Annotated in this window: 44 protein-coding genes, 1 tRNA gene, 1 pseudogene and 2 riboswitches; of the genes and pseudogenes, 17 read left to right on the forward strand and 29 right to left on the reverse strand. The window is 73.3% G+C overall.

Going from position 1 to position 57,671, the window contains the following annotated elements; genetic code table 11:
* Positions 1-107 precede the first annotated feature (107 nt).
* The 15 genes from ACFV1W_RS08370 to ACFV1W_RS08440 form a co-directional block, all read right to left on the reverse strand.
* Positions 108-1,508, reverse strand: coding sequence for an aspartate aminotransferase family protein (locus tag ACFV1W_RS08370; protein ID WP_380414283.1), 1,401 nt, complete (start codon positions 1,506-1,508; stop codon positions 108-110).
* Positions 1,498-3,408, reverse strand: coding sequence for a 1-deoxy-D-xylulose-5-phosphate synthase (dxs, locus tag ACFV1W_RS08375; RefSeq protein WP_380414285.1), 1,911 nt, complete (start codon positions 3,406-3,408; stop codon positions 1,498-1,500). The genes ACFV1W_RS08370 and dxs overlap by 11 nt, the downstream gene beginning before the upstream one ends.
* Positions 3,409-3,545: 137 nt before the next feature.
* Entirely contained in the window at positions 3,546-4,574 is a 1,029-nt protein-coding gene (gene hpnH, locus ACFV1W_RS08380) for an adenosyl-hopene transferase HpnH (protein WP_033348392.1), read from the reverse strand.
* 2 nt (positions 4,575-4,576) lie between these two features.
* Positions 4,577-5,257: a 1-hydroxy-2-methyl-2-butenyl 4-diphosphate reductase gene (locus ACFV1W_RS08385; RefSeq protein WP_380414288.1), complete on the reverse strand. Its 681-nt coding sequence runs from the start codon at positions 5,255-5,257 to the stop codon at positions 4,577-4,579.
* Positions 5,254-7,335 (reverse strand): squalene--hopene cyclase, encoded by a 2,082-nt coding sequence (gene shc, locus ACFV1W_RS08390; RefSeq protein WP_380414290.1) that lies wholly within the window; start codon positions 7,333-7,335, stop codon positions 5,254-5,256. The genes ACFV1W_RS08385 and shc overlap by 4 nt, the downstream gene beginning before the upstream one ends.
* Before the next feature lie 7 nt (positions 7,336-7,342).
* Positions 7,343-8,431 (reverse strand): polyprenyl synthetase family protein, encoded by a 1,089-nt coding sequence (locus tag ACFV1W_RS08395; RefSeq protein ID WP_380414292.1) that lies wholly within the window; start codon positions 8,429-8,431, stop codon positions 7,343-7,345.
* Between the two features lie 197 nt (positions 8,432-8,628).
* Positions 8,629-10,062, reverse strand: coding sequence for a hydroxysqualene dehydroxylase HpnE (gene hpnE, locus ACFV1W_RS08400; RefSeq protein ID WP_380414294.1), 1,434 nt, complete (start codon positions 10,060-10,062; stop codon positions 8,629-8,631).
* A 148-nt stretch (positions 10,063-10,210) separates the two neighbouring features.
* A complete protein-coding gene (gene hpnD, locus ACFV1W_RS08405) occupies positions 10,211-11,068 on the reverse strand; it encodes a presqualene diphosphate synthase HpnD (protein WP_051824615.1) in 858 nt (285 codons plus the stop codon).
* 41 nt (positions 11,069-11,109) lie between these two features.
* Entirely contained in the window at positions 11,110-12,057 is a 948-nt protein-coding gene (gene hpnC, locus ACFV1W_RS08410; protein WP_380414296.1) for a squalene synthase HpnC, read from the reverse strand.
* 304 nt (positions 12,058-12,361) lie between these two features.
* Positions 12,362-13,171 carry an ABC transporter ATP-binding protein gene (locus ACFV1W_RS08415; RefSeq protein ID WP_380414298.1) on the reverse strand — a complete coding sequence of 270 codons (810 nt, stop codon included), beginning with the start codon at positions 13,169-13,171 and terminating at the stop codon, positions 12,362-12,364.
* Entirely contained in the window at positions 13,164-14,105 is a 942-nt protein-coding gene (locus tag ACFV1W_RS08420; RefSeq protein ID WP_380414300.1) for an ABC transporter permease, read from the reverse strand. Before ACFV1W_RS08420 ends, ACFV1W_RS08415 begins: the two co-directional genes overlap by 8 nt.
* A 140-nt stretch (positions 14,106-14,245) precedes the next feature.
* Positions 14,246-15,145, reverse strand: a complete 900-nt coding sequence (locus ACFV1W_RS08425) for a glycosyltransferase family 2 protein (protein ID WP_380414302.1) — start codon at positions 15,143-15,145, stop codon at positions 14,246-14,248.
* 11 nt (positions 15,146-15,156) lie between these two features.
* The gene (locus ACFV1W_RS08430; protein ID WP_380414436.1) at positions 15,157-15,894 is read right to left on the reverse strand and encodes a CDP-alcohol phosphatidyltransferase family protein; all 738 of its coding nucleotides are present in this window, start codon (positions 15,892-15,894) and stop codon (positions 15,157-15,159) included.
* Positions 15,895-15,985: 91 nt separating this feature from the next.
* Positions 15,986-17,047 (reverse strand): iron-containing alcohol dehydrogenase family protein, encoded by a 1,062-nt coding sequence (locus ACFV1W_RS08435; protein ID WP_380414304.1) that lies wholly within the window; start codon positions 17,045-17,047, stop codon positions 15,986-15,988.
* Positions 17,035-17,790, reverse strand: coding sequence for a sugar phosphate nucleotidyltransferase (locus ACFV1W_RS08440; RefSeq protein ID WP_380414305.1), 756 nt, complete (start codon positions 17,788-17,790; stop codon positions 17,035-17,037). The genes ACFV1W_RS08435 and ACFV1W_RS08440 overlap by 13 nt, the downstream gene beginning before the upstream one ends.
* A 481-nt stretch (positions 17,791-18,271) precedes the next feature.
* On the opposite strand from ACFV1W_RS08440, the gene idi reads away from it, so the two are divergent.
* A complete protein-coding gene (gene idi, locus ACFV1W_RS08445; RefSeq protein ID WP_380414306.1) occupies positions 18,272-18,922 on the forward strand; it encodes an isopentenyl-diphosphate Delta-isomerase in 651 nt (216 codons plus the stop codon).
* A gap of 170 nt (positions 18,923-19,092) precedes the next feature.
* On the opposite strand, the gene ACFV1W_RS08450 is transcribed toward idi, so the two are convergent.
* The gene (locus tag ACFV1W_RS08450; protein ID WP_380414307.1) at positions 19,093-19,650 is read right to left on the reverse strand and encodes an ATP-binding protein; all 558 of its coding nucleotides are present in this window, start codon (positions 19,648-19,650) and stop codon (positions 19,093-19,095) included.
* 334 nt (positions 19,651-19,984) lie between these two features.
* Between ACFV1W_RS08450 and ACFV1W_RS08455 the strand changes: the two genes are divergently transcribed.
* Positions 19,985-20,069 (forward strand) — tRNA-Leu (locus ACFV1W_RS08455).
* Positions 20,070-20,365: 296 nt separating this feature from the next.
* Complete coding sequence (locus ACFV1W_RS08460) at positions 20,366-22,033, forward strand: APC family permease (protein WP_380414309.1); 1,668 nt, start codon at positions 20,366-20,368, stop codon at positions 22,031-22,033.
* A 182-nt stretch (positions 22,034-22,215) separates the two neighbouring features.
* Here ACFV1W_RS08460 and ACFV1W_RS08465 read toward each other — a convergent pair whose 3' ends face one another.
* Positions 22,216-23,190, reverse strand: a complete 975-nt coding sequence (locus tag ACFV1W_RS08465) for a class I SAM-dependent methyltransferase (RefSeq protein ID WP_380414311.1) — start codon at positions 23,188-23,190, stop codon at positions 22,216-22,218.
* Between the two features lie 390 nt (positions 23,191-23,580).
* Between ACFV1W_RS08465 and ACFV1W_RS08470 the strand changes: the two genes are divergently transcribed.
* Both ACFV1W_RS08470 and ACFV1W_RS08475 read left to right on the forward strand, forming a co-directional pair.
* Positions 23,581-24,111 (forward strand): DUF6624 domain-containing protein, encoded by a 531-nt coding sequence (locus ACFV1W_RS08470; protein WP_380414312.1) that lies wholly within the window; start codon positions 23,581-23,583, stop codon positions 24,109-24,111.
* Between the two features lie 113 nt (positions 24,112-24,224).
* Positions 24,225-25,652 (forward strand): aldehyde dehydrogenase family protein, encoded by a 1,428-nt coding sequence (locus ACFV1W_RS08475; protein ID WP_380414314.1) that lies wholly within the window; start codon positions 24,225-24,227, stop codon positions 25,650-25,652.
* A gap of 82 nt (positions 25,653-25,734) precedes the next feature.
* Here ACFV1W_RS08475 and ACFV1W_RS08480 read toward each other — a convergent pair whose 3' ends face one another.
* Positions 25,735-27,219, reverse strand: coding sequence for a glycine hydroxymethyltransferase (locus tag ACFV1W_RS08480; RefSeq protein ID WP_380414315.1), 1,485 nt, complete (start codon positions 27,217-27,219; stop codon positions 25,735-25,737).
* 20 nt (positions 27,220-27,239) lie between these two features.
* Positions 27,240-27,335: riboswitch (ZMP/ZTP riboswitch) on the reverse strand.
* A gap of 345 nt (positions 27,336-27,680) precedes the next feature.
* Here ACFV1W_RS08480 and ACFV1W_RS08485 point away from each other — a divergent pair.
* Entirely contained in the window at positions 27,681-28,082 is a 402-nt protein-coding gene (locus ACFV1W_RS08485; RefSeq protein ID WP_380414438.1) for a cytidine deaminase family protein, read from the forward strand.
* 138 nt (positions 28,083-28,220) lie between these two features.
* Positions 28,221-28,784 (forward strand): EF-hand domain-containing protein, encoded by a 564-nt coding sequence (locus ACFV1W_RS08490; RefSeq protein ID WP_380414316.1) that lies wholly within the window; start codon positions 28,221-28,223, stop codon positions 28,782-28,784.
* Between the two features lie 49 nt (positions 28,785-28,833).
* Here ACFV1W_RS08490 and ACFV1W_RS08495 read toward each other — a convergent pair whose 3' ends face one another.
* A complete protein-coding gene (locus ACFV1W_RS08495; RefSeq protein WP_380414318.1) occupies positions 28,834-29,841 on the reverse strand; it encodes an EamA family transporter in 1,008 nt (335 codons plus the stop codon).
* A 133-nt stretch (positions 29,842-29,974) separates the two neighbouring features.
* Between ACFV1W_RS08495 and ACFV1W_RS08500 the strand changes: the two genes are divergently transcribed.
* The 6 genes and pseudogenes from ACFV1W_RS08500 to ACFV1W_RS08525 all read left to right on the forward strand — a co-directional run bounded on the left by ACFV1W_RS08500 (position 29,975) and on the right by ACFV1W_RS08525 (position 34,367).
* Positions 29,975-30,418, forward strand: coding sequence for a gamma-glutamylcyclotransferase family protein (locus ACFV1W_RS08500; protein WP_380414319.1), 444 nt, complete (start codon positions 29,975-29,977; stop codon positions 30,416-30,418).
* 76 nt (positions 30,419-30,494) lie between these two features.
* The gene (gene cbiE / locus ACFV1W_RS08505) at positions 30,495-31,733 is read left to right on the forward strand and encodes a precorrin-6y C5,15-methyltransferase (decarboxylating) subunit CbiE (RefSeq protein ID WP_380414321.1); all 1,239 of its coding nucleotides are present in this window, start codon (positions 30,495-30,497) and stop codon (positions 31,731-31,733) included.
* Entirely contained in the window at positions 31,730-32,491 is a 762-nt protein-coding gene (gene cobM / locus ACFV1W_RS08510; RefSeq protein ID WP_380414323.1) for a precorrin-4 C(11)-methyltransferase, read from the forward strand. Before cbiE ends, cobM begins: the two co-directional genes overlap by 4 nt.
* Positions 32,488-33,243 (forward strand): cobalt-precorrin-6A reductase, encoded by a 756-nt coding sequence (locus tag ACFV1W_RS08515; RefSeq protein WP_380414325.1) that lies wholly within the window; start codon positions 32,488-32,490, stop codon positions 33,241-33,243. The genes cobM and ACFV1W_RS08515 overlap by 4 nt, the downstream gene beginning before the upstream one ends.
* Before the next feature lie 69 nt (positions 33,244-33,312).
* A pseudogene (locus tag ACFV1W_RS08520) lies at positions 33,313-33,818 on the forward strand (DinB family protein).
* A 42-nt stretch (positions 33,819-33,860) separates the two neighbouring features.
* Positions 33,861-34,367 (forward strand): protein phosphatase, encoded by a 507-nt coding sequence (locus ACFV1W_RS08525; RefSeq protein ID WP_380414326.1) that lies wholly within the window; start codon positions 33,861-33,863, stop codon positions 34,365-34,367.
* A 42-nt stretch (positions 34,368-34,409) separates the two neighbouring features.
* Here the strand turns inward: ACFV1W_RS08525 and ACFV1W_RS08530 are convergent, their stop codons facing one another.
* Positions 34,410-35,939 (reverse strand): UDP-N-acetylglucosamine 1-carboxyvinyltransferase, encoded by a 1,530-nt coding sequence (locus tag ACFV1W_RS08530; RefSeq protein ID WP_380414328.1) that lies wholly within the window; start codon positions 35,937-35,939, stop codon positions 34,410-34,412.
* Between the two features lie 177 nt (positions 35,940-36,116).
* Positions 36,117-37,262 (reverse strand): cobalt-precorrin-5B (C(1))-methyltransferase, encoded by a 1,146-nt coding sequence (locus tag ACFV1W_RS08535; RefSeq protein WP_380414329.1) that lies wholly within the window; start codon positions 37,260-37,262, stop codon positions 36,117-36,119.
* Between the two features lie 326 nt (positions 37,263-37,588).
* Here ACFV1W_RS08535 and ACFV1W_RS08540 point away from each other — a divergent pair, with 326 nt between their 5' ends.
* The gene (locus ACFV1W_RS08540; RefSeq protein ID WP_380414330.1) at positions 37,589-39,328 is read left to right on the forward strand and encodes a TIGR03767 family metallophosphoesterase; all 1,740 of its coding nucleotides are present in this window, start codon (positions 37,589-37,591) and stop codon (positions 39,326-39,328) included.
* A gap of 184 nt (positions 39,329-39,512) precedes the next feature.
* Here the strand turns inward: ACFV1W_RS08540 and ACFV1W_RS08545 are convergent, their stop codons facing one another.
* Genes ACFV1W_RS08545 through ACFV1W_RS08555 form a run of 3 tightly spaced genes read right to left on the reverse strand, consistent with a single transcriptional unit; the run spans position 39,513 to position 42,909 of the window.
* Positions 39,513-41,030: a precorrin-2 C(20)-methyltransferase gene (locus ACFV1W_RS08545; RefSeq protein WP_380414332.1), complete on the reverse strand. Its 1,518-nt coding sequence runs from the start codon at positions 41,028-41,030 to the stop codon at positions 39,513-39,515.
* The gene (locus ACFV1W_RS08550) at positions 41,027-41,653 is read right to left on the reverse strand and encodes a precorrin-8X methylmutase (RefSeq protein WP_030281194.1); all 627 of its coding nucleotides are present in this window, start codon (positions 41,651-41,653) and stop codon (positions 41,027-41,029) included. Before ACFV1W_RS08550 ends, ACFV1W_RS08545 begins: the two co-directional genes overlap by 4 nt.
* On the reverse strand, positions 41,650-42,909 hold the full coding sequence (locus ACFV1W_RS08555) for a cobalamin biosynthesis protein CobG (RefSeq protein WP_380414334.1): 1,260 nt from the start codon (positions 42,907-42,909) through the stop codon (positions 41,650-41,652). The genes ACFV1W_RS08550 and ACFV1W_RS08555 overlap by 4 nt, the downstream gene beginning before the upstream one ends.
* Before the next feature lie 224 nt (positions 42,910-43,133).
* Positions 43,134-43,219: riboswitch (cobalamin riboswitch) on the forward strand.
* A 157-nt stretch (positions 43,220-43,376) separates the two neighbouring features.
* Here ACFV1W_RS08555 and cobN point away from each other — a divergent pair.
* Both cobN and lnt read left to right on the forward strand, forming a co-directional pair.
* Positions 43,377-46,991, forward strand: a complete 3,615-nt coding sequence (cobN, locus tag ACFV1W_RS08560; RefSeq protein ID WP_380414336.1) for a cobaltochelatase subunit CobN — start codon at positions 43,377-43,379, stop codon at positions 46,989-46,991.
* A gap of 75 nt (positions 46,992-47,066) precedes the next feature.
* A complete protein-coding gene (lnt, locus tag ACFV1W_RS08565) occupies positions 47,067-48,659 on the forward strand; it encodes an apolipoprotein N-acyltransferase (protein ID WP_380414338.1) in 1,593 nt (530 codons plus the stop codon).
* A 26-nt stretch (positions 48,660-48,685) separates the two neighbouring features.
* On the opposite strand, the gene ACFV1W_RS08570 is transcribed toward lnt, so the two are convergent.
* The 4 genes from ACFV1W_RS08570 to gdhA form a co-directional block, all read right to left on the reverse strand.
* Complete coding sequence (locus tag ACFV1W_RS08570; RefSeq protein WP_380414340.1) at positions 48,686-49,450, reverse strand: VOC family protein; 765 nt, start codon at positions 49,448-49,450, stop codon at positions 48,686-48,688.
* A 69-nt stretch (positions 49,451-49,519) separates the two neighbouring features.
* Positions 49,520-50,428, reverse strand: a complete 909-nt coding sequence (locus ACFV1W_RS08575; protein ID WP_380414341.1) for an NADP-dependent oxidoreductase — start codon at positions 50,426-50,428, stop codon at positions 49,520-49,522.
* Between the two features lie 219 nt (positions 50,429-50,647).
* Positions 50,648-51,523, reverse strand: coding sequence for a GyrI-like domain-containing protein (locus ACFV1W_RS08580; RefSeq protein WP_380414343.1), 876 nt, complete (start codon positions 51,521-51,523; stop codon positions 50,648-50,650).
* A gap of 118 nt (positions 51,524-51,641) precedes the next feature.
* The gene (gdhA, locus tag ACFV1W_RS08585; protein WP_380414345.1) at positions 51,642-53,051 is read right to left on the reverse strand and encodes an NADP-specific glutamate dehydrogenase; all 1,410 of its coding nucleotides are present in this window, start codon (positions 53,049-53,051) and stop codon (positions 51,642-51,644) included.
* Positions 53,052-53,361: 310 nt separating this feature from the next.
* On the opposite strand from gdhA, the gene ribA reads away from it, so the two are divergent.
* Positions 53,362-54,045 carry a GTP cyclohydrolase II gene (ribA, locus tag ACFV1W_RS08590; RefSeq protein WP_380414347.1) on the forward strand — a complete coding sequence of 228 codons (684 nt, stop codon included), beginning with the start codon at positions 53,362-53,364 and terminating at the stop codon, positions 54,043-54,045.
* 128 nt (positions 54,046-54,173) lie between these two features.
* Here ribA and ACFV1W_RS08595 read toward each other — a convergent pair whose 3' ends face one another.
* Entirely contained in the window at positions 54,174-57,425 is a 3,252-nt protein-coding gene (locus ACFV1W_RS08595) for a hypothetical protein (protein ID WP_380414349.1), read from the reverse strand.
* Positions 57,426-57,671 lie beyond the last annotated feature (246 nt).

Below are 57,671 nucleotides of genomic sequence, written 5' to 3' on the forward strand. Positions count from 1 at the left end.
CGTCTCTTATCTCGTGTGGGTAAAGGCGACCCCGGTCACCTTGCTTTTCGGGTTTTACCCCCCGGGTGTGGCTTTGGGCCCCCCACCTTTACCCACTCCCCGCCGGACTACCGGTTGCCCACCGCCTGTTTCACCAGGGTCCGGCCGAAGTCCCACACCAGGCCGTTACCCCGGTGGGCCTCGTCCATGATCTCGGTGAAGGCGTCGAGGAACCGGTCCACGTCCCGGTCGGTGATGATCAGCGGTGGAATCAGTTTGATCACTTCCAGGTGGTCACCGGACACCTGGGTCAGGATCCGGTGCCGCTGGAGCAGCGGGACGACCACCATCTGCGCGAACAGCCCCTTGCGCGCCGCCTGGAGGGCCGTCCAGCCGGTGCGCAGCTTCAGCGACCTGGGCCGGCCGAACTCGATGCCGATCATCAGCCCGCGGCCGCGCACCTCGGCGAGCAGCTCGTACCGGTCGATCAGCGCGGTGAGCCGCTCGCGGAACCGGTCGCCGACCTGCCGGGCGTTCTCCACCACCTTCTCCTCGCGCATCACCTCCAGGGTCGCCAGCCCGGCGGCCATCGCCTGGGCGTTGGACCCGAAGCTGGCCGAGTGCACCAGCACCCGGTCCATCGAGGAGTACACCTTCTCGAAGACCCAGCCCTTGCCGAGCGTCGCCCCGATCGGCACGTACCCGCCGGAGAGCGCCTTGGCCGCGCACACCAGGTCGGGCAGCACGCCCTCCTCATGCTGGTACGCGAAGAACTCGCCGGTGCGGCCGATCCCGGTCTGCACCTCGTCGCAGATCAGCAGCGCCTTGTGCTCGTGCAGCAGCGCCTGGGCGGCCCGCAGCCAGCCGGGCGGCGGCGCCTGGACGCCCTTGCCCTGGATCGGCTCCACGATCAGCGCCGCGACGTCCCCGCGCTTCAGCTCCTTGGCCAGCGCCCCGAGGTCGCCGAGCGGGATGGCGGTGTCCGGCAGCAACGGGTCGAAGCCCTTGCGGAAGCCGCCCTCGCCGTTGACCGACAGCGAGCCGGTGGTCAGCCCGTGGAAGGCGTGGTCGGCGTAGAGCACGCGCTTGCGGCCGGTGGCGTACCGGGCGAACTTCAGGGCGGTCTCCACCGCTTCGGTGCCGCTGTTGCCGAAGAACACCCGGTCCAGCCCGGGCGCGAGGGAGAGCAGCCGCTCGGCCAGCAGTCCGGGCAGCGGCGAGCAGTCGAAGCGGACCAGGTCCGGCAGGTCCAGGTCCATCACCTGCTGGACCGCCGAGCGCACCGCCGGGTGGTGCCGGCCGAGCGCGAAGATGCCGAAGCCGGCCAGCATGTCGAGGTACTCGTTGCCCTCGGCGTCGTAGAAGTACTGCCCCTGCGCGCGCTCGTAGTACTTGTCGAAGCCGATGGTGCGCAGCATCCGCGGCAGCTGGGGGTTGAGGTAGCGGCTGTGCAACTCGTAGCGTTCGCGGCCGCGTTCGGCGAGGAGGGCGGCGAGGTCGAAGGCGGGGCGGTCTGGTTCAGCCGGCATGGCGCGGGTTCGCTCCTCGGGTCGGTAGCAGGTTCTTGGCGAAGACGGCGGTCTGGGCCGCGACCCCGGTGCCGGTCAGGCCGGTCTCCTCCATGATCTCGCCGCGCGCGGCGTGGCCGAGGAACTCCTGCGGCAGGCCGAGCACCCGCACCGGGACGTCCACGTCGGCATCGCGCAGCGCCTGGGAGACGGCCGAACCCACGCCGCCGGTACGCCCGTTGTCCTCGACGGTGACCACCAGCCGGTGGGTGGCGGCGAGTTCGGGCAGCGCCGGGTCGACCGGCTTGACCCAGCGCGGGTCCACCACGGTCGCGGTGAAGCCCTCGGCGAGCAGCAGCCGGGCGGCGTCCAGGCAGGCGGAGGCGGTGCTGCCGACGGCCACCAGCAGGATCTCCGGCGCCGGTCCGGTGCGCAGCAGCACGTCCGTCCCGCCGATCCGCTCGGCCGCCGGGACGGTCGCGCCGACGTTCCCCTTGGGGAAGCGGACCACGGTCGGCGCGTCCTCGACCTCGACGGCCTCGCGCAGCTGGGCCCGCAGCTGCTCGGCGTCGCGCGGCGCGGCGAGCCGCAGTCCGGGGACGACCTGGAGGATCGACATGTCCCACATGCCGTTGTGCGAGGCCCCGTCCGAGCCGGTCACCCCGGAGCGGTCCAGCACGAAGGTGACGCCCAGCCTGTGCAGGGCGACGTCCATCAGGACCTGGTCGAAGGCCCGGTTCAGGAAGGTCGAGTACACCGCCACCACCGGGTGCAGCCCGCCGATGGCCAGGCCGGCCGCGCTGGTGACGGCGTGCTGTTCGGCGATCCCGACGTCGAAGGTCCGGTCCGGGTAGGCCCTGGCGAACGGCTCCAGCCCGACGGGCTGGAGCATCGCGGCGGTGATCGCCACCAGGTCGGGCCGCTCGGCGCCGAGCGCGACCAGCTCCTCCCCGAACACCGAGGTCCAGGGGATCCCGGCGCTGGGCGAGATCGGCAGGCAGGTGTACGGGTCGATCGGGTTGACGGCGTGGAAGCGGTCCGCCTCGTCCTGCTCGGCGGGCGGGTAACCGCGCCCCTTGACGGTCAGGCAGTGCACGATGACCGGTCCGCCGAAGTTGCGGGCCCGCCTCAGCGCCTGTTCCACCGCGCCCACGTCGTGGCCGTCGATCGGCCCGAGGTACTTCAGCCCGAGGTCCTCGAACATGCCCTGCGGGGCGAAGGCGTCCTTGAAGCCCTTCTTGGCCCCGTGCAGTGCGTCGAAGAGCGGCTGCCCGACCAGCGGGGTGCGCTGCAGCGCCTCCTTGCCGAGGGCGAGGAAGCGCTCGTAGCCCTGGGTGGTGCGCAGGGTGGCCAGGTGGTGGGCGAGCCCGCCGATCGTCCTGGCGTAGGAGCGCTCGTTGTCGTTGACGACGATGACCAGCGGCCGGTCCTTGGCGTCGGCGATGTTGTTGAGCGCCTCCCAGGCGAGCCCGCCGGTGAGCGCGCCGTCGCCGATCACCGCGACGGTGTGCCGGTCGTGCTGGCCGAGCAGCTGGGCCGCCTTGGCCAGCCCGTCGGCGTAGGAGAGGGCGGTGGAGGCGTGCGAGTTCTCGACCAGGTCGTGCTCGGACTCGGCCCGTGAGGGGTAGCCGGACAGCCCGTCCTTCATCCGCAGCCGGGAGAAGTCCTGGCGTCCGGTGAGCAGCTTGTGGACGTAGCTCTGGTGGCCCGTGTCGAAGACGATCCGGTCGTACGGCGAGTCGAAGACCCGGTGCAGCGCGATAGTGAGCTCCACCACGCCGAGGTTGGGCCCGAGGTGGCCGCCGGTGCGGGTGACGGCGTCGATCAGGAAGTCGCGGATCTCGTCGGCGAGCAGCGGCAGTTCGGACGCGGGGAGCTTTCGCAGTTCGGCCGGGGACGTGACGCGGGAGAGCAGTGACATGGGTACACCTCACGACTCGGAGCGGTGCGGTGGTGCCTGCGCCCGGAGGCGGCGGGGCCGGCCCGGGCACGGTGGCCCGGGCCGGACGGGAACTCGGGGCGGTACTGCTGTCGGACCCGGGCGTCGCGGGCCCGGCCTCAGTGCCCGCGGCTGGAGCTGACGGTCTCGGTGATCGCGCGCAGCGACTGCTGGAGCGAGCCCATGGTCGCGAGGACGGCGGTCGGCTCGTAACCGCAGTGGGCCATGCAGTTCTCGCAGCGCGGGTCCTTGCCGCGCCCGTACTTGCTCCAGTCGGTCTTCTCGACCAGTTCGCGGTACGTCGGCACGTAACCGTCGGCCATCAGGTAGCAGGGGCGCTGCCAGCCGAACAGCGAGTAGTTGGGGATGCCCCAGGGGGTGCACTCGAAGTCGGCCTTGCCCTCCAGGAAGTCGAGGAAGAGCGGGCTGTGGTTGAGGCGCCAGCGCTTGCGGTTGCCGCCGGCGAAGGCCTTGCGGAAGAGTTCCCTGGTCTGCTCGACGCCGAGGAAGTGCTCCTGGTCGGGGGCCTTCTCGTAGGCGTAGGCCGGGGAGATCATCATCTCGTCGACCTTCAGCTCGTCGTTGAGGTAGTCGAGGACGTCGATGACGGTCTGCGGGGTGTCGGTGTTGAAGAAGGTGCTGTTGGTGGTCACCCGGAAGCCGCGCCGCTTGGCCTCCTTGATCGCCGCCACCGCCTCGTCGAAGGTGCCCTCCTTGGCCACCGACTCGTCGTGCCGCTCCCGCAGGCCGTCGATGTGCACGGCGAAGGTGAAGTAGGGCGAGGGCTTGAACTTGTCCATCTTCTTGCGCAGCAGCAGCGCGTTGGTGCAGAGGAAGACGTACTTGCGGCGCTCGACCAGCTGCCGGACGATCTCGTCGATCTGCGGGTGCATCAGCGGCTCGCCGCCGGCGATCGAGACCATCGGGGCACCGGACTCCAGGACCGCTCCGACCGCCTGGGCGACGGGCATCCGCTGCTTGAGCACGCCCGCCGGGTGCTGGATCTTGCCACAGCCCTCGCAGGCGAGGTTGCAGGCGAACAGCGGCTCCAGCTCGACGATCAGCGGGAACTTGTCCCGTCGCTTGAGCAGCTTCTGCTGCATCAGGTAGGTGCCGACCCGCACGGTCTGGCGCAACGGCATGGCCATGGCTAGCTCGCCTCCTGGGGGAGCGTCGAGGATGTGGGGTGGTTCAGGTCTGCGGAGCCGTCGCCGGGCTCCTGCCGGTACCAGTCGACCAGGGCGGGTACCGTCGCCCGGAGGGTCCGCCAGGCGCGCACCCCGGCGGGCAGGGTGCCGGGGCGCAGCAGTTCGTGCTCGGGGGTGTCGACCACCACCCGCAGCACCGCGACGGGCAGGGCCGGGCGCACCTCCCGCAGCGCGGCGAGCACGGCGGCGGCCTCCATGTCGACGGCGAGCGCGCCCAGGCGGTGCAGGGCGCGCCGTTCGATGCCGCGCACCACGTGGTCGGCGGTGTGGTGCACCCCGGTGCGCACGGTCAGGCCCTGCTCCTTGAGCGCCCGGGCCAGCTCCGGCCCGGAGTCGACCGGGTAGAGGTGGCCCTCGGCGTCGCGCACGCCGTCGGCGACCACCACGTCGCCCGGTGCCACGCCCGGCCCGACGGCGGCACCGAAGCCCGCCACCACGACCGCGCCGTAGCTGCCCGGGGCGGAGCCGAGCAGCCGGCGGACGGCCGTCCCGGCACGCCGCCGGCCGACCCCGGTGCGCACCAGCACCGGGGACCCGCCGGCCGCGCCGCGCCAGTCTCCACCGCGCAGGGCCCACACCTCGGGACCCAGCGCGCAGAGCACCAGCAGGGGTGCGGTGGTCACCGCGCCGCCCCGATCGCCGGGGCACCGCCGGGCTTCACCATGCCGGGGGCGCCGTTGAGGTAGCGGCCGAGCGCGGTGACCGGGAAGACCAGCCGGTACAGGTGGTAGTTGATGGAGAAGTCCCAGGGGAATCCGGTGCCGGTGAACTGCGGCTCGTCCCAGGTCCCTTCGGGCAGCTGGGTGCGCACCAGCCACTCCACGCCGCGCTCCACCGCCGGGTTGGCCCGGCCGTCCGGGCCCTCGCCGGCCGCGAGCAGCGCCATCAGGGCCCAGGCGGTCTGCGAGGCGGTGGAGTCGCCGCGCCCGGCCCAGCGCGCCGGGTCCTCGTAGGAGCGCATGTCCTCGCCCCAGCCGCCGTCGGTGTTCTGCCGGTCCTCCAGCCAGCGCACCGCCCGGCGGATCGCCGGGTGCTCGTCCGGGACCCCGGCCGCGACCAGGGCGGGCAGCACCGAGCCGGTGCCGTAGATGTAGTTGGTGCCCCAGCGGCCGAACCAGGAGCCGTCCGCCTCCTGGTTGCGAAGCAGCCACTCGATGCCGCGCCGGGTCCGCGGGTCGCGGGCCCGGCCGGTCTCGGCGAGCATCTCCACCACGTGGGCGGTGACGTCGGCGGACGGCGGGTCGACCACCTCGCCGAAGTCGCAGAACGGCAGCTTGTTCGGCAGCAGGCTGGTGTTGTCGACGTCGAAGGCGCCCCAGGCGCCGTTCTTGGACTGCATGCCGAGGTTCCACAGCACGCCCCGGTCCACCGCCGCCTCGACCCTGGCCGGGTCGGGGTGGGCGACCCGGCGCAGCGCGAGCACCACCTCGGCGGTGTCGTCGATGTCGGGGTAGGTGTCGTTCTCGAACTCGAAGGCCCAGCCGCCGGCCGGCAGCGAGGGCCGCTGGACCGACCAGTCGCCGCGCTTGCGGATCTCCTCGCCGAGCATCCAGTCGACGGCGGAGACCAGCGCCGGGTGGTCGGCCGGGACCCCGGCGTCGACCAGCGCGATGGTGGCCAGGCAGGTGTCCCAGACCGGGGACTGGCAGGCCTCCATCCAGCGCATGCCGTCCTCGGTGTGCACGGTGAAGCGGTCGAAGGAGGAGAGCCCGGCCTTCATCACCGGGTGCTCCAGCTCGTAGCCCTCCAGGTGCAGGGCGATCAGCGAGTAGACCGCCGGAGGCTGGATGCCGCCCCAGCAGCCGTCCGCCTCCTGCCGCTCGACGATCCAGCGGCAGGCCTGGGCGACGGCGAGCCGGCGCAGCGGCCGGAAGGCCCGGTGGTGGTAGGCGTGCAGCACCTTGTCCAGGCGCTCGAACAGGCCGTCCCAGCTGGTGGCGGGGGCGAGCGGCCGGTGGGGGTACGGGTCGTCCGGGTCGGTGTGCAGCTCGGTGAGCGCGAAGGGGGCGGGACGGACCGGGCGGTGGGCCGAGACGACGGTCAACGGGACGATGGTCTGGCGGGCCCAGCAGCCGAAGGCGTAGATGTTCAGCGGCAGCCACTTGGGCAGGAAGATGATCTCGGGCGGCATCTCGGGCAGCCGCTCCCAGGGCCACCAGCCGAAGAGCGCGAGCCAGATCCGGGTGAACACCCGGGCGGCCGCGATGCCCCCGGCGGAGCGGACGTACCGCGCGGCGGCCAGCATGTGCGGGGCGTTCGGGTCGTCGCCGGCGAGCTTGAGGGCGACGTACGCCTCGACGGTGGTGGACAGTTCGGCCGGCCCGCCGTGGAAGGTGGCCCAGGTGCCGTCCTCCCGCTGCTGGGAGCGGATCCACTCGGCGGTGGCCCGGGTCTGCTCCTCCGTCCGGATGCCCAGGAACTGGCGGAGCAGTAAGTCCTCCGCGTCCATGGTGACGTTGGTCTCCAGGTCGCCCTTCCACCAGCCTTCGGAGGACTGCAGCGAGAGCAGGTGGATGGTGGCGCGCGCCAGGGCCTCGCGCGCGTCGCCGGGCTGCCGGTCAGCCTCACCGGACGGCCGCGGCCGGTCGGTGTCCTCGGGCTGCCACCGCCCCGCACCCAACAGGGCCGGGGGGTGGTCGCCCACCGCGACCGGCTCGGAATCGTACTCAGGGTCGAGCCGGCCGTCCGCGGTTGCTGTCAACGTAACGTCACCTCTCTCGTACCACCACGAATTCGGCGAGTGCGACGAAGTGCTCGCGCACCGCGTCGGACATGGGCACCTCGTCCAGGGCGGCGAGGGCAGTCGTGTGCTGGCGGCGGGCCTCCTCCCGGGTCCAGGCCCGGCCGCCGGCCGCCTCGATCAACGCGGCCCGGGCGGCGAGCTCGGGCTCGCTCTCCTCGCCCCGGCCCTTCGGGTCCGCGAGCTCCTCGGCGAGCCGGCGCGAGGCGGCCCCGCCCTCGGCGAGCGCGGCGGCGACCGGCAGGGACTTCTTGCGCTGGCGCAGGTCGCCCCAGTGCGGCTTGCCGGTGACCTCGGTCGCGCCCCAGATGCCGAGCAGGTCGTCCACCGCCTGGAAGGCCAGGCCCAGGTGGTGGCCGTAGCGCTGGAGCGCGCCGGAGACCTTGTCGTCGGCCCCGGCCAGAACGGCGCCGATCGCCGAGGCGGCGGCCAGCAGGGCCGCCGTCTTCCCGCCCTCCATCTCCAGGCACTCGGCGACGGTGACGCTGTCGCGCTGTTCGAAGGCGACGTCCATGGCCTGGCCGTCGATCAGGCGGCGGGTCGCCGTGGTGAGCAGCCGGACGGCGCGCGCGGCGTCGGCGGGGCTGGTGCCGCCGGTGTCCCCGGCGTCGAGCAGCACCTCCGTGCCGAGCGTCGCGAGGGCGTCACCGACCAGGATCGCCTGGGCCGGACCGAAGACCGTCCAGGCGGTGGCCCGGTGCCGTCGGGTCTCGTCACCGTCCATCAGATCATCATGGAGCAGGGAGAAGTTGTGCACCAGTTCAACAGCCACCCCACCGGGCACGCCCACCTCGGCCGCCGCACCCGCGGCCTGGGCCGAGAGCAGCGCCAGCGCCGGGCGCACGGCCTTGCCGCCGTCCCCCTCCACCGGCGTGCCGTCCCGGTCGATCCAGCCGAAGTGGTACGCCGCGACGGTGTCCATCGGTGCGGCCAGACGGGCGACGGTGGCCCGTAGCGGCGGGGTGCAGAGCGTACGGCTGCGGGCGAGCAGCTCCGGCACCGAGACCGGTTCGGCGTGTGCCGTGCCTCCGACGGCGAAGCCGGTGCGTGACTCCACGTGCGTTCCCTCTCCCTCGTGGTGCCGGACCGCACGGGGCGGCCGGGTGCTGTCGGTGCGGCTGGTGTCGATGCCGGTGCGGACGATGCGGGTGCTGTCGGTGCCAATGGTGGCGGAGCGAACGGTGTCCGTACGGCCGATGGGGCCGACGGTACGCCCGTGGGCTCTGGCGGGCTCCCCGGCGACGGGGCCCGCCGTCACCTGGGCCACCGCCCGTCGCCCCGGTCCACCGGCGCCCGGGCACCGGCCGCGGCCAGCGCGGCGTCGGCCGCGGCGTGGCCGCTGCGCACGGCGCCCTCCATGGTCGCGGGCCAGCCGGTGGCGGTCCACGCGCCGGCCAGCAGCAGGCCGGGGACGCCGGTCGCGGCTCCGGGGCGCAGCTCGGCGCTGCCGGGTGCCCCGTCGAAGGTGGCGGTGCGCTCCCGGGTGACGAAGAAGTCCAGCACCTCGGCGCCCGCGGCGGCCGGGAGCAGCCGGGCCAGCTCGGGCAGGTAGCGGCGGCGCAGCTCGGCCACCGGCAGGTCGATCTCGTCCCGGACGGCGGACTGCGAGAGCGCCAGGTACTGGGCGCAGGGGTGGGCGCGGCCCAGCCCGGTACCGGCCAGGCCGGAGTGGGTGGTGCGGTCGAAGACCCACTGGACCGGGGTGCCGAGCGCGGCGAAGAACGGCCGGCGCAGCACCTTGCGGTCGTAGACCACGTGCACGTTGAGGATCGGTGTGGTGCCGAACTCCGCCAGCCGCTCCTGCCCGGGGACGGCGCCGGGCGGCAGCAGGGCGGCCGCGGTGTCCTGGGCGCCGGCCAGCACGACGGTGTCGGCGGTGAGCAGCTGCCCGTCCTCCAGCCGGACGGCGTGCTGGGGCGCGGCGGGCTTGAGTTCCGCGACCCGGGCGCGCAGCAGCACCCGCACGCCGGCGCGTTCCAGCTCGGCGAGCGCCCGGTCGTGGTGGATCACGCCGAGCGGAACGGCGGGGACGCCGATGTCAGAGGCCCCCGGGTCGGAGAGCAGGCCGGTCTTGAACACCATCGCGGCGAGCGCCAGCGACACCTCGTCGGCCCGGGCGTTCAGGGTGGCGACGCCGACCAGGTCCCAGAGCGCGGCGGTGGTGGCGGCGTTCTGACCGTTGCGGCGCAGCCACTCGCCGAAGGAGAGCCGGTCCAGCGCCGGGTCGGCGAGGTCCAGGCCCTTCAGGGCGAGCGCGCCCCGGACCACCCGCGCGCGGTCGGCCGGCGACAGGTGCGGGTAGCGGGCGAGGCTGCCGGCCAGGTGCAGCGGAACGGGCAGGCCGGCCCGGCGCAGCCGGCCCAGCGTGCGCACCGGGGCGTGCTCGGGGCCGGTGACGGAGAGCACCGGGACGTCCAGGCGGTCCTGGAGGTGGGTCATCCGGGCGGCGCCGAGGCGCTCCAGCAGTCCGCGGTAGGCGGTGCAGCAGCGCAGGAAGACGTGCTGGCCGTTGTCGACGGTCAGCTCGCCGCGCTGGAAGGAGAACGCCAGGCCGCCGAGCCGGGGGCGCCCCTCGGCCAGGGTGACGTCATGGCCGGCCTCGGCCAGTCGCAGTGCGGCGGTGATCCCCGCCAGGCCGCCGCCGACCACGACGGCGGCCGGGCGCGCGGCAACGGCTCGCCCGGTCATCGGCCCTCCCCCTCGCTGGACCGCCCGGTGGCGGTCGGTGTGGCCGGCGTGCTGGCGGCCGGCACTGTCGTGGTCAGCATCGTGGTCAACGCGGCTCTGCCCGGATGTGATTCCCCGCTGACACAGCGTGACAGAACCGTGGCGAGAATCAAGAACGCCCCCCGGCGAGCCCGGAAAGCGCGACGTACGCCTTCTCCCAGCCCGGCAGCGAGACCCGGCCGCGCAGCACCGACTCGGGATCGGCGGCGATCCGGCCGAGCAGCCGGTGGTAGATCCCGGCCATCGCCGCGGTGCAGGCGCGGCTGCGGCGGTCGAGCATGGGCAGCAGCCGCAGTCCCTCCTCGAAGGCGGCCTGGGCGCGGGCGGCCTCGAAGGCCACCAGTCCGGTGAAGTCTGCGCCGACCGGCGGCTTGGACAGCGCGAAGCCCTGCTCGCAGCCGAACCGGACCAGGTCCTCGGTGGGCAGGTAGGTGCGGCCGTTCAGGGCGTCCTCACGCAGGTCGCGCAGGATGTTGGTGAGCTGCAGGGCCAGGCCCAGGGTGTCCGCGTAGCGCGCCCCGCGCTCCGGGTCCTCGCAGCCGTAGACGCCGAGCGAGAGCCGGCCGATGGCGCCGGCCACGCAGCGGCAGTAGACCTTCAGCTCCTCGTACGTCTGGTACTCGGCGCCCTTGAGGTCCATCTCCACGCCGTCGATCAGCTCGTCGAAGCCGCCGAGCGGGATCGGGAAGCGCCGGGCCGCGTCGGCCAGGGCGACCTTGATCGGGTCGGTGTCGTCCTCCGCGACCGTCCCGGAGCGGACCTCGTCCACCAGTTCCCGGGTGCGCACCAGCGCCTCGGCCTTGCGGTCGGCCGGGAGGTCGCCGTCGCCGATGTCGTCCACCCGGCGGGCCAGCGCGTACAGGGCCGACATGGCCAGCCGCTTGGGTTCGGGCAGCAGCCGGATGCCGTAGCTGAAGTTGCGCGCCTGCAGTCCGGTGACTGCCTCGCAGTACCGGTACGCCGCCATGACCTGGGCCGACGCCAGTGGTGATGCCGCCACTCGGGCGTTCACCTTCCCTTCGCGAAGATGGCCGCCGCCTTCACTGCGAGGCGACGCTTGTCCGGCTTCGCCTGCCGGGCGAGCACGTCGTACCCGGCGTCCTCGACGGCCGCCAGGGCCGCGTAGCCGCCTGCGGTGAATCCCGCCAGGAGCAGTCGAAGCCTCCCCCGAACCGTACCTACCAATGGTGCGCCGCGGTCGAGCAGGGTGCGGGCACGTTCGGCCTCGAAGGCGATCAGTTCCCGAACCGCTGCGGTCGCCCGGGGGGCGGCGAGCTCCTCCTCGGTGACGCCGAAGCGTTCGAGGTCCTCGGTGGGGAGGTAGATCCGGCCGCGGGAGAGGTCCTCGGCCACGTCCTGCAGGTGTTCGACCACCTGGAGGGCGGTGCAGATCGCGTCGGAGAGGGCGATCCGCTCGGGGGTGGAGACGCCCGCGATGGCCAGCACCAGGCGGCCGACCGGGTCGGCGGAGAGCGTGCAGTAGCCGGCCAGGTCGTCGTAGGTGGGGTAGCGGGTGGTGGTCTGGTCCACCCGGTTGGCCTCGATCAGACGGCGGAACGGCTCGGGGGTCAGCCCGTGCCGGTCGACCAGCGGGACGAGTGCGGTCATCAGCGGGTGGCGGGGCGGTTCGGCATCCGCCGAGCGCAGGGCCGTCTCGAACGCCCGGTCGAGGTCGCGCTCCAGCCCGTCGAGCAGGGCGAGCCGGAAGGAGGCCTCCGCCGGGCTCGGCGGGCCGGACTGGGCCGAAGGGGTGGCGGGCGGCCGCCGCTCGACCCCGAGCAGGGCGGCGGTGGCGGCCGGGTCGGCCAGGTCGCCGTCGCCGGCGTCGTCGACCAGCCGCGCGAAGCCGTAGACGGCCATCAGGTCGTCGCGCCAGGCCGCGGGCAGGAAGAAGGGGGCGACCGGGAAGTTCTCCGCACCCGCCTTCTCCAGGGTCTGCCCCGCGGAGGGGTTCACCGGCGTATCTCTGGGCTGGGCCGAAGCCGACACTGCAGTCACTCCCCCGTTCTACACCGCTGGGTACCACCGGTCCGACTCGGACACGCGTCCGAGCGCGGGCGTCACGCACGGCACATCGCCCCCGCGCCCCCAGCCTGACACCACGCGACGCGCCCGAGAAGAGCGCCCCGCCCGGCGCACGGTGGCGCTCACCCTCGCGGGGACGGCCAGCCGGACTAGCGCCGGGCCGCATGCCGAAGGGCCGGCTCCGGAGTATTCCGGGGCCGGCCCTCGGGAGCCAGGGCTTTTCGGAGGCCGGGGGCTACGGGCGCTCGCCGCGCTCGTACCGGCCGACGACCTCGTCGGTCGGGCCGTCCATGACCAGCTCGCCCGCCTCGATCCAGATGGTCCGCTCGCAGACCTCGCGGATCGAGTTGTTGTCGTGGCTGACCAGGAAGACCGTACCGGCGGAGCCGCGCAGCTCGTCGATGCGCCGCTTGCTGCGCTGCTGGAAGGCCTGGTCGCCGGTGGCCAGCGCCTCGTCGATCAGCAGCACGTCGTGGGTCTTGGCGGCGGCGATCGAGAAGCGCAGCCGGGCGCCCATGCCGGAGGAGTAGGTGCGCATCGGCAGGGAGATGAAGTCGCCCTTGTCGTTGATCCCGGAGAAGTCGACGATCTCCTGGTAGCGCGCCTTCACCTGGGCCGGGGTCATGCCCATCGCCAGGCAGCCCAGGATGACGTTTCGCTCACCGGTGAGCTCGTTCATCAGGGCCGCGTTGACGCCCAGCAGCGAGGGCTGGCCGTTGGTGTAGATGCCGCCCTTCTCGGTCGGCAGCAGGCCCGCGATGGCGGCCAGCATGGTCGACTTGCCGGAGCCGTTGGAGCCGATCAGGCCGATCGCCTCGCCCTTGTACGCGGTGAAGCTGATGCCCTTCACCGCGTGCACCTCGCGCACGCCGGCCCCGCGCTTGCGGCTGAGGATGCGGCTCAGCGCCGAGGTGGCGCTGCCCTTGCCGGAGCCGGCGCCGTGCACCCGGTAGACGATGTGCACGTCGTCGACGACGACGGTGGGCTCGCGGGCCACGTTCACGGCCGCAACGGCGTCGCGCTTGCTCAGGTCGGTGTCAGCCACGGCCGTACTCCTCCTCGGCCTTCCAGAAGAAGACGTATCCGATGACGAACATGCCGACGCCCCAGGCCAGACCGTACGTCCACTGGTGCGGCGGGATGGTCTGGTGCGCGGCCTGGTGCTTGTTGTAGATGATCGGCGCGAAGGCGTGCCGGAGCAGGTCCATGTAGACCGAGGCCGGGTTGAGGGCCATGATCGTCTGGATGTAGTGCGGCCAGCTGGAGATCTTGTCCTGGATGCTGAACATCACGCCGGACAGGAACATCCAGGCACGCATCACGAACGGGATCAGCTGCGAGATGTCGCTGGTCTTGGAACCGATCCTGGCGAAGATCAGCGAGACGCCGGTGTTGAACAGGGTCTGCAGGAACAGCGCCGGGATGATCAGCAGCCAGGTCTTGCCCGGCGTGATGCCGGCCGCCAGCACGGTGATGACCAGCACGATCATCGAGATCAGCAGCTGCTGGAGCTGGATCACGGTGAAGGCGATCGGCAGGCTGGCGCGCGGGAAGTGCAGCGCGCGGATCAGGCCGAGGTTGTCCGAGATCGCCCGGGTGCCGGACTGCACCGCGTTCTGGGTGAACTGGAAGATGAAGACGCCGATGCAGAGCCAGGCGATGTAGGTGTTCGGCGGGAAGTTGTCCTTGCTCTTCAGGATGACGCCGAAGACCAGGTAGAACACGCCGCAGTTGAGCAGCGGGGTCACGACCTGCCACAGCTGGCCCAGCTTGGCGTCGGTGTACTGCGCCACCAGGCGGGCGGTGGCGAAGGCCCAGACGAAGTGGCGCCGGGCCCAGAGCTGCTTGGTGTAGGAGAACAGGCTCGGCCGGGCACCGCTCACCGACAGACCGTACTTGTCCGCAAGCTGCTTGGGGGTCAGGCCCGCGTCCGCCCCCCTGGGGGCTGAGAGGCTGGCGGGTTCACTCACTGTCGACACATTCGTCCTTCACGCGGGATCGGTCGGGGCGGCCGGTCGGCGGGGGTCCGCCGGCCTTGCGCCGATGGGGATCCACTGGGATCACGGGGGTTGCGTCCGGTGTGTGGTCACCGGCCGCGGCGATCGATCACTCGATCCAATCAGATGATCGGAGGTCGGCCCATCCTGGTCAGTCGCCAGACGGTACGCCATCGCATGGGCTTCCGCGGACCGCAGGGTTCGCGGAAGCCCGCCCGGAATCCGCCCATCCAGGCCTTCAGCCCCTCCGCGGAGGGACGCCGGGCCAGGGTCAGCAGAAACCAGGTTCCCAGATAGAGAGGCACCAACGGGGCCGGAAGGTTCCGCCTCGCGAGCCAGACCCTGTTACGGGCCACGTTGTGGAAGTAGGCGGCGTGCCGGGCCGGCGACGTGGCGGGGTGGTGCAGCACGACGTCCGCCCGGTAGTCGATGGCCCAGCCGGCGTCCAGGGCGCGCCACGCGAGGTCGGTCTCCTCGTGGGCGTAGAAGAACTCGGCGGGCAGCTGCCCGGCCTGCTCGAAGACCTTGCAGCGCACGGCGCTGGCACCGCCCAGGAAGGTGGTCACCCGGGAGGAGCGCATCGGGTCGCTGGCGCGCAGCCGGGGCACGTGCCGGCGCTGGGTGACGCCGGTGTCCGGGTCCTCGATCCGGAAGGACACGATGCCCAGCTCCGGATCCGCGGTGAAGGCCTCGCGCAGCAGGCGGGCCGAGTCGGTGCGGGGCAGCAGGCCGTCGTCGTCCAGGAAGAGGACGGCGTCCACCTCCCGGCCGTCCGGCCCGAACAGCTCGATGCCGACGTTGCGCCCGCCCGGGATGCCGAGGTTCTCCGGCAGTTCGACGGTGCGCACGCCCTCGGGCAGCGGGGGCAGCTTGACGCCCTGGCCGACCACGGCGAACTCGACCGCCGGGCCCTCCTGGGCGCGGACGGACTCGATCAGGGCGTTGAGCTCGGCGGGCCGGTTGCCCATGGTGATGATGACGACGCCGAGGCGGAAGCTCTCCGCGGTGGTGGCTGTGTTCATCGAGGAAGTGGTCATCGGAGCCTGCTCGAAAGGACGATGCTCAGCAGGTGCAGGACGGTCTGGAGCATGGCGATGGCCGCCAGCACCACGACCGCGAGCCGGGTGAGGAACAGCCCGCCGTGCACGGCGTCGCCGATCCCGGCCGCCAGGATGAACAGCGAGGCCTCGACCGCGCCGACCAGGCGGTGGAACTTCAGGAAGGAGGCCGCCCGGCGGGCCTTGGCCACCGAGGAGGAGCGCGGCACGGAGGCGCTGTCCTCGACCGCCGTCATACCGCTGCGGGCCCGGGCCACGTCCACCAGGTCCGTCTCGGACTTGATCAGGATCGCGCCGAGCGCGGCCAGCGTGCCCAGGAACGCCCACTCCCAGTGGGAGCCGTGGCCCTCGCGGTGCAGCAGGTCGGTGGCGCGCAGGCCGAGGCCGGTCAGCAGGGCCGCCTCGGACATGTAGTGGCCGACCCGGTCCAGGTAGACGCCGGTGAGCGAGGTCTGTCGGCGCCAGCGGGCCACCTCGCCGTCCACGCAGTCCAGCAGCAGGTAGACCTGGATCAGCAGGGCGCCCAGGACCGCGCCGGTGATGCCCGGCACGACCAGCGCGGCACCGGCCAGGATGCCGGTGAGCATCATCAGGTAGGTCAGGCCGTTGGGCGTGATCGCCGTCATGGTGGACAGCACGCGGGTGATCCGCAGCGAGATCTTCCGCATGTACAGGCGCCCGGCCCAGTGCTCGGCGCTGCGGCGCTGGAGCATGCCCTCCGGGTGGATCACCGCGCGCAGTTCCTCGATCGAGGGCCGGCGGGTCAGGTCCACCGGGGGCCGCTCGGCGCCCGCGGTGGAGGGGTCAGCTGTTGACGGCTTGGACATAGTCGGCGTACGCGTCCCTGATTGCGGAAGGGGAGAGGTCGAGGTGTTCCAGGATGGTGTAGCGGCCCGGGCGGGTGTTCGGAGCGTAGTGCACCGCCTCGGTGAACTCTGCTTCGGTGAAGCCGATTTGAGCTGCGGTCACCGGCAGTCCGTGGAGCGCCAGGCGCTCCACGATCAGGCCGGTCAGCTCGCGCTCGCCCCGCAGGAAGCTGGCGAACGCGGCGCCGAGGCCCACCTGTTCGCCGTGCTGGGCGGAACGCTTCGGGTACAGCACGTCCAGGGCATGCGAGATCTCGTGGCAGGCCCCCGACGAGGGCCGGGTGCTGCCCGCGATGTTCATCGCGATGCCGGACAGTACCAGGGCTTCCGCGAGGGCCGTCAGGAGGTCCTGGTCCTGAGTGCTTCCTGGGTGCCGCAGCAGGTTCTCGCCCGCCGAGCGGGCCATCGCCACGGCCAGTCCGTCCACCGGTTCGCCGGTGACGGTGTGGGACAACTCCCAGTCCGCGCACGCCGAGATGTTGGAGACGACGTCCCCGATGCCGGCCGCCACGAAACGCCGCGGGGCCTGCCGGATCACGTCCAGGTCGACGATGATGCCGATCGGGCTGGGCACCCCGTACGAGCCGCGGCCGGCGTCGTTGTCGAGGGTGGAGACCGGCGAGCAGATGCCGTCGTGGGCCAGGTTGGTGGCGACCGCGACCACCGGCAGGCCGACCCGGGCGGCGGCGTACTTGGCGGCGTCGATGATCTTGCCGCCACCGAGGCCGACGACCGCGTCGTAGTGCCGGCCGCGCATCTCCTCGGCGAAGCGCACCGCGCTGTCGAGGCTGCCGTCGTCGACGTTGTACCAGTCGGCGCCGGGCAGGGCCGGCTCCAGGCGCTCGCGCATCGCGGCGCCGGAGCCGTTGCTGATCGCCACCGCGATCCGGCCCGACGCCGACAGCCGCTGGTCCGCCAGGATGCCGCCGAGCGCGTCCAGCGCGCCCGGGCGGATCTCGGCGAACAGCGGCGACGGGACCAGCCGGGTCAGTACTGGCACGCGATCTCCCGCGCCTTCGCCAGGTCGTCGTGGTTGTCGACCTCGACCCAGGACACCTCGCCGATGGGCTGCACGTCGATCCGCAGACCTCGGTCGACCATCTCCTGGTAGCCGTCCTCGTAGTACAGCTGCGGGTCGCGCTCGTAGGTGGCGCGCAGCGCGTCGGTCAGGTCCGCGGCGGCGGCGGGGTTGATCACGGTGACGCCGATGTACTCGCCGGTCGCGTCGGCCGGGTCCATCAGCTTGGTGATCCGGCGCATGCCGGCGACCGGGTCGACGACGACCTTCATCTCCTCGTCGGCGAGCTTCTTCACCGTGTCGAGGGCGAGCAGGATGCCGGGGGCCCGGCCGGCCTCGGCGAGCTGCCGGTTGCCCTCCAGCATGGTGCGCTGCACCGAGGCCGGGTGGACGGTGTCGCCGTTGGCCAGCAGCAGGCCCTCGGCGAACAGCTCCCGGGCGCACCAGAGCGAGTACGCGTTGTTCCACTCCTCGGCCTTGTCGTTCTCGACCAGGTGGAGCTTGACGCCGTACTTGCCCTCCAGGGCGTCCTTGCGGTCGTGGACGGCCTCCTTGCGGTAGCCGACGACGATCGCCGCCTCGCGCAGGCCGACCTCGGCGAAGTTGCGGAGGGTGAGGTCCAGGACGGTCCGCTCCCCGTCGACCGGCACCAGCGCCTTGGGCAGGGTGTCGGTGTACGGGCGCAGCCGGCGGCCGGCGCCGGCTGCCAGAACGAGGCCGATCATGCGGGGTCTCCTGATCCGTCGTGCGGTGCGCGGGATGTGCCGACGGGCACGGCGGCGCCGTGTCGCCCCGGAGAACGGCCTTCGGCCGGGCCCGGTGGCGGCGCGCCGGACCGGCACAGATCCGGGCAGCGTGTCGTAAGTGATGGTAGGCGACCGGGGGCAGCCTCCCGAACGCGGCGGGAGGCGGCGAGGTGACGGCCGGGTGGAGGAGCCGTGATCGAACAGAATTGGAACGGACATCGAACTGAACTGCGAGCCGAATGACCCTTCCGGGGGATTCCCGCGCCCGTCTCTGCCCGGATCCCGGCTCCTCCGGGTCATGATCCGCCCGGTTGTGCGTGGGACCCGTCCCGACCGCCACCCATACGGCAGACTGGAGCCCGACGCCGGCGCCGGTGCCCCCGCTGTGTTCCGTGCCCTCCACCCGGTGCACGGGACGCACCCGATGCTTCCGTTGCTCCCGCTTCCCGAAAGAGGCCCCATGCCCCAGAGTCTGCCGACCGACCCGACGCACTTCGCCGCCGAGATCGACACCGGTCTCGACGTCGAGACCGACGTGTCGGTCGACCAACGGGCCTCCGCCGCCACCCCCGGCGCCGAGATCCTGCTGGAACTGGTCGACGACGAGGGCACCACGATCGGCACCGCCGAGAAGCTCTGGGCCCACCAGCAGCCGGGCCGGCTGCACCGGGCCTTCTCGGTGTTCCTCTTCGACCGCCAGGGCCGGCTGCTGCTGCAGCGCCGGGCGCTCGGCAAGTACCACTCCCCCGGCGTCTGGTCGAACACCTGCTGCGGGCACCCGTACCCGGACGAGCCGCCCTTCGTCGCCGCCGCCCGGCGCACCGCCGAGGAACTGGGCGTCGCGCCGGCGCTGCTCTGCGAGGCCGGGACGGTCCGCTACGACCTGCCGGACGAGGCCTCCGGGCTGATCGAGCGGGAGTGGAACCACCTGTTCGTCGGACTGGTGACCGCGCCGGTCGAGCCGCACCCGGAGGAGGTGGACGACTTCGCCTTCGTGACCGCGCAGGAGCTGCGCGAGCTGCGGGCGGAGCGGCCCTTCTCTGTCTGGTTCGAGACGGTCTTCGAGGCGGCGCTGCCGGGGATCCGGGAGATCGCCGGGCGGGACTGGTAGCGGCCGGCCCCGCGCCCTCCCGGGGGCGGCCGCCCTCGGGTTCGGGCCGGGCGTGGACGTAGCGGCCGGGTCCGGGCGGGCCGACTCGGTGTTCCGGCGGGGCGTCTCGGTGGGGGGCGTCTTGATGCGGGGCGCCTCGCTTCGAGCCGTCGCCTCCGCGGGGCCGGGCGTCAGTGCGCGGGCTCCGGGGGGACCGGCAGCGAGGCCCAGATGACCTTGCCGCCCTCCCCCGTGCGCTCGACGTCGCACACCCCGCCGGCCTGAAGGGTGACGCTCTTCACCAGCAGCAGGCCGCGCCCGCCGGTGCGGCCGGTGTCGCTCTCCAGGGCCTTCGGCCGGTACGGGTCACCGTCCTCGACCGAGACCCGCACCCAGCCGCGGCGCACCGACAGCTCTGTCGTCACCTCGGGCGACAGCTCGGCCGCGTGCCGCACCGCGTTGCCGACCAGTTCGGAGACGATCAGCAGAACGTCGTCCACCAGCTCCTGGTAGCGCACCCCGGCCATGCCCTGGGCCAGCAGGCGGTCGCGCACCGCGTGGCGGGTGCGCGGCACGGAGGCCTCGACGGCGGGCACCCGGAAGCGCCACACGCCCTCGACGGGGTCGTCGGCGGCCTGCCGCCCGATCGACCGGCCGCCGGGTCTCGGCTCGGCCTTCGCCGACCCGCTGATCTGCTCCACGTCCAGCCGCCCTTCGTCCGCGACCCGGGAATCAGGCGATCCGCTCATGGCGCCCTCGGTCCACAGAGGCTAGGAGAGCAGTCGGCACGGCCGGGCCACCGTCGACAAGTTGCCCGTGTCGGATCGATTTCGATCGAGATCGATCGCGAGTGGGGGCGGAACTGATCGTTTGCTTCGCGGTCACCACCGCTTCGGCCGGGGTTCGAGCGCCCTCGCGAGGCGTCCCAGCCAGTCCTGCCAGGCCCGGCGTCCCCACCGGGGCGGGGCACCGGGACCCCCCGGGGGCGCGGCCGAGGAAACGCAGGTGAGAAGCACTCCAGAACCCTGGTAATGTTCTCTCTGTCGCCGAGGGGGCGAGAGAAACCCCCGGAGCACACACCCCGTCCGGGTGGCGGAATGGCAGACGCGCTAGCTTGAGGTGCTAGTGCCCTTTATCGGGCGTGGGGGTTCAAGTCCCCCCTCGGACACAGTCGAAATTCCCCGTGGAATCCGAAAGGAATCCACGGGGAATTTCCTTTTCCCGGCCCGAGCTCGGATTCCGCTCGCGATCAACTGCCGTCCAGGGGTGTGGCGTTCGCCTCGCCGACCGGTCCAGTCGTCCGAAAACCGGACACGAGATGGCAACGATCGGGCGGCTTGAGCTTCCTCTGAGGTATTCGCCCCTTTTCAAACCATAAGCTGCTGGGGTTTGTCCGGAATACCGACCCAAAACCGTAAAAGCACGGACACCATCCGCTGAACCCCGAGCGAGAGGACCGATACGTTGAGTGAGCCCGCTTCGTCGACGGCATCACACCAGAACTACCGCCGATCGCTGGGGACGATCAGCCTGACCGCGGTCGGCCTGGGTTCGATCATCGGATCCGGCTGGCTGTTCGGTGCCGAGCGGGCGGCCAAGCTGGCCGGGCCCGCCTCGATCCTCGCCTGGGTGATCGGCGCCGCCGTGGCGCTGACCATCGCCCTCACGTACAGCGAGCTGGGGTCGATGTTCCCCAAGGCCGGCGGCATGGTCCGGTACGGCCAGTACTCGCACGGTTCGCTGGCCGGCTACCTGGCCGCCTGGGCCAACTGGATCGCCATCGTCTCGGTCATCCCGGGCGAGGCCACCGCGTCGGTCCAGTACATGAGCTCCTGGCACTTCGGCTGGGCCAAGGGGTTGTACGACGGCCAGGAGCTGACCGTCAGCGGTGTGGCGCTCGCCAGCGTCCTGCTCGTCGTGTACTTCGTCCTCAACTGGTTCGCGATCACGCTGTTCGCCAAGACCAACACGGCGATCACCGTGTTCAAGGTCGTCGTGCCGACGCTGACCGCCGGGGCGCTGCTCCTCGCGCACTTCGACACCTCGCACTTCACCGACCAGGGCGGCTTCGCGCCGAACGGCTGGAGCGCGGTGTTCACCGCCGTCGCCGTCTCCGGCATCGTCTGGGCCTTCAACGGCTTCCAGTCCCCGCTCAACCTGGCCGGCGAGGCCCGCAACCCGGGCAAGGCGCTGCCGAAGGCCGTCATCGGCTCGATCCTGATCGCCCTGGTGATCTACGTCGCGCTGCAGGTCGCCTTCATCGGCGCCATCCCGGCCGCCGACCTGTCGAAGGGCTGGAGCAGCCTCTCCTACACCTCCCCGCTGGCCGACCTCGCGATCGCCTGGGGCATCAACTGGCTCGCGCTGCTGCTCTACGCGGACGCCTTCGTCTCGCCGTCCGGCACCGGCATGATCTACGCCGCCACCACCTCGCGCATGATCCACGGCGTGCAGGAGAACGGCCACCTGCCGAAGATCTTCGGCAAGGTCGACGCCAAGACCGGCATCCCGCGCCCGGCGCTGCTGCTGAACCTGCTGGTCGCCTTCCTGTTCCTCGCGGTCTTCCGCGGCTGGGGCTCGCTGGCCGAGATCGTCTCGGTGGCCACCGTGATCTCGTACATCACCGGCCCGGTCGCCGTGATGTCGCTGCGCCGCCTTGCCCCGGACCTGAATCGTCCGGTCCGGCTCAAGGCCATGCCGGTGATCGCACCGGTCGCGATGGTGTTCGGTTCGCTCGTCCTGTACTGGGCCCGCTGGCCGCTCACCGGCAAGGTCATCCTGCTGATGGCGGCCGGTCTGCCGATCTGGGCCTTCTACGAGCTGCGCAAGCCGTTCGCCGAGCTGAAGCCGCACCTGATGGCGGGTGCCTGGATGGTCGCCTACCTGTTCGTGATGGCCGGGATCTCCTGGGCCGGCAGCGCCGACTTCGGTGGCCACGGCTACCTGCCGGAGGGCTGGGACCTGCTGATCGTGGCCGCGATCGGGCTGGCGTTCTACTACTGGGGCGTCGCCAGCGCCTGGGCGAACCCCTCGTTGGCCGAGGTGCGCCGTGAGCTGGCGGCCGAGGCGGAGGCCGAGGCGTCGGCCGATGCCCCGGGGACTGCCGGAGCCTCGAAGCCTTCGCGGGTCTGAGCGGGTACGCGGTTTCGAAGGGCCGGTCGGGTTTCCGACCGGCCCTTCGGCGTCGGCGGGAGAACGGGGTTCAGCCGACAGAAGACAGAAGTTGAAATCTGTCAGCTGTTTTCCGTCAGCTGTTCGCTGCCGTCTGTGCGCGTTCGGCGGCCGGCTGTTCGCCCGCCGCACCCGCAGGCCGGTCAGCCGCGGCGGGCGCGGCGGATGGCGGAGGTGACGACCGGCGGGAGGAGGTCCTTCGCCGCGCGCTTGGCGACGTTGACCGGGCGGCGCGCCTCGGCGGCGCGGGCACGACGGACCGCGAGGTCGAGCGCCGCCTCGTCCTGGGCGGCGCGGAGCGAGTCGCGGGACGCCGACGGTTGGGCGGCGGCGCGCTGCCGGTGGCGGGAGGCGCGGAACGGCCGGATGCCCTCCGAGCTGCCGGTCATCCGCAGCAGCTGCCGACCGTTCAGGGTCTCGGTGCTGAGGTGGCAGCCGGACGCGAGGCCCACCCGGTCGAGCAGGTCGCGCTGGAACGGCTCCGGGTCCCCCCAGGTGCCGTAGAACTTGCACTCGGTGAGCATGATCGGTTTGAGGCCGTGGTTGAACACCGCCTCCCAGGTCGCGGCCGCGACGCCCGGGGTGTGCTGGGCCCGGTAGTCGTCCAGCACCACGACGCCCTGGTCCTGCAGCGCGACCCGGGCCACCTGGAGGTCGCCCACCACGTGCTCGTAGAGGTGCGAGGCGTCGATGTGGACGAAGCGGTGGGCGCCGGCCGGGAGCCGTCCGCCGGCCAGCACGGAGGTCGGCGCCTGGATGATGTCCGGCAGCTCGTCGTGAAAGGACAGGTAGTTGGCCTCGAAGGCCGACCGGGTCAGCGTCTTCCGGTAGGAGATGTCCATCTCGCTGGAGTTCTCCGCGTCCGGCGCGTCCGAGTCGAACAGGTCGCAGACGGTGAAGGTCTCGCCGGGCCGGAGGTGTTCGCCGATCACGATCGCGCTGCGGCCGAGGTAGGCGCCCATCTCCAGCAGGTCGCCGGTCACGCCCCACTCGGTCTGCCGGTCGAGGAACCACTCGAAGGAGTGCCGGTCGTGGTCCCAGAACCAGCCCGGGACGTCCTCCAACACGGCCGGTTCGCCGGGCTGCTGCGATTCGCCCTGCAACGCGGTGTCGGTCACGGGATGCTCCTTAGCGGTACGGATGACCTGGGGGTGCTGAGCCACGTCTCGGCGCGGTGGCGGCCCTGCCCGGCCCCGGGGACGGCCGGGCCACCCGGCCGTACGCGAGTCGATCCCCACCGACAGTAGGCCCCACCACGGAGTGCGCTGCAATCTACAGCGAGTACCGGGGCGATGAGGAGAGCTTTCGGGTGCCGAATTCCCGGAATGTGGAACTTCGCCCTTCGCAACCGGAGGTGAACACGGACTGGCGGGCGGGCTACGTCCAATTGTGTCCCGCTCGACGGCCCCGTGTCACCGGCCTCGGGGATGATCTTCGTCGCAGCTTCCGCCCCTAGCGTGGTGGCGGGCGGCCCGGACGACGGGCCCGGACGCACGGAGCGGATCGACATGACCGAAGCACAGCGTGACCGGACGGCTACTCAGGAACTGTCGCCGACCGCCGAGTTGGTGGCGATGATGGCCGAGGACAACGCGGCCGCACGGCTGGCGCACAGCCCCGACCTCGCCGAACAGGCCGTCTGGCGACGGCTCACCACGCGGCACGGGGACCGGCTTTCGGAGATCATGGCGGAGCATGGCTGGCCCACCGAGCAGGCCTTCGGCCCCGATGCCGCCCGGGCGGCCTGGCTGGTCGCCCAGCACGCCGACCGTCAACTGGACGTCCAGCGGCGGGCGGTGGAGCTGATGGCGGCGGCCGTGGCGGTCGGCGCGGCGAGCGCCCGGGACCTGGCCTTCCTCCAGGACCGGCTGGCCGTCAACGAGGGGCGCGAGCAGCGGTACGGCACCCAGATCGGCGCGGTGACGGACGGTCGCCCGGTGCCGTGGCCGTGCGAGGACCCGGAGCGGCTGGACGAACGCCGCGCACAGGTGGGGATCGAACCGTTCGACGAGTACACCGCGCGGTTCGCCCCGAGGTGACCGGCCGGTCCACACGACGGGATCGGCTCTTGCGCGCGGCCGTCCGGCCGCCTTGACTGAGCTCCTGACTAGCGCTGTTGATCGATGCGGCCGACCAGCTGAAAGGACGACCCGTGCAGGAGTACTCGGAGTACGGCGACCAGTACATCGACGGCGCCTGGCGGCCCTCCGGGGACTCCGGATCCATCACCGTGCTGAACCCGGCCACCGAGCGGGTGCTCGCCACCGTACCGGCGGGCGGGGCGGCCGATGTCGACGCCGCGGTGGCGGCGGCCCGCCGGGCGGCCCCGGGCTGGGCCGCCACCACCCGCGAGGAGCGGATCGCGCTGCTGACCCGGCTTCGGGACGGGATCGCCGCCGCCCAGGGCGAGATCACCTCCACCGTGGTCGCCGAACTGGGAGCCCCGGTCGGCTTCGCCGGGGCCGTGCACGCCGGGCTGCCGCTGACCGTGGCGACCTCCTACCTGAGCCTGCTGGCCGAGCACCCCTTCGAGGAGCGGATCGGCAACTCGGTGGTGCTCGCCGAGCCGGCCGGAGTGGTCGCGGCGATCACGCCGTGGAACTACCCGCTGCACCAGATCACGGCCAAGGTCGTCCCGGCCCTGGCGGCCGGCTGCCCGGTGGTGCTGAAGCCGGCCGAGGACACTCCGCTGGTGGCCCGGCTGTTCGCCCGGCTGGTGCACGAAGCGGGCTTCCCGGCCGGGGTGTTCAACCTGGTGACCGGCACCGGTGGGGTGGCGGGAGCGGTACTCGCCGCCCACCCGGAGGTGGACGTGGTGTCGTTCACCGGCTCCACCGCGGTCGGCCGGCAGGTCGCCGAGGCGGCCGGCCGCGGGCTGAAGCGGGTCGCCCTGGAGCTGGGCGGCAAGTCCGCCAACGTGGTGCTGCCGGGCGCCGACCTGACCCGTGCCGTGAACGTCAACGTCGCCAACGTCTTCGCCAATTCGGGCCAGACGTGCAGCGCGTGGACCCGGCTGCTGGTGCACCGGGACCAGTACGAGGAGGCGGTCGCGATCGCCGCCAAGGCCGCCGAGAAGTACGTTCCGGGCGATCCGACCGACCCGCAGACCCGGATCGGCCCGTTGGTCAACGCCAAGCAGCTGGACCGGGTGCGCGGCTTCCTGGAGGGCGCGCTTGCCGAGGGCGCCCGGCTGGTGGCCGGCGGTCCCGAGCCGCTGCCCGAGCTCCCCACCGGCTTCTACGTCCGCCCGACCGTGCTCGCCGACGTCACCCCGGACATGGCGGTGGCCCAGGAGGAGGTCTTCGGCCCGGTGCTGACCGTCCTCCCCTACCGGGACGAGGACCACGCGGTCGAGATCGCCAACGGCACGGCCTACGGCCTGGCGGGTGGCGTCTGGGCGGCGAACACGGACACCGCCGCCGCCTTCGCGCGCCGGCTCGACACCGGCCAGGTCGACCTGAACGGCGGGCGCTTCAACCCGCTGGCACCGTTCGGCGGTTACAAGGCCTCCGGGCTCGGCCGCGAACTGGGCCGGCACGGGCTGGAGGAGTTCCTGCAGTACAAGTCGCTGCAGTACTAGCCGGATTGGCCCGGGGCCGCCGAACTGATCTTCGGCGGCCCCGGGTTGTGGTCAGCCCGGTTCCGGACCGGGCTTGCGCAGGTCAGACCAGGTCGACGCCCGGGTAGAGCGGGAAGGGCGCGAGGAGGTCGGCGGCGCGCTTGGCGATGCCGTCGCGCAGGGACTCGTCGAGGGCGTAGTTCGCCTTGGAGGGAGCGCCGTTGGCAGCGGTGGTGGGGGTGGTGCCGCGCAGGACGGTGTCGATCAGGGCGGCGATCTCGTCCATCTCAGCGATGCCCAGGCCACGGGTGGTGAGTGCCGGGGTGCCGAGCCGGACGCCGGAGGTGTACCAGGCGCCGTTCGGATCCCGGGGGACGGAGTTGCGGTTGGTGACGATGCCCGAGTCGAGCAGTGCGGCCTCGGCCTGACGTCCCGTCAGACCGTAACCGGAGACGTCGGCGAGCACCAGGTGGTTGTCGGTGCCGCCGGTGACCAGCTTGCCGCCGCGGCGCAGCAGGCCCTCGGCGAGCGCCTGGGCGTTGTCGACCACGGCGCGGGCGTAGGCCCGGAACTCGGGGCGGCGGGCCTCGGCGAGGGCGACGGCCTTGGCGGCCATGACGTGCGAGAGCGGGCCGCCGAGCACCAACGGGCAGCCGCGGTCGACGTGTTCGGCCAGCTCGGCGTTGCTGAGCACCATGCCGCCGCGCGGGCCGCGCAGCGACTTGTGGGTGGTGGTGGTGACGATGTGGGCGTGCGGCACCGGGTCGTGGTCACCGGTCAGCACCTTGCCCGCGACCAGGCCGGCGAAGTGCGCCATGTCGACCATGAGGGTCGCGCCCACCTCGTCGGCGATCTCGCGCATCTTGCGGAAGTCGACCAGCCGCGTGTAGGCGGAGTAGCCGGCCACCAGGATCAGCGGGCGGAACTCACGGGCGGTCTCGCGCAGCGCGTCGTAGTCGATCAGGCCGGTTTCCGGGTCGGTGCCGTAGCTGCGCTGCTCGAACATCTTGCCCGAGATGTTGGGCCGGAAGCCGTGGGTGAGGTGGCCGCCGGTGTCCAGGGACATGCCCAGCATGCGCTGGTTGCCGAGCTCCTGGCGCAGCTGGGCCCAGTCCTGCTCGGTGAGGTCGTTGACGTTGCGCACCTCGGCGCGCTCCAGGGCCGGGCTCTCGACCCGCTGGGAGAGGACGGCCCAGAAGGCGGTGAGGTTGGCGTCGATGCCCGAGTGCGGCTGGACGTAGGCGTGTTCGGCGCCGAACAGCTCGCGGGCGTGCTCGGCGGCGAGCGCCTCGACGGTGTCGACGTTGCGGCAGCCCGCGTAGAAGCGGCGGCCGACGGTACCCTCGGCGTACTTGTCGCTGAACCAGTTGCCCATGGCGAGCAGGACGGCCGGGGAGGCGTAGTTCTCGCTGGCGATCAGCTTGAGCGAGGCGCGCTGGTCCTCCAGCTCCTGGCCGATGGCGGCGGCGATCCGCGGCTCGACGCCGGCCACGACGTCCAGGGCGCTGCGGAAGGCGGTGTCGGCGGCGGGGCTCGCGGCGGTGTGCGGCTGCGCGGTGGTCTGCTGGGGCTGCTCGGGCTGGGCCATGTCGGTCTCCTGGTGGGGATGCGGGCGGCCCAGGCGCTCGGCAACCGACGTGAGGATCCACGGGACCGCTTCCCGATGGTCGATTCCATCCCTACGCGCCAGTCGCGGTCCACCGGGATCGTACCAACACCCCGGGGGCTGTGGCGGAGGTCTCAGAATGCGGGACGGGCTGCCCGGTTCGCGGGACGTGTCCGTGCCTCTGCGACGGCCGTGTTGGGGAAGTGAAGCCGCCACAATGCCTGAACGGTCCGGCGGGAATTCCTCCGGTGCGCCTTCCGGGGATCCGCGGAATCCCGGACGCATCCGGCCTGATGTCGCTCGGACGGACACCGGGAGGCCCCCGGAGTCGCAAGTCCGACTCCGGGACGGCCGGCGGAAACGGTTGGCCTCCCGGCGGGCGGAGCGGTCATGATCGGAGGGCTTCCGACGTCCGACAGGAAGGACCAGCGATCGTGTCCGGCATGGAGCCCGGGGCCGTCGACCAGGAGTTGGTCGCCGCGGCCCTGGACGTGGCCCGGCGGTACGCGCGGGGCGACAACCACACCGTCGCGGCGGCCGGGCGCAGCGCCGACGGGCGGATCGTCACGGCGCTGAACGCCTACCACTTCACCGGCGGTCCGTGCGCGGAGCTGGTGCTGATCGGGGCGGCCGCCGGCCAGGGAGCGTACGAGCTCACCACGGTGGTGGCGGTCGGCGACCGCGAGCGCGGGGTGGTACCGCCGTGCGGGCGCTGCCGTCAGGTCCTGCTCGACTACTTCCCGGACCTGGGCGTCATCGTCGGTCGGGGCGCTGAGCTGCGCACCGTTCCGGTGCGGGAGCTGCTGCCCGCGGCGTACGTCTGGGCCGATCACCAGGTGGACTGAGCGCGCGGCCGTGCGCCGCCGTTCGCCCTTCGTTCGGCTGCGCGAGCGCGGCTCCAGGCGTTAGCGTGCTGGCGACGTGACGTCGCTCAACGTGCCGCGGCCCTGCCGAGCCGCGGGATCGCCACCGGAGGGGGCACATTGTCGGACGACCTGCTCATCGCAAAGATCAATCACGGCTTCGACCACCTCGACACCGACGGGGACGGGCTCCTCACCGAGCGGGACCACGTGCTGATGGGCCACTCGGTGGCCCGCTCGCTCGGCCACCAGGAGGGCTCGGAGGCGGAGGCCGTGATCGTCCGCGCCTACCTGACCGTCTGGCACGACCTCCACCTCGCCGGGAAGCCCGCCGGGACGGAGGCGATCACCCGCGAGCAGTTCGTCGCCTCGACCGGCGCGCTCGCCGACGACCCGGAGACCGCCCGGGAGATCCTCGGCGCCCTGGCCGAGTCCTTCCTCGCCGTCGCCGACGCCGACCGCAGCGGGACGGTGGACGCCGGCGAGTTCTTCGTGTTCCAGCGCGGCCACTTCGCCGGGCTCTGCCGCGACGACGCCGACGAGGCCTTCCGCCACCTCGACCTGGACGGGGACGGGACGCTGTCGGCGGCCGAGTTCACCAGCGCGATCATCGAGTACTGGACCAGCCGCGACCCGGAGGCGCCGGGCAACTGGTGGGCGGGGAAACCGCCCCACGCGCTCTGATCCGCCCTCGAACGCACGGGCCGGCCACCGGAGGCTTCCGCCGATCCGTTCAGGGCCGGCGGAGGCCCTTCGACGGACTCCCCGGCCGCCGGCTGACGCTGACCACCAGACAGACGCCGACCACCACGATCGCCCCGCCCGCCAGCGTCGGGCCGGTCAGCGGCTCGGCCAGGATCAGCCAGCCCAGCAGCACCGCGACCACCGGGTTGACGTACGCGTAGGTGGCGACCAGGGTCAGCGGCGCCGACTGCAGCAGCCAGGAGTACGCGGTGAAGGCCAGCAGCGAGCCGAACAGCACCAGGTAGGCGAGGGCCAGCCAGGACCGACCCGAGACGGCCCCGAGGTCCAGCCCGTGCTGCTCGCCCCGGGCCAGTCCGATCAGCACGTTGCACAGGCCGCCCGCCAGCATCTGGTAGGCGCTCGCGGCGAGCACGTTGCCCGGCATCGGGATCTTCTTGCTCGCGAAGGAGCCCGCCGCCCAGGCCAGCGTGGCGCAGATGACCAGGACCACGCCCAGCGGCTCCACCGACCCGCCGATCGCCGGGGCGGACAGCACACCGAGGCCGACCAGCCCCAGCAGCACTCCGGCGAGTTCGGCGCGCTTGGGGCGCTCGCCGCCGCCGACGGCCGTCAGCACGACCATCCACAGCGGAACGGCGGCCACCAGCAGGGCGGCCAGTCCGGACGGGACGGAGGTCTCGCCGAGCACCACCAGACCGTTGCCGCCGGTCAGCAGCAGCAGCCCGACCAGGGCGGCCGAGGCCAGCTGCCGCCCGCTCACCCGCAGCCCGGCGGGGCCCTGACGGACCAGCAGGTAGCCGACCAGCAGCAGGCCGGCGGTCAGGAAGCGGGCGGCCGCGGAGAAGAACGAGGGCATCGTCTCGACCGCGATCCGGATCGCGAGGTAGGTCGAGCCCCAGACCACGTAGACCACCGCGAGGGCGAGCCAGACGGCGCCGGAGAGCCGGGTGGAGGTGCGGGCGGAGGAAGTCGAAGGGGTGGCGGAGGTGCCGCTGCCGGGCGTCGTCGCCGGTTGTGGGGTGGCGGGCGATGTCATGTGTGTCCCCCTAGGACGGTGCTGGCTGAACACCCGACATGACAGCGCATCGGCGGCCCACCGCGCCAGTGGGTATCACGGATCGGTCAGCGGAACGTACCGTTGGCGCTCCCCCAGCGAGGAGGTCGAACCCGTGTCCGCGTCCGAGCAGGCCCCACCGGCCGAGGCCGCGCTGCCGTTCTTCGTGTACGGCACCCTGCGCAGCGGCGGCCGCAACCACGCCGTCCACCTGGCCGGACGCTGCGCCGGGATCCTGCCGGCCGTGCTGGACGGCGCCGCCCTGCACGACGGACCCGGCTACCCGTACGCGGTGCCGGACCCGACGCCCGGGCGCCGGATCGTGGGTGAGCTGGTCATCGTGCGCCCGGGTGCGTACGCCGGAGTGCTCGCCGACCTCGACCGGCTGGAGGACTGCCGGGCGGACGGGACGGGGCTCTACCTGCGGCGCCGCATGGCGGTGCGGACGGCGGCGGGCGAGCGGCGCGAGGCCTGGGTGTACCTCGCCGGCCCGGCGGCCGCGGCACGGCTGCGGGCACGGCCGGCGCTGATCGCCTCGGGGGACTGGACGGACAGGTGAGGGCGGCCGGTTCCGGCCCGGATACCGCCAGGTAGGCTGCCCCGGCCAGCAGGAACGAACGACGAGGAGCCACCCGGTGCCCGAGCTGCCACCTCCGATCACCGTCGTCGGGATCGGGGCCGACGGCTGGCCCGGCCTCGCCGCCGGCTCCCGGGCCGCGCTGCGGTCCGCCGAGGTGGTCATCGGCGGCCCCCGGCAGCTGGAGCTGCTCCCCCACGACGAGGTCGCCGCCGAGCGCGTCGCCTGGCCGTCCCCGCTGCGCCCGGCCGTCCCCGGGCTGCTCGCCGACCACTCCGGGCGCAGCCTCGCCGTCCTGGCCAGCGGCGACCCGATGTTCTTCGGCATCGGCCGCACCCTCGCGGAGACCGTCGGCGCCGAACGGCTTCGCGTGCTCCCGCACCCGTCCTCGGTGTCCTACGCCTGCGGCCGGCTCGGCTGGCCGCTGGAGGCCACCGAGGTGGTCAGCCTGGTCGGCCGGCCGCTGGACACCCTCACGCTCGCCCTGAACCCCGGGCGCCGCCTGCTGGTGCTCAGCGCCGACGCCGCCACCCCGGCCGCCGTCGCCGCGCTGCTCACCGAACGCGGCTTCGGTGCAGCCCGACTGCACGTGCTGGAACAGCTCGGCTCCCCCGGCGAGCGCCGCCTCGACGGCCGCGCCGACGACTGGCCGCACCCGCCCGGCGACCCGCTGAACCTCGTCGCCGTCGAACTCGGCGAGGGCCCGCGCGGCTCCCTCGTCCCCGGTCTGCCCGACGCCGCGTACGAGAGCGACGGCCAGCTCACCAAGCGGCACGTCCGCGCCGCCACCCTGGCCGTCCTCGCCCCCTCCCCCGGCGAACTGCTCTGGGACGTCGGCGGCGGCTCCGGCTCGATCGCCGTCGAATGGCTGCGCGCCCACCGGGACTGCCGGGCGGTCAGCGTCGAGCGCGATCCCGTCCGGGCCGAGCGGATCGCCCGCAACGCCGCCGCGCTGGGCGTGCCCCGGCTCCGGGTGGTGACCGGGCCGGCCCCCGCCGCGCTCGCCGACCTCCCCACCCCCGACGCCGTGTTCATCGGTGGCGGGCTCACCGCGCGCGGCCTGCTGGACCGTTGCTGGGGCGCGCTGCGCCCCGGTGGGCGACTGGTCGCCAACACCGTGACGCTGGAGTCCGAGGCGCTGCTCACCGAGTGGTACCGGCGCCACGGCGGGGAACTGGTCAAGCTGGCCGTCGCCCACGCCGTCCCGGTGGGCGGCTTCACCGGGTGGCGGCACGCCATGCCGGTCACCCAGTGGTCCGCCGTCAAGCCCGACATTCCCCAGGAGGACGCCTCGTGACCGTCTACTTCATCGGAGCCGGCCCGGGCGCCGCCGACCTGATCACCCTGCGCGGCCAGCGCGTCCTGGCCCGCGCCGAGGTCTGCCTCTACGCCGGCAGCCTCGTCCCGCGCGAGCTGCTGGAGGAGTGCCCGCCCGGCGCCCGCCTGATCGACACCGCCCAGCTCGACCTGGACCGGATCACCGCCGAGCTGGTCGCCGCACACCGGGCGGGCCAGGACGTGGCCCGGCTTCACTCCGGCGACCCGTCCGTCTTCTCCGCCGTCGCCGAGCAGATGCGCCGCCTGGACGCGGCCGGCGTCCCGTACGAGGTCGTCCCCGGCGTGCCCGCCTTCGCCGCCGCCGCGGCCGCGCTGAAGCGGGAGTTGACGGTGCCGACCGTCGGCCAGACCGTCATCCTGACCCGGATCGCCAAGCGGGCCACCCCGATGCCCGAGGGCGAGGACCTCGCCACCCTCGGCCGCAGCGGCGCCCTGCTGGTGCTGCACCTGGCCGCCGGCTACGTGGACGACGTGGTGGAGCAGCTGCTCCCGCACTACGGCGCGGACTGCCCGGCCGCCGTGGTCGCGATGGCGAGCCGCCCCGACGAGCTGGTGCTGCGCGGCACGCTCGCCGACATCGCCGGGCAGGTCAAGGAGGCGGGCGTGGTGCGCACCGCCGTCATCATCGTCGGCCGCACGCTCGCCGCCGAGCAGTTCCGCGACAGCCACCTCTACTCGGCGGACCGCGAGCGCCCGCACGAGCCCTGCGGCGCATGACCGGGGAGGCCCCCGCCCACGTCCTGGTCCTCGGCGGGACGACGGAGGGGCGGGCGCTGGCGGCGGCGCTGGACGGCCGTCCGTCCCTGCGGGTCACCAGCTCGCTGGCCGGACGCGTCGCCCACCCCCGGCTGCCCGCCGGGCAGGTGCGGATCGGCGGCTTCGGCGGCCCGGACGGGCTGGCCGCCTGGCTGCGAGCTGAAGGGGTGACCGCCGTCGTGGACGCCACCCACCCGTTCGCCGCCGGGATGTCCCGCAACGCCGCCCTCGCGGCCGCCGCCACCGGCGTGCCGCTGCTGGTGCTGCGCCGCCCCGGCTTCGCGCCCGTCCCCGGGGACCGCTGGCACCCCGTGCCCTCGCTCACGGCCGCCGCCGAGCTGCTGCCCGGCCTCGGGCGGCGCGTCTTCCTCAGCTCCGGCCGGCAGGGCATCGGCGCCTTCGCCCACCTGGACGGCCTGCACTTCCTCGCCCGCTCGGTGGACCCACCGGAGCCGCCGGTGCCGTCCTCGATCGAAGTCCTGCTGGACCGCGGCCCGTTCACCCTCGACGGCGAACGGGCGCTGCTGCGCGACCACCGGATCGACGTGGTCGTCACCAAGGACAGCGGGGGCGCCGCGACCGCGCCCAAGCTCACCGCGGCCCGCGAACTCGGCCTGTCCGTGGTCGTGGTGGTGCGCCCGCCGGTGCCGGAGGGCGTACCTGTCGCGGCGGACGTGGGGGGCGCGGTGCGCTGGCTGGAGCGGACGGTCTGAGTCCAGGGGCGGGTCCGGTCCGTGGAATCCGTCGAGCGCCGCGCCCGCCGGGCGGCCAGGATGGGGCCCATGACTGATGATCAGCGCACCGTCACCCTGCAGACCGCCGATGAACGCGCCACCCTGGCAAGCTTCCTGGACCACCAGCGCGACACCCTGGCGATGAAGTGCGCCGGCCTGACCGCCGAGCAGCTCCGCACCCGGGTGCTGGAACCCTCCGGGCTCTCCCTGCTCGGACTGGTCCGACACCTCGCCGAGGTGGAGCGCGCAGCTGGTTCCGCAACGTCCTCGACGGCGAGGGCCGGCCCGGCTTCTGGAAGAACCCGGACGGCACCTTCGCCGAGTTCGACGTCGAGACCGCCGACCCGGAGGGGGCCTACGCCCTCTGGCGCCGAGAGTGCGATCACGCGCGGGAACTCGTCGCCGCCGCACCGTCGTTGGACGTCCAGGGCCGCTACGGCGAGGAGGTCTTCTCGCTGCGCTGGATCCTCACCCACATGATCGAGGAGTACGCCCGCCACAACGGCCACGCCGACCTCCTGCGCGAGCACCCCGACGGCAGCACCGGCGAGTAGCGGCCGCGCCGGCGCGGGGGCGGCCGACCCGGAGGGAGCAGGGTGCGAACCCGTCAGAAGGACCGCGAGACACCGGGACCGTCCGAACCGTGGAACGAGATCGTTCCCGGGCTCTGGATGGGCGGGCACCACCACACCCCGCCCGGCGGGGAGCTGGAACCCGTCGTCGTCGGGCGGCAGTTCGACCTCGTGGTCAGCCTCTTCACGCTCCCCGGGCACGGCCCGGCGCCGGGCGTGGAGCACGTCGTCCGAGAGGTACCCGACCGTCCGCTCTCCCCCGACCAGCTGCTCGCCGTCCAGGAGGCGGCGCGGCTCACCGCGGCCGCCGTACGCCGGGGCCGCCGGACGCTGGTTCGCTGCCACTCGGGCTACAACCGCTCGGGCCTGGTGGTGGCGCAGGCGCTGGTCGGGCTCGGGCACGACACCGACGGGGCGGTCCGGCTGGTGCGGGAGCGGCGTTCGCCCTGGGCGCTGAACAACCCGGTGTTCGTGGACTACCTGAACACCGGGTTGGACGTGGCGGTACTGCTGACCGGCCTCAACGGGTGAGCCGGCCGACGGCCTGATCGCACCGTCAGACGGACTTCGCCATCAGATGTCGCGGAAGGTCTCGATCTGGGCGCCGATCGAGTTGAGGCGCTCGGCGAGGTCCTCGTAGCCGCGGTTGATGACGTAGACGTTGCGCAGGACGGAGGTGCCCTGGGCAGCGAGCATCGCGAGCAGGATGACCACGGCCGGGCGCAGCGCGGGCGGGCACATCATCTCGGCGGCGCGCCAGCGGGTCGGGCCCTGGACCAGCACGCGGTGCGGGTCGAGCAGCTTGACGTCCGCGCCGAGCCGGGTCAGCTCGGTGAGGTAGATCGCGCGGTTGTCGTAGACCCAGTCGTGGATCATCGTGGTGCCGTGGGCGGCCGCGGCGATGGCGGCGAAGAACGGCACGTTGTCGATGTTGATGCCGGGGAACGGCATCGGGTGGATGGTGTCGATCGGCGCGGTCAGCTTGGAGGGGCGCACGGTGAGGTCGACCAGGCGGGTCCGGCCGTTGTGGGCCCGGTACTCGGCGGTCCGGTCGTAGTCGAGGCCCATGCCCTCCAGCACCGCGAGCTCGATCTCCAGGAACTCGATCGGCACCCGGCGGATCGTCAGCTCGGAGGAGGTGACCACGGCGGCGGCGAGCAGGCTCATCGCCTCCACCGGGTCCTCGGCCGGTGTGTAGTCGACGTCGCAGCTGATCTGCGGAACGCCGTGGACGGTCAGCGTGGTGGTGCCGATGCCCTCGATCCTGACGCCCAGCTTCTCCAGGAAGTAGCAGAGGTCCTGGACCATGTAGTTGGGCGAGGCGTTGCGGATGACGCTGACGCCGTCGTGCCGCGCGGCGGCCAGCAGGGCGTTCTCGGTGACGGTGTCCCCGCGCTCGGTCAGCACGATCGGGCGGTCCATCGGAACGCCCGGCTCGACCGAGGCGTGGTAGGCGCCGCCGGTGGTGGCGACCTCCAGGCCGAAGCGGCGCAGCGCCGTCAGGTGCGGCTGGACGGTGCGGGTGCCGAGGTCGCAGCCGCCCGCGTACGGGATGGCGAAGCGCTGGGCACGGTGCATCAGCGGGCCGAGGAACATCAGCACGCTGCGGGTGCGGCGGGCGGCCTCGACGTCCATCGCGGCGAGGTCGAGCTCGGCCGGCGGGGTGAGCTCGAGGTCGCGGCCCTCGTTGAGCCAGCGGCTCTTGACGCCGATGCTGGTCAGCACCTCAAGGATGCGGTAGACCTCCTCGATCCGGGCGACGCTGCGGATCGTGGTGCGGCCGGTGGTCAGCAGCGAGGCGCACAGGATCGCCACGCAGGCGTTCTTGCTGCTGCGGACGTCGATGGCTCCGGAGAGACGGGTGCCGCCGGTGACGCGCAGGTGCATCGGGCCGGAGTAGCCGAGGGAGACGATCTCGCTGTTGAGGGCTTCGCCGATGCGGGCGATCATCTCAAGGCTGACGTTCTGCTTGCCCTGTTCGATGCGGTTGACCGCGCTCTGGCTGGTGCCGAGTGCCTCTCCGAGCTGCGCCTGGGACCAGCCGCGGTGCTGGCGCGCGGTACGGATGAGGGTGCCGATACGGGTGAGGTAGTCGCCTGTCACTCGGCAGACGATATCTCATGGATGAGATGAGGCTCGAACCACAAGCAGGTATGGCGCCACTTTTGTCCGTTTCTCACCCCGTATGAGCGTCAGATCTTCACATCGCCGCGCGACAGTGTTGAGCTTCCCCTGAGGAGTTCGGGTCCGAGCGGGGTGGCACACTCGGCTCGACGCCGTTCAGGGGCCGAGCGGTTCCGCCCGGCCGACGATGGTGCCGGCCCGGTCGATGCAGATGACGTCCACCGCGACGGGCGAGCCGAGCAGCACGCCGAGCGCCGTCGCCCGGGCCGCCTCGGCGACCAGGTCCCCGAGCGGCACCCCGGCCGCCCGGCACAGCTGCACCGCCTCCAGCCCGGTGTTGGCCACCGCCACCGCGGCCGCCAGCTCCTCGTCCGCTCCACCGCGCCGGGCCAGTTCGGCCAGGTACCCCTTGTCCACCTGGGAGCGCGCCGAGTGCAGGTCGAGGTGGCCGTGGGCGAGCTTGGACAGCTTGGCGAAGCCGCCCGCAATGGTCAGCCGGGGCACCGGGTGGCGCTTGAGGTACTTGAGGACGGCCCCGGCGAAGTCGCCCATGTCGAGCAGCGCGTCCTCGGGCAGTCCGTGCACCGCGACCGCGACCTTCTCCGAGGTCGAACCGGTGCAGCCCGCCACGTGGGTACGACCGGCCGCCCGGGCCACGTCGACACCGCGGCGGATCGAGTCGATCCAGGCCGAGCAGGAGTAGGGGACGACGATCCCGGTGGTGCCGAGGACGGACAGACCGCCGAGGATGCCGAGTCGGGGGTTCCAGGTCGAGCGGGCGATCTCTTCGCCGTGGTCCACCGAGATCTCTACCACCACGTCCCCGCTGCCGCCGTGCGCCGCCGCCACCTCGGCCACGGCGTCCCGGATCATCTGCCGAGGCACCGGGTTGATCGCGGGCTCGCCGACCGCCAGCGGCAGGCCCGCCTTGGTGACCGTGCCGACTCCGGGGCCGGCCCGGAACACCACCCCGGCACCGGACTCGCCGGGCCGTACAGTAGCGCGGACCAGTGCGCCGTGGGTCACGTCCGGGTCGTCGCCGGCGTCCTTGACCACACCGGCCATGGCGCTGGCCGGCTGCTCGCCCTCCGCGGTCAGCCGCTCGGCGGCCAGCGCGAAGGCGGGCTGCTGGCCCTTGGGGAGGGTGATGGTGACCGGGTCCGGGAACTCACCGGTGAGCAGTGCGGTGTACGCGGCCTTGGCGGCGGCGGTGGCGCAGGCGCCAGTCGTCCAGCCGTGCCGCAGCCCGCTGCTCTTCAGCTGACCGGCCCGGCCCCCCGCCTCGGCTCCCGCTGCGGCCACCCTGCGCCTCGCTTCCGCGCTGCCGGAGCGGCGCCCGCGCACCGCCCCTCGTCCCGTCGGCGGCCGCACCGGCCGTCGCCGCCGATTTTCCCCCATCCGTCCGGCTCCGCCCCGACCGGGGTGGCGGCCGGATCCACCGTCGGGGGCCGGGGCAGCGGCGCGCCGGTCCGCGTTCCCGAAGAGTTCTCCACCCGGACCTAACACCCGGCGGCTACCCATGGGTAATCTGGCGGTCCGCCAGAAGCGGGTTCATGACACTCAGGTCCGGTGGGCGGGACGCTTCTTCCCGGCCGGACCGACAGCATGTGGGGGTTTTTGTGGCAGGCATGAAGCGACGTACGTTCATCACCGGTACGTCGGTGGCCGCCGCCTGGTCGGCCTTGTCGCTGGGCGGTGCGCAGTTCGCCTCGGCCGCCGGGCGGGACCAGGCACTGGCGACCACGGCCGCGCGGGCGGTCGACGTCTCCGGGACGACCCTGGAGCAGGTGGCGACGCCGTCCGGGAGCGGCGCCTACAAGCGGCTGACGGCCGGGCCGGGGTGGCCGCTGGTGGTGCGCGGGGAGCTCGCGGCGCCGGGCTCCGGGCGGGACGACCGCCGCACCGGGCTGGCCAGCTTCGTCCAGTTCAGCGACCTGCACCTGGTGGACACCGAGTCCCCGGTGCGCTTCGAGTTCCTGGCCAAGTACAACGACAGCGCCTACCGGCCGCAGGAGGCCCTGAACGCGCGGGGCGTCTCGGCGCTCGTCGAGCGGGTCAACTCGCTGTCCGGCGGCCCGTACACCGGGATGCCGTTCAGCATGGTGATGGCCACGGGTGACAACACCGACAACCACGAGCTGGCCGAGCTCGACTGGTACCTCACCGTCATGGGCGGTGGGCGGATGGCTCAGAACACCGGTGACCCGACCCGCTACGAGGGCGTGCAGAACTCCGGCAACTCGGCCTTCTGGAACCCCGAGATCGCCTTCAACGACGTCTACAAGACGAAGGGCTTCCCGCAGGTCCCCGGCTTCCTGGCCGCGGCCGGCCGGCCCTTCGACGCGCCGGGCCTGAAGACCCCCTGGTACACCACCGTCGGCAACCACGACGACAGCATCGAGGGCTCGCTGCCGGACTTCGGGCTGCTGAACGACCTCTACACGGGCGGGCTCAAGCTGGAGGGCTGCGACGACGCGACCGCCGCCCAGCTGATGGACTCGCTGCGCCGCGACCCGGCGGGCGCCGTGCTGCTGCTCGCCAAGCTGCTCGCGAACGGCGAGGCGGTGCGCCGGGTGACCCCGGACGAGCGCCGGCACCCGTTCACGCTCAAGGAGTTCGCCAAGGCCCACCTCAACCCGGCCGTCACCGGCGCCGGTCCGTTCGGGCACGGCTTCACCTCGGACATGGTGGGCAGTGGCAAGCTCTACTACACCTTCCGGATCTCGGAGAAGGTCGTCGGCATCAGCCTGGACACCACCAACCAGGCCGGGTTCGCCGACGGTTCGCTCGGCACCGCGCAACTGCGCTGGCTGGAGCAGCAGTTGAAGGACCACAGCGGGCACTGGTACGACACCAACGGGAACCGGGTCACGGGCGGCAGCACCGACGACGTGATCCTGGTCTTCAGCCACCACACCAGCGGCTCGATGGGCAACCTGCTGCCGGACCCGCGCAACGTCTTCGAGAAGCGGCACGACGGCAACGAGCTGGTCGCGCTGCTGCAGCGCTACCCGAACGTGGTCGCCTGGGTGAACGGGCACACCCACATGAACAAGATCACGGCGCACGGGCACGCGGTGCCGGAGCGGGCGTTCTGGGAGATCAACACCGCCTCGCACATCGACTACCCGCAGCACGGCCGCATCATCGAGATCGCGGACAACGGGGACGGAACGCTGTCGCTGTTCACCACGCTGATCGAGTCCTCCGCGCCGTACACGACGGACTTCGGCAGCACCACGGACGCCAACCTGGCGGCGCTGTACCGCGAGCTGTCGTACAACGACCCGAACGGGCGGGTCTCGGCGCTGCTGGGAGCCGGGGAGGACCACAACACCGAGCTGCTGATCACCAAGCCGACCCGGTGACGGGCACGGCGCGAAGGTGGGCGCGAAGGTGCGGCGGGCGGGCGCGAAGCGCGGGCGCAGGCCGGGCGCGGGGCACGGACGTGACGGCCGACAGGTAACAGTCGACAGGTAACGGCGAACAGAAGACAGATGACAGCTGACAGATGATGAAATCTGTCAGCTGTCATCTGTCATTCGTGCGCCGTCACGCTTCCGGGTACCGCCGGGGCGTCCAGACGACCTCCACGCCGCCGCTCCGCTCGACCGCCTGGGTCTGTGAGGAGCCGATCAGCAGGATGGTCCGCATGTCGACCAGCGCCGGGTCCAGCTCGCCCAGCCGGACGGTCCGGATCCGCTCGGTCGGCCCGCCGACGTCGCGGGCCATCACCACCGGGGTCTCCGGGACCCGGTGCTCCAGCAACAGGTCCCGGGCCAGGCCGACCTGGGTGGTGCGGGACTTCGAGCCCGGGTTGTACAGCGCGAGCACCAGGTCCGCCTCGGCCGCGGCGCGCAGCCGCTTGGCCACCACGTCCCACGGCTTGAGCCGGTCCGAGAGCGAGACCACCGCGTAGTCGTGCCCCAGCGGCGCGCCCGCCCGGGAGGCGGCCGCGTGGGCGGCGGTCATCCCGGGGACGATCCGCACCGGGACGTCCCGGTAGTCCGGCTCGCAGGCGACCTCCAGCACGGCGGTGGCCATCGCGAAGACGCCCGGGTCGCCCGAGGACACCACGCAGACCCGGTGCCCGCGCCGGGCGAGGTCCAGGGCGAACTCGGCGCGCTCCGACTCCACCTTGTTGTCGGAGCCGTGCCGACGCTGACCCGGCCGCTCCGGCACCCGGTCCAGGTAGGTGGTGTAGCCGACCAGGTCGGTGGCCTCGGCCAGCGCGCCGCGCGCCTCGGGGGTCAGCCAGAGCGGCCCGGCCGGCCCGGTGCCCACCACGGTCACGCTGCCCACGCCGTCGGCGAGCCGTACGGCCGGCTCCAGCGGGGCGACCTTGCTCGGCAGCACCGCCACCGAGAAGTACGGGACGCTCTCCCCGTCGACCTCGGCGAGCGGCGCGATGCGCTCCCCGTCCATGAAGGCGCGCTCGACGTACTGGGCGTCGTCCAGTCGCCCCGCCCGCTCCAGCGCGCGCCGGACGGCCGGGAAGGTGCGCCCCAGTTTCATGATCACGGCGGAGTCGGCGGAGGCGATCCGCGCGGTCAGCTCCTCCTCGGGCAGGGTGCCCGGGATGACGGTGAGCGTCTCCTCCGCCTCGGTCAGCGGCTGTCCGAGCCGGGCCGCCGCCGCACTGACCGAGGTCACGCCGGGCACCACCTCGGTCGGGTAGCGGTGCGCGAGCCGCTTGTGCATGTGCTGGTAGGAGCCGTAGAACAGCGGGTCGCCCTCGGCTAGGACGACGACGTCGCGCCCGGCGTCCAGGTGGGCGGCCAGCCGCGCGGCGGCCTCCTCGTAGAACTCGTCCAGCGCGCCCCGGTAGCCGCCGGGGTGGTCGGTGCTCTCGACGGTGAGCGGGTAGACCAGCTTCTCCTCGATCTGACCATCCGTCAGATAGCTTTCGGCGATCGAGCGGGCGATGGACCGGCCGTGCCGGGCGCTGTGGTAGGCCACCACGTCGGCCTTGCCGATGAGTTCGGCCGCGCGGACGGTCACCAGCGACGGGTCACCGGGGCCGAGTCCAACACCGTACAGTCGGCCGATGGTGTTCTGACGATCCGTCACTCTTCCTCGCTCGCAATCGCGTTGATGGCGGCGGCGGCGATCGCGCTGCCGCCGCGCCGGCCGCGCACCACCAGGTGCTCCAGGCCGGAGGGGTGTTCGGCCAGGGCCTGCTTGGACTCGGCGGCGCCGATGAAGCCGACCGGTACACCGATCACCGCGGCCGGGCGCGGCGCGCCCGCCTCGATCATCTCCAGCAGCCGGAACAGCGAGGTCGGCGCGTTGCCGACGGCGACCACCGCGCCCTCCAGCCGGGGCAGCCACAGCTCCATGGCCGCCGCACTGCGGGTGTTGCCCATCGCGCGGGCGAGTTCGGGCACCGACGGGTCGGTGAGGGTGCAGATCACCTCGTTGTCAGCGGGCAGCCGCTTGCGGGTCACCCCGCTCGCGACCATGTTGACGTCGCAGAGGATGGGCGCACCGGCGTGCAGCGCCGCGCGCGCCGAGGCGACCACGCCGGGCGAGTACACCAGGTCCTCGACCAGGTCGGTCATCCCGCAGGCGTGGATCATCCGCACCGCGACCTGGGAGACGTCCGCCGGGAGGGCGGCCAGATCGGCCTCCGCACGGATGGTGGCAAAGGACTGGCGGTAGATGGACGCGCCGTCCTTCTCGTACTCGATCACTTCGTGGTCCTCCTGGCCTCGGCGACCGCCTCGGCCATCTCCTCGTTCCTCACGTCCACGGGTCCGCCCGCGGTCGTGGTCGGCCCGTTCACCGTCACCCGGTAGCCGTGCCCCGTGGCGAGCACGTCCACCCACCGCCCGGCCGGGTGGCCGCAGCGCCGTTCACAGCCGGACCAGTGGACGGGCAGCCCGCCCGTCCCCGCATCCTCCCCGCTCCCGGCCCTCGCACCCGTGTCCAGCGCCCGGGCCGCGTCGGACCGTACGTCGGCCAGCGACTTGGCGCAGCCCGGCAGCCCGGTGCAGGCCGTGGCCCGTTCCCAGGCGGAGCCCTGCCCGGTGCGGAACCCGGCCGCCGCCAACGCGGGCAGCCGGTCGGCCGGCGCGCCGGGCAGCACCGCACCGCGCCAGGGGGTCAGCCGCAGTTCACCCGCCGAGGCCGCGACCAGCGCGCGCCACTGGGCGGCGCTCGCCCGCCCGAAGCGCATGCCCACCGAGAGGCCGCCGGGCAGCGCGCCCACCGGGGCGGCGACGGCGGACGGGGTGCAGGCGGGCGGCAGCGGCACGGAGCCCGCCGGCAGCAGCTCGGGAACCTCGCGCAGGTGCCAGGCCCTGCGGCCGCCGCGGCGCAGCGCGTCCAGGAAGGCGCGGGCCGCGTCCAGCGCGGCCGCCACCTCCTGCCCGGCCTCCACCGGGTGCCCCTGGTCGGCCCGCCCGAGGCGCAGCAGGGCGGCTCCGCCCGGAGCTGCGATCAATGTCACATCGGCGTCGAGCGCGGCGACGTCGCCCCGCCCGTCGTCCAGCGCGAACAGGAACTTGCCGGAGAGTCCGGCCGCCCACTCGCTCGCGCACAGCCGCGCGTCCAGTTCCCGTACCCAGGCCTGCACATCGGCGTTGCCGAGGGCGTCCAGCCCCGCCAGTGGCGAGGCGACGATGTTGCGCACCCGCTCGTGGGTGTCCGAGGGCAGCAGCCCGACGGCGCGCAGGCGCTCGGCGAGTTCGGTCCCGCAGTCCGGGGCCAGGCCCCGGAGTTGGACGTTGCCGCGCGAGGTGGTCTCCAACTCCCCGTCGCCCAGGGCCTGTGAAGCCTCGGCCAGGGCGAGTGCCTGACGGTTCGTCAGCAGCCCGCCGGGCAGCCGGACCCGGGCGAGGCCTCCGTCGTCGGCAGTGTGCAGGCGAAGGGCCCCGGGGCAGGCGTCCGCGCGCCCCCGGTCGGGCACGGCGGCGCCCGGCGCGGTGGCGTCGGGTGTCGGTGGCATGGCGGCGAGCATACAGATGATCCGATCGCTTGCCTCCGTCCGCTGCGTCACACCCGGCAGCACGCCCGGCCCACCGCCCGGCCCCCGTGAGCGCCGTGCGCCCGGGCGTGCGCCGGGCCCTGCGCCGGGCGAGGCGAAGCTGGCTCTCCCCCAGGTCAGCCGCACCCCGTACGATGCAGGCGGGCGGTCCCCAGCGGGCCGTCCACGCCAGCGACGGCGCAGGGGAGGAAACCGGTGCAAGCCCGGTGCGGTCCCGCCACTGTGACCGCGGTTCACCGGGAAGCCGGTCGGCCGCGGGAGCCAGGAACTCCCGCCGTCCTCCACCGGCCCGGGGCGCGGACCCCGAGGAAGGCAGAAATGCACCAGCGCTGTCGCATGCCCGCGCGCGTTCCCGCGGCCGCCACCGCGGCCGCCCCGGCCACCACTGCGGCCATCCTGGCCACCGACGAGGCCGGGAGGGCCTTCGCATGATCCTGCTGCTGTCGACGTCCGACACCGACCTGCTCAGTGCCCGCGCCTCGACGGGCCCGGTCCCGTACCGGCTCGGCAACCCGGCCCGGCTGACCCCCGAGGACCTGCCCGCGCTGCTGGAGGGCACCGAGCTGGTCGTGGTCCGTCTGCTCGGCGGGCGCCGCGCCTGGCAGGAGGGCCTGGACGCGCTGCTGGCCGGCCCCCGCCCGGTGGTGGTGCTGACCGGTGAGCAGGCCCCCGACGCCCAGCTCATGGAACTGTCCACCGTCCCGGCCGGCATCGCCGCCGAGGCGCACGCCTACCTCGCCCACGGCGGCGCGGCCAACCTGGCCGAGCTGGGCGCCTTCCTCTCCGACACCGTGCTGCTGACCGGCCACGGCTTCGCCCCGCCCGCCTCCGCCCCCGCCTGGGGCCCGCTGGAGCGCGAAGCCCGCACGACCGACGGCCCGACCGTCGCCGTGCTCTACTACCGGGCCCACCACATGAGCGGCAACACCGCTTTCGTGGAGACGCTCTGCCGGGCCGTCGAGGACCAGGGCGCCCGCGCCCGGGCCTACTACTGCGCCTCGCTGCGCGGCGCCGAACCCGAGCTGCTGGCCGAGCTCGGCGCCGCCGACGCGATCGTCACCACCGTGCTCGCCGCCGGCGGCACCCGCCCGGCCGACGCCCAGGCCGGCGGGGACGAGGAGGCCTGGGACGCCGGTGCGCTGGCCGCCCTCGACCGTCCGATCCTCCAGGCCCTCTGCCTCACCTGGTCGCGCGCCCAGTGGGAGGCCAGCGACGACGGCCTGTCCCCGCTGGACACCGCCACCCAGGTCGCGGTGCCGGAGTTCGACGGCCGCCTGATCACCGTGCCGTTCTCCTTCAAGGAGCTGGACGAGGACGGCCTGACCGTCTACGCCGCCGACCCGGAGCGCGCCGCCCGCGTCGCCGGCACCGCCGTTCGCCACGCCCGGCTGCGCCACGTCCCGGCCGCCGAGCGCCGCCTCGCCCTGGTGTTGTCCGCCTACCCGACCAAGCACGCCCGGGTCGGCAACGCCGTCGGCCTGGACACCCCGGCCAGCGCCGTCCGGCTGCTGCACCGGCTGCGCGAGGAGGGCATGGACCTCGGGAGCGACCTGCCCGGCCTGGACGACAGCACCGAGGAAGGTCATGAAGGCGACGCGATCATCCATGCCCTGATCGCGGCCGGCGGGTACGACCAGGACTGGCTCACCGAGGACCAGCTGGCCCGCAACCCGGTCCGCATCCCCGCCGCCGACTACCGCCGCTGGTACGCCACGCTCCCCCAGGGCCTGCGCGACCGGGTCGAGGAGCACTGGGGCCCGGCCCCCGGCGAGCTGTACGTCGACCGCTCGCAGAACCCGGACGGCGACATCGTGCTCGCCGCGATCCGCTCCGGGAACCTGCTGGTGCTCATCCAGCCGCCGCGCGGCTTCGGCGAGAACCCGGTCGCCATCTACCACGACCCCGACCTGCCGCCGAGCCACCACTACCTGGCCGCCTACCGCTGGATCGAGGCCGCCCAGGAGGACGGCGGCTTCGGCGCCCACGCCGTCATCCACCTCGGCAAGCACGGCAACCTGGAGTGGCTGCCCGGCAAGACCGCCGCGCTGTCCGCCGAATGCGGCCCGGACGCCGTCCTCGGCGACCTCCCGCTGATCTACCCCTTCCTGGTCAACGACCCGGGCGAGGGCACCCAGGCCAAGCGCCGCGCCCACGCCACGCTGGTCGACCACCTCGTGCCGCCGATGGCCCGGGCCGACTCCTACGGCGACATCGCACGCCTGGAGCAGTTGCTCGACGAGCACTCCAACATCGCCGCGATGGACCCGGCCAAGCTGCCCGCGATCCGCGCCCAGATCTGGACCCTGATCCAGGCCGCCAAGCTGGACCACGACCTCGGCCTGGACGAGCGCCCCGAGGACGACGGCTTCGACGACTTCCTGCTGCACGTCGACGGCTGGCTGTGCGAGGTCAAGGACGCCCAGATCCGCGACGGCCTGCACGTCCTCGGCCAGGCCCCGGTCGGCACCGACCGGGTCAACCTCGTGCTCGCCATCCTGCGCGCCCGGCAGATCTGGGGCGGCGTCAGCGCGCTGCCCGGCCTGCGCGAGGCGCTCGGCCTGGACGAGGCGGCCCTCACCCTGGGCGCCACCGACGCGGCCGAGGCCCGGGCCCGCGCGCTGGTCGAGGCGATGGAGGCGGAGGACTGGGCGCCCGAGGCGGTGGAGAAGGTCGCCGCTGGGCTCCCGGAGGCGGTCGGCGAGGTGCTGAGCTTCGCCGCCACCCAGGTGGTGCCGCGGCTGGCCGCCACCACCGACGAACTGGACGCCGTGCTGCACGCGCTCCAGGGCGGCTTCGTCCCGGCCGGCCCGTCCGGCTCCCCGCTGCGCGGCCTGGTCAACGTGCTGCCGACCGGCCGCAACTTCTACTCCGTCGACCCGAAGGCCGTCCCGAGCAAGCTCGCCTGGGAGACCGGCCAGGCGCTGGCGAGCTCGCTGGTCGACCGCTACCGGGCCGACAACGACGGCGCCTACCCGCCCTCGGTCGGGCTCTCGCTCTGGGGCACCAGCGCGATGCGCACCGCCGGCGACGACATCGCCGAGGCCTTCGCCCTGCTCGGCGTCCGCCCGGTCTGGGACGACGCCTCGCGCCGGGTCACCGGCCTGGAGCCGATCCCGCTGGACGAACTCGGCCGCCCGCGCATCGACGTCACGCTGCGCATCTCGGGCTTCTTCCGGGACGCCTTCCCGCACGTGGTCGCCCTGCTGGACGACGCGGTGCGCCTGGCCGCCGCCCAGGACGAGGACCCCGAGTCGAACTACGTCCGGGCACACGTGCAGGCCGACCTCGCGGTGCACGGCGACGAGCGCAAGGCCACCGTCCGTGTCTTCGGCTCCCGCCCGGGCACCTACGGCGCCGGCCTGCTCCAGCTGATCGACAGCCGGGACTGGCGCACCGACGCCGACCTCGCCGAGGTCTACACCGTCTGGGGCGGCTACGCGTACGGCCGCGGGCTGGACGGCCGCCCGGCGCGCGAGGAGATGGAGACCGCGTACAAGCGGATCACCGTCGCCGCGAAGAACACCGACACCCGCGAGCACGACATCGCCGACTCGGACGACTACTTCCAGTACCACGGCGGCATGGTGGCCACCGTCCGCGCCCTCACCGGCAAGGCCCCGACCGCCTACATCGGCGACTCGACCCGCCCGGAGACGGTCCGCACCCGCACCCTGACCGAGGAGGCCGCCCGCGTCTTCCGCGCCCGGGTGGTCAACCCGCGCTGGATCGAGGCGATGCGCCGCCACGGCTACAAGGGCGCCTTCGAGATGGCCGCGACGGTCGACTACCTGTTCGGCTACGACGCCACGACGGGCGTGGTCGCGGACTGGATGTACGAGAAGCTGACCGAGGAGTACGTCCTCGACCCGGTCAACCGCGAGTTCCTGGCGGGCGCCAACCCGTGGGCACTGCACGGGATCAGCGAGCGACTGCTGGAGGCGGCGAGCCGCGGGCTGTGGGAGCGGCCGGACCCGGAGCTGATCGAGCAGCTGCAGGCCGCGTTCCTGGAGACCGAGGGCGACCTGGAGGGCGACGAGGGCTGACCCTCCGGCGGGCCGGTGTCAATCCCGCGCGACGCCGTCTGGCACCGGCCGCCACCCGAGCGGACAATACGGGGCATGTCGCGCCGCACCGCTCCCGCCAGCCCAGCCCCGAGCACGACCCCCGCCGAGGAACGGCTGCCGCGCGCGCCGCACCGGTACCGGGCGCGGCTCGGGGCGCTGGCGGCCGGGGCCGTGCCGGTGGTGGCCTTCCCTGCGCCGGGGCAGGCGTGGCTGGCCTGGGTCGCGCTGGTCCCGGGGCTGCTGCTGATGCAGCGGGCACCGTCGGGTCGGGAGGCGGCGGTGCGCGGGTGGTGGTTCGGGGCCGGGTTCATCCTGACCGGGATGTACTGGCTGGTGCCGTCGATCGGGCCCGCGCTGCCGGTGCTCGCGGTCCTGTTCGGGGCGCTGCAGGCCGTGGTCGGGTGCGCGGTGCACCGCCTGCTGCACCCCCCGCTGACCACCCGTCGGGCGCTGCTCGCGCTGCTGGTGGTCCCGGCGGTGTGGGTGTCCACCGAGTACGCGCGCTCCTGGCACGCGCTCGGCGGGCCGTGGGCGCTGCTCGGCGCCACCCAGTGGCAGCACCCGGCGATCCTCGGACTGGCCTCGGCGGGCGGCGTCTGGCTGGTCAGCGCGGCGGTGGCGGCGGCGAACACCGGGGCGCTGATCGCGCTGACGGCGGTGCACTGGCGGCCCCGGGCAGCCGCCGCGCTGGTGACCGTCCTCGTGCTGGCCGCCGGTCCGCTGCTGTTCGCGCTGCGCCCTGCGCCGGCGGGGGCCGGGACGTTGACGGTGGCGCTGGTCCAGCCCGGCATCGTCGAGGACCCGCAGGCCCGGTTCGAGGCCGGTGCGCGGGACACCGCCGCCCTGGTCGGGGAACCAGTGGACCTGGTGGTGTGGGGCGAGAGCAGCACCACCGCCGACCTGGACCGCGATCCGGCCGCGCTGGAGGGACTGCGTCGGCTCGCCGCCACCACGGGCGCCGAGGTGATGGCCGGGGAGGACGCCCGCAAGGCCGACGGGCGGATCTCCAAGGACGCGGTGCTGGTCTCCCCGGCCGGGGTCGTGGACCGCTACCGCAAGATCAGGCTGGTGCCCTTCGGCGAGTACATCCCGCTGCGGCCGGTGCTCGGCTGGATCGCCGGGGTCAGCCGCGCGGCGGGCGAGAACCGGGCGCCCGGCACCGCCTTCCACGTGCTGCCCGCCACCGACCGCTCGGGCCGGCCGCTGCCGGTCGGCGCGCTGATCTGCTTCGAGTCGGCCTTCCCGGACATGGCGCGCACGGCGGCCCGGGACGGCGCCCGGGTGCTGGTCTACCAGTCGTCGACCTCGACCTTCCAGCGCACCTGGGCGCCCGAGCAGCACGTCTCGCTGGCGGCGATCCGTGCTGCCGAGACCGGGCGCCCGGCCGTGCAGGCCTCACTGACCGGCGTCTCCGCGGCCTTCGACGCCCAGGGCCGGGAGCTCGCCCGGCTGGGCACCGACGGCACCGGCGCGCTGACCGTACGCCTGCCGCTGACCGCGCCCGGGACGGTGACCTGGTACGACCGGATCGGCGACGTGGTGCCGATGGGCGCCCTGCTGGTCACGGCGGGCGCGGCGGTGTCCGCCCGGCGCTCGCGCGCCGCCGCCCGGCGGGCGGCCGGGGCCGGCGCTCAGCCCTCCGTCTAGGGCTGGACAGGCCCTACCGCTCCCGCTCAGCCTTCGGTGGCGTCGCGGTAGATGCCGAACGCGGCGCCCTGGGGGTCGCGCAGCACGGCGGTCCGGCGGCCGCCCGGCATGGAGACGGCGGGCACCAGCACGTCCCCGCCCATGGCGACCGCCCGGTTGACGGTGTTGTCGGCGTCGGCGACCGAGAAGTACGGCAGCCAGTGCGGCGGCGCCTGGGGCGGGAACCGGTCCTCCATGTCGACCATCCCGCCGAAGCCCTGGCCGTCCAGGCCCCACTGGGTGTAGTGCTCGGACGGCGCGACGGACCAGCCGAAGACCCGGGGGTAGAAGGCCCGCGCGCCGTCCGTGTCCCGGGTGGCCAGTTCCACCCAGCCCAGCGAGCCGGGCTCGTTGAACACCCCGGCGCCCTTGAAGGCGCGGGCCTGCCAGAGGATGAAGACCGCGCCGGACGGGTCGGCGGACACCGAGAAGCGGCCGTGGTCGAGCACGTCGGTGGGCTCCTTGAGGACCTTGCCGCCGGCCGCCTTGACCTTGGACGCGATGAGTTCGGCGTCGGCGACCGCGAAGGCGACCGTCCAGGCCGTCGGCTGCTGCGGCGCGTACCGCGGAGTGATGGCGGCGGCCGGGGCGCCGCCGACGAGCATCTGGGTGTAGCCCTCGGCTTCGGGACGGGCGCCGCTGTCGGGGCGCCAGCCGAACAGTTCGGTGTAGAAGGTCCGGGCGGCGGGCGGGTCGTCGGTGCCCAGCTCGACCCAGCAGGGGGCGTTGGTGGTGACGGCGGTCTGCTTCATGGTTCTGGCTCTGGCTCTCTCGGGGTACTGGGACGGGAGTTGCTGATGCTTGGTCAAGGTCTCCGGTGGTCAGGCGACTTCGACGACGACCTTGCCGCGTACGTGCCCGGACTCGACCGCGGCGATCGCCTCGGCCGCGCGGTCGAGCGGGTAACGGCCGGTGATGTGCGGGTCGAGGTCGCCGGCGGCGACCAGGGCGGCGAGTGCGGCGAGGCTCTTGGAGGTGGTCGAGCGGGCGACGGGCTTGCCGCCGAGTTCGGCGGCGGTGGCGGGGTCGGCGGTGCTGACCAGCTCGGTGCGGTCGGTACGGACGGCGGCCACGGCGCGCAGGGCGTCTCCGCCGACCAGGTCGAGGATGGCGTCGACGCCGTCGGGGGCGGCCTCGGCGACCCTCTCGGCGACGCCGTCGCCGTAGCGGACCGGGGTGGCGCCGAGGGACTCCACGAACGAGCGGTTGGCGTCGCTCGCGGTGCCGAGCACGGTCAGGCCCCGACCGCGGGCGAGCTGGGCGGCGGCGCTGCCGACCCCGCCGGCGATGCCGAGGACCAGCAGCACCCGCCCGGTGCCGAGGGCGAGTTGGCGCAGGGCGTCGTCCGCGGTGGCGACCGAGACGCCGAGCACGGCGGCCCGGTCGAAGCCGACGGCCTCGGGCTTGAGGGCGCTCAACTCGGCACGCAGCAGGGTCTGTTCGGCGAAGCCCCCGGCGGCGGCGAGGCCGAACACCTCGTCGCCCGGGGTGAACCCGGCGACCCCGGGGCCGACCTGCTGCACCACCCCGGCCGCCTCCTGGCCCATGACGGAGGGCAGTTCACGCTCCCGACCGAGGCGCCCCCGGCGGATCTTCCAGTCGACCGGGTTCACCCCGGCGGCCCGGACCGTGATCGCCAGCTGGCCGGGACCGGGGGTGAGCACCGGACGGTCGAGGAACTCCTGCGTTTCCGCTCCGCCGTAGTCGACGAAGCCGAATGCCTTGGCCATCGGTGATCCCACTCCTCGGGTAACGGCCTGCGGCCCCTGCCCCCCGCCCCAGCATGCGGGGCGCGGCGGGGTGGGGGCGGGCGCTGGTGGGCCGAACGGGGGTGGGCGAACGATTGACAGCGGACAGCTGACAGATTTCGAAATCTGTCAGCTGTCCGCTGTCATCTGTTTGCCGGAACCCGGCGCCCCGGCGCCCCGGCGCCCGACGGCCGTCGACCGTCAGCCGCGCACGGCCCGTGTCACCGGCATCCAGAGGTCGGCCAGCGCGTCGCCCGTCCCGGGAACGAAGCGGGTCCGCAGGATCTCCGGGCCCGGCCGGGTCTCGTACGGGTTGGACGGGAACCACTGGCTGTAGGTGTCCCCCCACATCTCCTGCAGCGCCTGGGGGAACGGCCCGGTGTTGGTGAACACCGCCCACATCCCGGCCGGGACGTGCAGGACGTCCAGGTCGTCCGGGACGACCGCGTCCTCCCGCGCCACCACCGCGTGCCAGTAGTCGAGTTCGGACCCCTCCTCCCGATTGGGCGAGAAGTCGTCGGTCACCGACACGATGCCGAGCGGGTCCTTGCCGCTCAGGGCCGTGATCCGCTCGACGGTCTCCGCACCGAGCCCCTTGACGAACTCGGCGATGTGCGGGTTGACCCCCAGGTAGATCAGCGGAACCCGGGCCTTCCGGCCGACGATCCGGAAGGCCGGCCTCTCGATGATCCGGTACTCCATGCTGCTGCTTCCCTCCACGATGAGTCGGAAGGACATCCGGGGCTGGGAGACGAGGACCGCTCCGTCGCGCCGGGCCTCCCCGGGCCCCACCCCGTGCATCGACCGGAACGCCCGGGCGAACGCCTCTCCCGAGGTGTAGCCGTACCGGACCGCGATGTCGAGCAACGTCCGACCGCCGTCGAGCACTTCGGCCCCGGCAACGGTCAGCCGCCGACGTCGGACGTACTCCGACAGCGGCATCCCGGCGAGCATCGAGAACAGCCGCCTGAAGTGGTACTCCGACGTCATCGCGGTCCGAGCCAGCTCGGCCACGTCGATCTCCCGCTCCAGGTTCCGTTCGATGTCCTCCATCGCCCGGTTCAGGTGCTCCAGCACGCCGATCCCGCCCTTCCCTTGATGATCACTGTAGGAAGGACCCACCTTGCCGTACCCGACGATCGGTGCCCGGTGCGGTCGGGTGCCGGTCGCCGGGCGACCGGCAGGGCGAGAGGGCTCAGACCAGGCCCTGGGCCAGCATCGCGTCCGCGACCAGTTCGAAGCCCGCGATGTTCGCGCCCACCATGTAGTCGCCCGGGTGCCCGTAGCGCTCGGCGGTGGTGAAGCAGGAGTCGTGGATGTGCTTCATGATCCCGGCCAGCCGCTCCTCGGTGCGCTCGAAGGACCAGGAGTCGCGCGAGGCGTTCTGCTGCATCTCCAGCGCGCTGGTCGCGACGCCGCCCGCGTTGGCCGCCTTGCCGGGACCGAAGGCGACCCCGGCCTCCTGGAGGACCCGCACGGCCTCGGGGGTGGTGGGCATGTTCGCTCCCTCGGCGACGGCGAGCACCCCGTTCCGGACCAGGGCGAGCGCGTCGGCCTCGGTCAGCTCGTTCTGGGTGGCGCAGGGCAGCGCGACCTCGCAGGGCACGCTCCACACGCCCGGGCCCTCGACGAACCGCACGTGGCTGCCGCGCAGTTCGGCGTAGTCGGAGACCCGGCCGCGCCGGACCTCCTTGACCTCCTTGAGCAGGTCGAGGTCGATGCCCTTCTCGTCGACCACGTAGCCGGACGAGTCGGAGCAGGTCAGCACCGTCGCGCCGAGCTGCTGGGCCTTCTCGATCGCGTACACGGCCACGTTGCCGGAGCCGGAGACGACCACCCGGCGCCCGTCCAGGTCGTCACCCCGGCTGCGCAGCATCTCGGCGGTGAACAGGACGCAGCCGTAACCGGTGGCCTCGGTGCGGACCTGCGCGCCGCCCCAGCCGAGGCCCTTGCCGGTGAGCACGCCGGCCTCGTAGCGGTTGGTGATCCGCTTGTACTGGCCGAAGAGGTAGCCGATCTCGCGGCCGCCGACGCCGATGTCACCGGCCGGGACGTCGGTGTGCTCGCCGAGGTGGCGGTACAGCTCGGTCATGAAGGACTGGCAGAACCGCATGATCTCCGCGTCCGAACGGCCCTTGGGGTCGAAGTCGGAGCCGCCCTTGCCGCCACCGATCGCCAGCCCGGTGAGGGCGTTCTTGAAGATCTGCTCGAAGCCGAGGAACTTGATGATGCCGAGGTTCACCGAGGGGTGGAAGCGCAGGCCGCCCTTGTACGGGCCGAGGGCGCTGCTGAACTCCACCCGGAAGCCGCGGTTGACGTGGATGTCCCCGGAGTCGTCGGTCCACGGCACCCGGAACATCAGCTGCCGCTCGGGTTCGCAGATCCGCTCGACGAGCCGGGCGTCGAGGAGTTCGGGGCGGTGGGCGAGCACCGGGGAGAGGGTCTCCAGCACCTCGTGGACGGCCTGGTGGAACTCCTCCTCGCCCTTGTTGCGGCGGACCACGTCCGCGTAGAGCGCCTCGATCGCGCGCTGCTCGGCGTCGAAGCGGGACCGCGGGCCGGGGGCGGAGGAGGCGGAGGGGGTGGTGACGCGACTCGTCGGCATCTGATCAGGACCTTCCGTGGTCGTCGGTGGTCGTGCGCGAGGCGTTCCCGTGCCCAGGAAACGGGAGGAAGTCTCGCAGTGCCCACAGTCTCGGCTCCCACCCCTTCCACATGGTGGACCGCCGCGGGCGGGAACAGACGGGGCGGGTGGGGACAGACGGGGCGGGTGGGGCGTTTTGCGCCTCCGGTGTCGAGCCGGGCACCGTCCGCATCCAGTTGTTCAAATTGGAACGACCTAGTACGGTCAACAGCCGATCCATCCGGATCCCACCGATCCACCCCGGTCCACCCCGATCGACGGAGGCCCACCCATGCCGCAGCCCGGCTCCGCCACGGTGCGCTCGCGTGTGCGCATCCCGCTGACCTTCCCCGACGGCTACCGCGCAGAGGCGGAGGTCTTCACCTTCCACGGCCTCGCCGACGGCGCCGAGCACCTGGCGATGGCCCTCGGCACGGTGCCTGACGGCGGGACGCCGCTGGTGCGGCTGCACTCCGAGTGCCTGACCGGCGACGTCTTCGGCTCGGACCGCTGCGACTGCGGTCCGCAGCTGCGCGAGTCGGTGGAGCTGATCAGCAAGGCCGGCGGCTACCTGCTCTACCTGCGGCAGGAGGGCCGGGGCATCGGGCTGTACAACAAGCTCGACGCCTACGCCCTGCAGGACTCCGGCCTGGACACGTACGACGCCAACACCGCGCTCGGCCTCCCCGAGGACGGCCGGGACTACACCGCGGCCGCCCAGATGCTCGCCGCACTCGGGATCGGCGGCACGGGCGGGACCGACGGCACGGGCGGCATCGACGGCACGGGCGGCACGCGCGGCATCGACCTGCTGAGCAACAACCCGGACAAGGCCGCGCAGTTGGCCGGACTCGGCGTCACCGTGCGGCGGCGGGTGCCGACCGGCGTCCACCTGTCGGCGAGCAACGTCCGGTACCTGACCGCGAAGGTGGAGCGGACCGGGCACTCGATCGAGCTCTCCCGACTGGTCGGCTGACCACTGCCGGCCGCCGGCGGACGGAGCACGGCGAACAGATGTCAGCGAACGGATGACAGCTTTCGAAATCTGTCGTCTGTTCGCTGACATCAGTCATCCGTCAGCCGTCATCCGCCGGCTGTCACCCGTCACCTGCCGGCCGGCCGCCCGCCCCGCACCGTCCACAGCACTCCGTGCGCCGCCAGCGGCAGCGCCACCAGCAGCGCGGCCCAGAAGGCTCCGTGCCCCCACCAGTTCGCGACCGCGTCGAACACTCCCTCGAACACCGGGATCCGCAGGGCCTCCACCGGCCCCAGCGCCCCGGGCCACGCCCCCAGGAACAGCGTCCCGAGGATCCAGACGACGAACAGCACCCGCGCTGTGACCGGCGTTCCGAGGGTGCTCAGCAGCGACACCGCCGCCAGCAGAATGACGAACCCCGCCTGGTAGGACGCGCCGGTCTGGCCGGTCCCCCAGGAGTCCGGCATCCGGTGCGCCCCGGTGGCCGCGAGCCGCACCTCCACGGCCGCCCAGAGCAGCAGCACCAGCACCCCGGTGCTGCCGAGCGCGAACCGGAGCCGGTCCCGCGTCCCCGCCCGGCCCGTCCTCCACGCCCCGGAGGCGGCCGCCTCCGGCAGCGGCCGCCCCGCCGCCCGCGCGGAGCGCCGGTCGAGGTCCCGCCAGCCCTCCCGGACCTGCCGACGCGCCTGCTGCGCGGGTTTGAGCAGCCGGTCGCAGGCCCGCTCGATCAGCACGAAGGCCACCACGACCGCGATCACCGCGACGATCCCGGCCCAACTCCCCATCCCGCCCTCGAACATGACCACCCGCTCAGCCACCGGCTGCGGCGCCTCCACCGCTGTCATAGGTGGTCCGAGCCGCAGGTAGCCGATCGTGAGGGCGCCCACGCCGGTCAGCAGGGCCGTACCGAAGCCGACCCGAGCCGGGAAGAACGCGAGTACGGCGGCCGCCACGAAGGCCGCGCCCAGTTTGCCGACCACCTGCTCCGCCGCGCGCTTCCCGGCGGAGTGCAGCGGGCCGCCGAACAGGTCCGGCGAGAGGTCGAGCCGGTGACCGGCCTCGACCGGGAGGCGCAGTACCGCCCCCGCCCACAGCAGCAGCCCCAGGCCCACCACCAGCAGTGCGACCGCCGCCACCCGGCGCGGCACCATCGTGCGGGCGTACGGCCACCAGAGCCGCAGCCGGCCCGCCCAGTCCACCGGCGGCCGTTGACGCCGCTCCCGCCACAGCCGGGCCGCCCGCCCGACCCGGGCCCGCCCCTCCCGCAGCACGCCCGTCTCCCGCTCGGGCCGCTCGACCCGCCCGCGGCCGCGCCGTCTCAGCGCCTCCGCGGCCACCATCGCCGCCCGCCCCGCGACCTGCCCCCGGTCGGCCCCGACCGCCCGCCGCCGCAACGCCGACCAGCGGCGCCGCACCACGCCCCGCGGGGTGGCCGCCTCCGGACCGGGCGCCGGACGCCGGGCCGCCGAGCGCACCGCCCTACGCACCCCGGCACCCGCCGTCAGCGCCCCGTCCACGACCGCCGCCGCGACCACCGCGGCGAGCTCCGACACCCGTACGGGCAGCGGCAGTCGGTGCAGTGCGGCGGGCAGCGGGGAGAGGCGGCCGAGCAGCCGGTACCGCTCCTCCGGGCGGATGCTCAGCCAGACCGCCAGCCGGTGCGCCTCCTCCCGCTCCTCGGGGCTGAGTCCGCCGTCGCCTCGGCGTCCGCCGCCGACCGTGCGGGCCGTGCGCTCCACCTCGGCGAGCACCTCCGGGAGCGCCGCGAGGGCGAGCAGCCGCGAGCAGTGCTCGCCGGAGCACTCGGGGTGGAAGCAGTCGTAGCGGGCGGCGACGGCCGGGGCGCCACCGCGGACCAGTTCGTCGACGAAGGCGGCGCCGTCCGGTTCGGTGGCGATGCGCTCCAGCCCGGCCGGGTCGATCGGCCGGTCGCGGTAGTGCGGGACGGCGGAGGGCGCGTAGGCCGCGCCGAGGGCGAGCACGGCGACGGCGGCCACTGCCTCCCGCCGGGAGCCGGGCGCGCGGACCACGTCGGTGAGGTAGTGCAGGTCGAACACGGAGTCCTTGACCTCGTCGCGCAGCCAGTCGCGCAGCCGCTCCGCCCCGACCGCGGCGAGCCAGCGCGCGGCAGCGCCTGAATTGCGCAGCAGCACCTCGGTGAGCCGGACCGGGTCGGTGAACGGGTCGCCGAGGAAGGTGATCGGCCGGCGCGCCCGCGGGCGGCGCCGGACCACCTCCGGGCTGCCGCCGGCCAGCCAGCTGCGGACCTCCGGGGCGGTCCAGCGGTCCTCCGGCTTCTTGGTGAACAGGCCCTGCAGGAGCAGTAGTTGACGCGGATCGGTGACGGCGGTGAGGTCCACCTCCTCGCCCATGACCAGTTCCAGCTCCAGGTCGTGGTCGGCGGCCCGCTCGCCGTCCGCGCCGACGAACCGGGGGCGGCCGACGAACAGCTCGTACAGCACGTTGCCGAGGCCCCACCAGGGCCCGGCCTCGTGGTTCTTGCCGGCCAGTTGCTCGGGGGCCATGTAGGCGACGGTGACCATCATCGCGGAGGTGAAGCGGCGGCTGTCGGTGAGCCGGTCGACGCCGCCGAAGTCGGCGATCACGAACTCCCCGGGGCCGCGGCCGGGCCGGACCAGGATGTTGGCGGGCTTGAAGTCCAGCGGGTTGCGCTGGATCCGCCGCTGCCAGAACTCCAGCAGCGAGACCAGCTCGTAGACGATCGCCTCGACAGTCCGCGGGTCAGCGTGCCCACCGCTGCGGCGCAGCCCGGCGAAATAAGCGGAGAGGGTGACCGGCAGGTACTCCATCGCCACCCAGTCGACCAGCGCGCCGTGGTGGCGGACCCGGCCGAAGTCGATCAGGTGCGGGACGTGCCGCCGGAAGCCGTCGTTGCGCAGGTGGGCGAGCAGCTCGTGGTCCATCGGCTGGCCGACGACGGACACCTTGACCGCGGCGTCGGCGCCGCCGTCGGTGCGCCGGACGTACCAGACGGTGCCCTCGGCGCCGGCGCCCGCCTTGCCGAGGGGGGTGAAGCGGGTACGCAGGGCGTCGGGGAAGCCGTCTTCGGACGGGTCGCCGTGCGCGGCGGACCCGCCCTGCGCCGCGAGGCCTCCGTCCGGGGCGGCGGTGCCGACGGGCCCGGAAGCGCCGTTCCGACTGAGCCCGGGACCGCCGTTCGGCCCGGGCCCGGAAGCGCCCTTCGGCCCGGGCCCGGGACTGCCGTTCGGGCTGGGCCCGGGGCCGATGTTGTCCTGCCAGGACGGGCCCTGGGCAGCTCGGGGCCGCACCATCTCGGTGTCGGCCTCCGGGTCGAACCGGCCCGGGGCGCCGGGCCGGACCCTGGTCGCGGCCTCCGGGTCGTGGCGGGGTCCGGGCATCCGCCGGGTCGCGGCCTCCGGGTCCACCGCGGCGGTCTGCCGGGCGCCGAGCCGGGAGGGTCGGTCCGCATCCGCCCGCGTACCGGCCCGCGCACCGCGCCGCCCGTCCCACGGCCCCCGGAACCGCGAGCCCCGTTCCCGTGACCCCCAGTCCACCCTGGTCCGCGGCGGCTCCCCCGGCGTTCCCTGGCGTCGGTCCTCCCCGGCCGGCCCGGCGTCCTGCGTTGCGCCCATGGCGGCGCCCCC

Source organism: Kitasatospora sp. NPDC059648 (genome assembly GCF_042734825.1).
Taxonomy (GTDB): Bacteria; Actinomycetota; Actinomycetes; order Streptomycetales; family Streptomycetaceae; genus Kitasatospora.

Excerpts from the sequence above, each read along its gene's own strand:
- hpnD (WP_051824615.1), bottom strand. The coding sequence starts at position 11,068 with ATGGCGGCGTACCGGTACTGCGAGGCAGTCACCGGACTGCAGGCGCGC.
- ACFV1W_RS08480 (WP_380414315.1), bottom strand. The coding sequence starts at position 27,219 with ATGGCCCAGCCCGAGCAGCCCCAGCAGACCACCGCGCAGCCGCACACC.
- ACFV1W_RS08485 (WP_380414438.1), top strand. The coding sequence starts at position 27,681 with ATGGAGCCCGGGGCCGTCGACCAGGAGTTGGTCGCCGCGGCCCTGGAC.
- ACFV1W_RS08595 (WP_380414349.1), bottom strand. The coding sequence starts at position 57,425 with ATGCCCGGACCCCGCCACGACCCGGAGGCCGCGACCAGGGTCCGGCCC.
- hpnE (WP_380414294.1), bottom strand. The coding sequence starts at position 10,062 with ATGACCGGGCGAGCCGTTGCCGCGCGCCCGGCCGCCGTCGTGGTCGGC.
- ACFV1W_RS08440 (WP_380414305.1), bottom strand. The coding sequence starts at position 17,790 with ATGATCGGCCTCGTTCTGGCAGCCGGCGCCGGCCGCCGGCTGCGCCCG.
- ACFV1W_RS08430 (WP_380414436.1), bottom strand. The coding sequence starts at position 15,894 with ATGCTCCAGCGCCGCAGCGCCGAGCACTGGGCCGGGCGCCTGTACATG.
- ACFV1W_RS08540 (WP_380414330.1), top strand. The coding sequence starts at position 37,589 with ATGAAGCGACGTACGTTCATCACCGGTACGTCGGTGGCCGCCGCCTGG.
- ribA (WP_380414347.1), top strand. The coding sequence starts at position 53,362 with ATGCCGCAGCCCGGCTCCGCCACGGTGCGCTCGCGTGTGCGCATCCCG.
- ACFV1W_RS08555 (WP_380414334.1), bottom strand. The coding sequence starts at position 42,909 with ATGCCACCGACACCCGACGCCACCGCGCCGGGCGCCGCCGTGCCCGAC.
- dxs (WP_380414285.1), bottom strand. The coding sequence starts at position 3,408 with ATGTCACTGCTCTCCCGCGTCACGTCCCCGGCCGAACTGCGAAAGCTC.
- ACFV1W_RS08575 (WP_380414341.1), bottom strand. The coding sequence starts at position 50,428 with ATGGCCAAGGCATTCGGCTTCGTCGACTACGGCGGAGCGGAAACGCAG.
- cobN (WP_380414336.1), top strand. The coding sequence starts at position 43,377 with ATGATCCTGCTGCTGTCGACGTCCGACACCGACCTGCTCAGTGCCCGC.
- lnt (WP_380414338.1), top strand. The coding sequence starts at position 47,067 with ATGTCGCGCCGCACCGCTCCCGCCAGCCCAGCCCCGAGCACGACCCCC.
- ACFV1W_RS08470 (WP_380414312.1), top strand. The coding sequence starts at position 23,581 with ATGACCGAAGCACAGCGTGACCGGACGGCTACTCAGGAACTGTCGCCG.
- ACFV1W_RS08425 (WP_380414302.1), bottom strand. The coding sequence starts at position 15,145 with ATGAACACAGCCACCACCGCGGAGAGCTTCCGCCTCGGCGTCGTCATC.
- idi (WP_380414306.1), top strand. The coding sequence starts at position 18,272 with ATGCCCCAGAGTCTGCCGACCGACCCGACGCACTTCGCCGCCGAGATC.
- gdhA (WP_380414345.1), bottom strand. The coding sequence starts at position 53,051 with ATGCCGACGAGTCGCGTCACCACCCCCTCCGCCTCCTCCGCCCCCGGC.
- ACFV1W_RS08450 (WP_380414307.1), bottom strand. The coding sequence starts at position 19,650 with ATGAGCGGATCGCCTGATTCCCGGGTCGCGGACGAAGGGCGGCTGGAC.
- ACFV1W_RS08515 (WP_380414325.1), top strand. The coding sequence starts at position 32,488 with ATGACCGGGGAGGCCCCCGCCCACGTCCTGGTCCTCGGCGGGACGACG.
- ACFV1W_RS08495 (WP_380414318.1), bottom strand. The coding sequence starts at position 29,841 with ATGACATCGCCCGCCACCCCACAACCGGCGACGACGCCCGGCAGCGGC.
- ACFV1W_RS08570 (WP_380414340.1), bottom strand. The coding sequence starts at position 49,450 with ATGAAGCAGACCGCCGTCACCACCAACGCCCCCTGCTGGGTCGAGCTG.
- ACFV1W_RS08370 (WP_380414283.1), bottom strand. The coding sequence starts at position 1,508 with ATGCCGGCTGAACCAGACCGCCCCGCCTTCGACCTCGCCGCCCTCCTC.
- hpnH (WP_033348392.1), bottom strand. The coding sequence starts at position 4,574 with ATGGCCATGCCGTTGCGCCAGACCGTGCGGGTCGGCACCTACCTGATG.